The following is a 56,549-nucleotide window of genomic DNA, read 5'->3' as shown; positions in this document are numbered from 1 at the left end:
GGGCCCTCCGGCGTTCCCGGACGTCCCCGGTGCGGCACAGGGACGTCAGAGCCGCACAACGCCGCCGGGGCGGCCGGGAACCATACGGTTCCGGCCACCCCGGCGGCACGTTTCTGCTGGACCCGTCTGCCGGACCCGCGAGCGGTCAGGCCTCCTCGTGGGACGCCACCGCCCGGCGCGCGTCCGCGTCCAGGACACCCCAGCTGATCAGCTGCTCCGTCAGGACCGACGGAGACTGGTCGTAGATGACGGCGAGTGTGCGCAGGTCGTCCTGGCGGATCGACAGCACCTTGCCGTTGTAGTCACCGCGCTGCGACTGGATCGTGGCCGCGTAGCGCTGGAGGGGGCCCGCCTTCTCGGCCGGCACCGTGGCCAGCCGCTCCAGGTCCAGGACCAGCTTCGGCGGCGGCTCGGCGGCCCCGCCCGGGGTCGTGCCCGGAAGCAGTTCCTGCACCGGAACGCCGTAGAAATCCGCCAGCTCGGCAAGGCGCTGCACGGTCACGGCACGGTCGCCGCGCTCGTACGAACCGACCACGACCGCCTTCCAGCGTCCCTGGGACTTCTCCTCGACACCGTGGAGGGAAAGGCCCTGCTGGGTGCGGATCGCCCGGAGCTTGGCCCCGAGCTGTTTGGCGTATTCGCTGGACATATAGCTCCCCGGCACTGTGTCGACGCGTCTGGCGTGGGTGCCAGGCCGCGCGGCTGGTAACTCACTGTGAGGTTACGCAGCGTTACTCTGCCGCGTCAAGCCGAATGGTCCGCACCGACTCTTCCGTGGTAGTGGCCTCGCATTGGGCCGGATGGGTGATCCGAGGGGGCCGAACGGGCGATCACCGGGACCTGCTACCGTGTATGGCGCAATCTCGACGTCCTTTAAGGTCCGTCCCGTGAGGCGGAGAAGGAGGTCCGTTTCGTATGGACACGCACGACACGCGCGACGCACAGTCCGATGCCCGGCCCGTTCTCGAAGGGCCCGACATCGCGCGGGTGCTGACCCGCATCGCCCACGAGATCGTCGAACGCGCCAAGGGCGCCGACGACGTGGTGCTCCTCGGCATCCCGACCCGGGGCGTCTTCCTCGCCCGGCGCATCGCCGACAAGCTCGAGCAGATCACCGAGCGCAAGGTTCCGTGCGGCTCGCTCGACATCACCATGTACCGCGACGACCTGCGCATGCACCCGCCGCGTGCGCTGGCCCGCACCGAGATTCCCGGTGACGGCCTCGACGGCAAGCTCGTCGTCCTCGTCGACGACGTGCTCTTCTCCGGCCGCACCATCCGCGCCGCCCTCGACGCCCTGAACGACCTCGGACGTCCGCGCGCGGTGCAGCTCGCCGTCCTCGTCGACCGCGGTCACCGCGAACTGCCCATCCGCGCCGACTACGTCGGCAAGAACCTCCCCACGTCGTTGCGGGAGACGGTCAAGGTCCAGCTCGCCGAGGAGGACGGTCGCGACACCGTGCTGCTCGGTGCCAAGCCGACCCCTCAGTAGCGCTCCAGAGGCGTACGCCGCCGCCGTACGCCGGCTCAGTGCGCGCCCCGGCGCGCCCGTCTGCCCCGAATCTCCCGAATGAACTGCCTTACGGAGCCTGACAGATGCAGCGTCATCTCATCTCGGCCGCCGACCTCACCCGCGACGACGCCGTCCTGATCCTCGACACCGCCGAGGAGATGGCCCGGGTCGCCGACCGGCCGATCAAGAAGCTGCCGACCCTGCGCGGCCGCACGATCGTCAACCTCTTCTTCGAGGACTCCACCCGGACCCGGATCTCCTTCGAAGCCGCCGAAAAGCGGCTGTCCGCGGACGTCATCAACTTCTCCGCCAAGGGCTCCAGCATCTCCAAGGGAGAGTCCCTGAAGGACACCGCCCAGACCCTGGAGGCGATGGGCGTCGACGCCGTGGTCATCCGGCACGGCGCCTCCGGAGCCCCGTACCGCCTCGCCAACTCCGGCTGGATCGACGCCGTCGTGGTCAACGCCGGCGACGGCACCCACCAGCACCCCACCCAGGCCCTGCTGGACGCCTTCACCATGCGCCGCCGCCTGATCGGCCCGGACGCCGGACTCGGCCGTGACCTCGAGGGCAAGCGCATCACGCTCGTCGGCGACGTCCTGCACAGCAGGGTCGCCCGCTCCAACGTCGACCTGCTGCACACCCTCGGCGCCGAGGTCACCCTCGTCGCCCCGCCGACCCTGCTGCCGGTCGGCATCGAGACCTGGCCCTGCGAGGTCTCCTACGACCTCGACAGCACACTGCCCAAGTCCGACGCGGTGATGATGCTGCGCGTCCAGCGCGAGCGTATGAACGCCGCGTTCTTCCCGACCGAGCGCGAGTACTCCCGCCGCTACGGCCTCGACGGCGACCGCATGGCGCGGATGCCCGAGCACGCCATCGTGATGCACCCCGGCCCGATGGTCCGCGGCATGGAGATCACCGCCGAGGTCGCCGACTCCGACCGCTGCACCGTCGTCGAGCAGGTCGCAAACGGAGTGTCCATCCGGATGGCCGTCCTGTACCTGCTGCTCGGTGGGAACGAACCCGCCGTCACCCACCCCCGCACCGAGGAGAAGTAAGACAGATGAGCAAGATCCTGATCCGTGGTGCGAAGGTGCTCGGCGGCGAGCCCCAGGACGTGCTGATCGACGGCCAGACGATCGCTGAGGTCGGTGTGGTCCCGGAGGCCGAGGCCGATCAGGTCGTCGAGGCCGAGGGCAAGGTCCTGCTGCCGGGCCTGGTCGACCTGCACACCCATCTGCGCGAGCCCGGCCGCGAGGACTCCGAGACCGTTCTCACCGGCACGCGCGCCGCCGCCTCCGGCGGTTTCACCACCGTCTTCGCCATGGCCAACACCTTCCCGGTCGCCGACACCGCCGGTGTCGTCGAGCAGGTCTGGCGGCTCGGCAAGGAGCACGGTTACTGCGACGTCCAGCCCATCGGCGCCGTCACCGTCGGCCTGGAGGGCAGGAAGCTCGCCGAGCTGGGCGCCATGCACGAGTCCGCCGCCGGCGTCACCGTCTTCTCCGACGACGGCAAGTGCGTCCACGACGCCGTGATCATGCGCCGGGCCCTGGAGTACGTGAAGGCCTTCGGCGGTGTCGTCGCCCAGCACGCCCAGGAGCCGCGGCTGACCGAGGGCGCCGAGATGAACGAGGGCATCGTCTCCGCGGAGCTGGGGCTCGGGGGCTGGCCCGCGGTGGCCGAAGAATCGATCATCGCCCGGGATGTCCTGCTCGCCGATCACGTCGGCTCCCGCGTCCACATCTGCCATCTCTCGACCGCCGGTTCCGTGGAGATCGTCCGCTGGGCCAAGTCCCGCGGCATCCAGGTCACCGCCGAGGTCACCCCGCACCACCTCCTCCTCACGGATGAGCTGGTGCGCACCTACAACCCGGTCTACAAGGTCAACCCGCCGCTGCGCACCGAGCGCGACGTCATGGCCCTGCGCGAGGCGCTCGCCGACGGCACCATCGACATCGTCGCCACCGACCACGCCCCCCACCCGCACGAGGACAAGGACTGCGAGTGGGCCGCGGCCGCCATGGGCATGGTCGGCCTGGAGACCGCGCTGTCGGTGGTGCAGGAGACCATGGTCGACACGGGCCTGCTGGACTGGGCCGGCGTCGCGGACCGGATGTCCGTCAAGCCCGCGCGGATCGGACAGGCGACGGGCCACGGCCGTCCCGTCTCGGCAGGTGAGCCCGCCAACCTCACGTTGGTCGACACGGCATACCGTGGGCTGGTGGAACCCGCGGGCTTCGCCTCGCGCAGCCGCAACACCCCCTACGAGGGGCGTGAGCTGCCGGGCCGTGTGACGCACACGTGGCTGCGGGGCAAGGCCACGCTCGTCGACGGGAAGCTCACGTGACACCTGTACTCCTGCTGGCCGCCGAGAAGGAATCGGCGCAAGTGACCGACTGGGCCGCCCGCATCGGCTGGGTCGTCGGCCTCGCCCTGTTCGTCGCGCTCGTCTACTGGCTGATGCGCGAGGGCTGGAAGTGGCGCGGCACCCTCCAGGGCGACCTGCCCGAGCTGCCCGTCACACCGGCCGACCCGGGCCCCGCGAAGCTCACCCTGAGCGGCCGCTACCACGGCTCCACCACCGCCGGGCAGTGGCTCGACCGCATCGTCGCCCGGGGCCTGGGCACCCGCAGCCGGGTCGAGCTCACCCTCACGGACTCCGGCCTCGACGTCGTACGGCCCGGGGCGAACGACTTCTTCGTCCCGGCCGCACAGCTGCGCGAGGCCCGGCTCGACAAGGGCATCGCCGGCAAGGTCCTCACCGAGGGTGGCCTGCTGGTCGTCACCTGGGAGCACGGCGACCGGCTGATCGACTCCGGGTTCCGCTCCGACCACGCTGCCGAGCACAACGAGTGGGTCGAGACCCTCAACTCCATGATCGAAACGAACACCAGGGAAGGCGCCGAACGATGACCACCTCCACCAGGGGAGCCGCCAAAACTCCCGCCGTACTCGTCCTGGAGGACGGCCGGGTCTTCCGCGGCCGCGCCTACGGGGCCGTGGGGGAGACCTTCGGCGAAGCGGTGTTCTCCACCGGCATGACCGGCTACCAGGAGACCCTCACCGACCCCTCCTACCACCGCCAGGTGGTCGTGATGACCGCCCCGCACGTCGGCAACACCGGCGTCAACGACGAGGACATGGAGTCCCGGAAGATCTGGGTCTCCGGCTACGTCGTGCGCGACCCCGCGCGCGTGCCGTCCAACTGGCGCTCCCGGCGCACGCTGGACGAGGAGCTGGACGCCCAGGGCGTCGTCGGCATCAGCGGCATCGACACCCGCGCCCTCACCCGCCACCTGCGCGAGCGCGGCGCGATGCGCGTCGGCATCTTCAGCGGCGACGCCGTCCGGGACGACGCCGCGCTGCTGGCCCGCGTCCAGGAAGCCCCGCAGATGAAGGGTGCGAACCTCTCCGCCGAGGTCGCCACCACCGAGCCGTACGTCGTCCCGGCCATCGGCGAGAAGAAGTTCACCGTCGCCGCCGTCGACCTCGGCATCAAGGGCATGACCCCGCACCGCATGGCCGAGCGCGGCATCGAGGTGCACGTGCTCCCGGCGACCGCGACCGTCGAGGACGTCTACGCGGTGAACCCGGACGGCGTGTTCTTCTCCAACGGCCCGGGCGACCCGGCCACCGCCGACCACCCCGTCTCCGTGATGCAGGGCGTCCTCGAGCGCGGCACCCCGCTGTTCGGCATCTGCTTCGGCAACCAGATCCTGGGCCGCGCCCTCGGCTTCGGCACCTTCAAGCTGAAGTACGGCCACCGCGGCATCAACCAGCCGGTGCAGGACCGCACGACCGGCAAGGTCGAGGTCACCGCGCACAACCACGGCTTCGCCGTCGACGCCCCGCTCGACCAGGTCTCCGAGACCCCGTTCGGCCGCGCCGAGGTGTCCCACGTCTGTCTGAACGACAACGTGGTGGAGGGACTCCAGCTCCTCGACCGCCCCGCGTTCAGCGTCCAGTACCACCCCGAAGCGGCAGCCGGCCCGCACGACGCCGCCTACCTGTTCGACCGCTTCGTATCCCTGATGGAGGGCCAGCGTGCCTAAGCGCACCGATATCCAGTCCGTCCTGGTCATCGGCTCCGGCCCGATCGTCATCGGCCAGGCCGCCGAGTTCGACTACTCCGGCACCCAGGCGTGCCGCGTCCTCAAGTCCGAGGGCCTGCGGGTCGTCCTGGTGAACTCCAACCCGGCGACGATCATGACCGACCCGGAGATCGCCGACGCCACCTACGTCGAGCCGATCACCCCCGAGTTCGTCGAGAAGATCATCGCCAAGGAGCGCCCCGACGCGCTGCTGCCCACCCTGGGCGGCCAGACGGCCCTCAACACGGCCATCTCGCTGCACGAGGCGGGCACGCTCGACAAGTACGGCGTCGAACTGATCGGCGCCAACGTCGAGGCCATCAACAAGGGCGAGGACCGCGACCTCTTCAAGGAGGTCGTCGAGGCCGTGCGCCAGAAGATCGGGCACGGCGAGTCCGCCCGCTCGGTCATCTGCCACTCCATGGACGACGTGCTCCAGGGCGTCGAGACGCTCGGCGGCTACCCGGTCGTCGTCCGCCCCTCCTTCACCATGGGCGGCGCCGGCTCCGGCTTCGCCCACGACGAGGAGGAGCTGCGCCGCATCGCCGGCCAGGGCCTCACGCTCTCGCCGACCACCGAGGTGCTCCTGGAGGAGTCCATCCTCGGCTGGAAGGAGTACGAGCTGGAGCTGATGCGCGACAAGCACGACAACGTCGTGGTCGTCTGCTCCATCGAGAACTTCGACCCCATGGGCGTGCACACCGGCGACTCGATCACGGTCGCCCCGGCGATGACCCTCACCGACCGCGAGTACCAGACTCTGCGCGACATCGGCATCGCCGTCATCCGCGAGGTCGGCGTCGACACCGGCGGCTGCAACATCCAGTTCGCGGTGAACCCCGAGGACGGCCGGGTCATCGTCATCGAGATGAACCCGCGCGTCTCGCGCTCCTCGGCGCTCGCCTCCAAGGCGACCGGCTTCCCGATCGCCAAGATCGCCGCCAAGCTCGCCGTCGGCTACACCCTCGACGAGATCCCGAACGACATCACGCAGGAGACCCCGGCCTCCTTCGAGCCGACACTCGACTACGTGGTCGTCAAGGCCCCGCGCTTCGCCTTCGAGAAGTTCCCGAGCGCCGACAGCACGCTGACCACCACCATGAAGTCGGTCGGCGAGGCCATGGCCATCGGCCGCAACTTCACCGAGGCCTTCCAGAAGGCGCTGCGCTCGCTGGAGAAGAAGGGCAGCCAGTTCACCTTCGTCGGCGAGCCCGGCGACAAGATCCAGCTCCTGGAGCAGGCCGTCCGCCCCACCGACGGCCGCATCAACACCGTCATGCAGGCCATCCGCGCCGGCGCCACGCCCGAGGAGATCTTCGCGTACACGAAGATCGACCCCTGGTTCGTCGACCAGCTCTTCCTGATCAAGGAGATCGCCGACGAGCTGGCCGAGGCCCCCGAGCTGACCGCCGACCTGTTCGCCGAGGCCAAGCGGCACGGCTTCTCGGACACGCAGATCGGTGAGATCCGCGGCCTGCGCGAGGACGTCGTCCGCGAGGTCCGGCACGCGCTGGGCATCCGCCCCGTCTACAAGACGGTCGACACCTGCGCCGCCGAGTTCGCCGCGAAGACGCCGTACTTCTACTCCTCCTACGACGAGGAGAGCGAGGTCGCGCCCCGCGAGAAGCCGGCCGTCATCATCCTGGGCTCCGGCCCGAACCGCATCGGCCAGGGCATCGAGTTCGACTACTCCTGCGTCCACGCCTCCTTCGCCCTGAGCGACGCGGGCTACGAGACCGTGATGGTCAACTGCAACCCGGAGACCGTCTCCACGGACTACGACACCTCCGACCGCCTGTACTTCGAGCCGCTGACGCTCGAGGACGTGCTGGAGATCGTGCACGCCGAGCAGCAGGCCGGGCCCGTCGCGGGCGTCGTCGTGCAGCTCGGCGGCCAGACCCCGCTGGGCCTGTCGCAGGCGCTCAAGGACAACGGCGTGCCGATCGTCGGCACCTCCCCGGAGGCCATCCACGCCGCCGAGGACCGCGGCGCCTTCGGCCGGGTCCTCAAGGAGGCCGGCCTTCCCGCCCCCAAGCACGGCACGGCCACGACCTTCTCCGAGGCCAAGGCCATCGCCGACGAGATCGGCTACCCGGTCCTGGTCCGCCCCTCCTACGTCCTCGGCGGACGCGGCATGGAGATCGTCTACGACGAGACGCGCCTGGAGTCGTACATCGCCGAGTCGACCGAGATCAGCCCCTCCCGGCCGGTCCTCGTCGACCGGTTCCTCGACGACGCGATCGAGATCGACGTCGACGCCCTCTACGACGGTGAGGAGCTGTACCTCGGCGGCGTCATGGAGCACATCGAGGAGGCCGGCATCCACTCCGGCGACTCGGCGTGCGCCCTGCCCCCGATCACCCTCGGCGGCTTCGACATCAAGCGCCTGCGCGCCTCCACGGAGGGCATCGCCAAGGGCGTCGGCGTCCGCGGCCTGATCAACATCCAGTTCGCTCTCGCGGGCGACATCCTCTACGTCCTGGAGGCCAACCCGCGCGCGTCCCGGACCGTCCCCTTCACCTCGAAGGCGACGGCGGTGCCGCTGGCCAAGGCCGCCGCCCGGATCTCCCTGGGCGCCACCATCGCCGAGCTGCGCGCCGAGGGCCTCCTCCCGGTCACCGGCGACGGCGGTGAGCTGCCGTTCGACGCGCCGATCTCCGTCAAGGAGGCCGTCATGCCGTGGTCGCGCTTCCGCGACATCCACGGCCGCGGTGTCGACACCGTCCTCGGCCCGGAGATGCGCTCCACGGGCGAGGTCATGGGCATCGACTCCGTCTTCGGCACGGCATACGCCAAGTCGCAGGCCGGCGCCTACGGCCCGCTGCCCACCAAGGGACGTGCGTTCATCTCGGTCGCCAACCGCGACAAGCGCTCGATGATCTTCCCGGCCCGCGAGCTGGTCGCGCACGGCTTCGAACTGCTCGCCACCTCCGGCACGGCGGAGGTCCTCAAGCGCAACGGCATCAACGCCACCATCGTGCGCAAGCAGTCCGAGGGCACCGGCCCGAACGGCGAGAAGACCATCGTCCAGCTCATCCACGACGGCGAGGTCGACCTCATCGTCAACACCCCCTACGGCACGGGCGGCCGCCTCGACGGCTACGACATCCGTACGGCGGCCGTGGCACGCTCCGTGCCCTGCCTGACGACGGTCCAGGCCCTCGCGGCGGCGGTCCAGGGCATCGACGCCCTGGGGCGCGGTGACGTGAGCGTCCGGTCGCTCCAGGAACACGCGGAACACCTGACCGCGGCCCGCGACTAGCAGCCCCGAGGGGGACACCGGAAACGGTGTCCCCCTCTTCGTGAGGACACCACGTCCTCGTGAGGACACCATGTACAAAATCTTCTTCCGTCTCTTCTTCAAGGCGCTGGACCCGGAGCAGGCCCACCACATGGCCTTCCGCTGGATCCGCCTGGCCGCCCGCGTGCCCGTGCTGCGCACCTTCCTCGCGGCCGCCCTCGCGCCCCGCTACAAGGAACTGCGCACCGAGGCCCTCGGCCTGCGGATGCACGGCCCCTTCGGGCTCGCGGCCGGCTTCGACAAAAACGCCGTCGGCATCGACGGCATGGCGATGCTCGGCTTCGACCACGTCGAGATCGGCACGGTGACCGGCGAACCGCAGCCCGGCAACCCCAAGCAGCGGCTGTTCCGCCTGGTCGCTGACCGTGCGCTGATCAACCGCATGGGCTTCAACAACGACGGCTCGCTCCGCGTCGCCGCCCGCCTGGCCTCCCGGACGCCCGTCTTCAAGCCGGTCGTCGGCGTCAACATCGGCAAGACCAAGGTCGTGCCGGAGGAGGAGGCCGTCGCCGACTACGTGAAGTCCGCCGAGCGCCTCGCGCCCCACGCCGACTACCTGGTCGTCAACGTCTCCTCGCCGAACACGCCCGGCCTGCGCAACCTGCAGGCCACCGAGGCCCTGCGCCCCCTGCTGAGCGCCGTCCGCGAGGCCGCCGACCGCACGGTCTCCGCCCGTCGCGTGCCGCTCCTGGTCAAGATCGCACCCGATCTCGCCGACGAGGACGTCGACGCCGTCGCCGACCTGGCCGTGGAGCTCGGCCTGGACGGCATCATCGCCACGAACACCACGATCGCGCGCGAGGGTCTCGGCCTGAAGTCGGATGCCTCCCTGGTCAAGGAGACCGGCGGCCTGTCCGGAGCGCCCCTGAAGGAGCGCTCCCTGGAGGTCCTGCGCCGCCTCTACGCGCGCGTGGGCGACCGGATCACCCTGGTGGGCGTAGGCGGCATCGAGAACGCCGAGGACGCCTGGCAGCGCATCCTGGCCGGTGCCACGCTGGTCCAGGGCTACAGCGCGTTCATCTACGAGGGGCCCTTCTGGGGCCGTGCGATCCACAAGGGGCTCGCCGCACGCCTGGCCACCAGCCCCTACGCCACGCTCGCCGACGCGGTGGGCGCCGACGTGAGGAAGACGGCATGAGTGGTCCCGAGCCCTTCGGCGCACGCCTGCGCCGGGCCATGGACGAGCGCGGCCCGCTGTGCGTGGGCATCGACCCGCACGCCTCCCTGCTCGCTTCATGGGGCCTGAACGACGACGTGACGGGCCTGGAGCGGTTCAGCCGCACGGTCGTCGAGGCGGTGGCCGACCGGGTCGCCGTGCTCAAGCCGCAGAGCGCGTTCTTCGAGCGCTTCGGCTCCCGCGGCGTCGCCGTGCTGGAGAAGTCCGTGGCCGAGGCGCGGGCGGCGGGCGCGCTGGTCGTGATGGACGCCAAGCGCGGCGACATCGGCTCGACCATGGCCGCGTACGCCGAGTCCTTCCTGCACAAGGACGCGCCGCTGTTCTCCGACGCCCTGACCGTCTCGCCCTACCTCGGGTACGGCTCGCTCAGCCCGGCCGTCGCGCTGGCCCGCGAGAGCGGTGCCGGACTGTTCGTGCTGGCGCTGACCTCCAACCCGGAGGGCGGCGAGGTCCAGCACGCCGTGCGGTCCGACGGCCGGAACGTCGGAGCGACGATGCTGGCGCACCTGGCCGCCGAGAACGCGGGGGAGGAGCCCCTGGGGTCCTTCGGCGCGGTCGTCGGCGCCACCCTCGGCGATTTGTCCACCTACGACCTGGACATCAACGGCCCGCTCCTCGCACCCGGCATCGGTGCCCAGGGCGCCGAGCCGGCCGATCTTCCCGGGGTCTTCGGCGCGGCCGTGCGCAACGTCGTGCCGAACGTCAGCCGCGGAGTGCTACGCCACGGTCCCGACGCGGTCGCGCTGCGTGACGCCGCGGAGCGCTTCGCGGAGGAGATCCGTCAGGCAGTCACGTCCCGGTGAGCCGGTCCAGACCTTCGGTAGAGACCTCCGATGAGTCGTCCGGGGCGGCCTTGAGCCTGAATACATCCTCAAATCCGGGGCAGTATGTCCTAAATGTCCGTTCAGATGAAGGCTGACCAGGACTTTTCCGCTGTTCTCAATGACTCCGGCGGACTTGCCCGCTAGTCTCCGACGAGAGAACGGGCAAGCGTGTGTTGCTCGTGCCTCCCCTGGTGTGGGGCGACTAGGTTCCTCACCGGTCCGTATCCGACAGTTCGACATCCGAGGTGACGTAGGCGTGGCTCTTCCGCCCCTTACCCCTGAACAGCGCGCAGCCGCGCTCGAAAAGGCCGCCGCGGCTCGCCGGGAGCGGGCCGAGGTCAAGAATCGACTCAAGCACTCCGGCGCCTCTCTTCACGAGGTCATCAAGCAGGGCCAGGAGAACGACGTCATCGGCAAGATGAAGGTCTCCGCCCTCCTCGAGTCGCTGCCGGGCGTGGGCAAGGTCCGCGCCAAGCAGATCATGGAGCGACTCGGCATCTCCGAGAGCCGCCGCGTGCGTGGCCTCGGTTCCAACCAGATCGCCTCCCTGGAGCGCGAGTTCGGCAGCACCGGCTCCTGAAGCGGGCGGTCCGGGGAAGCGAGTCCCGGGCACTCCGCGATTGCTGGATAATCGCTGCATGGCTGCAACACCCCGGGGGACGTCCCCCGTACCCCCGGACGTACGTCCGCGGCTGACCGTGCTCTCCGGCCCCTCCGGGGTCGGCAAGAGCACGGTCGTCGCCCATATGCGCAAGGAACACCCCGAGGTCTGGCTCTCCGTGTCGGCCACGACCCGCAAGCCCCGCCCCGGCGAGCAGCACGGAGTCCACTACTTCTTCGTCTCCGACGACGAGATGGACAAGCTCATCGCCAACGGGGAACTGCTGGAGTGGGCCGAGTTCGCCGGCAACCGCTATGGCACGCCGCGTGCGGCCGTGCAGGAACGACTGGAGAACGGCGAGCCCGTCCTCCTGGAGATCGACCTGCAGGGCGCCCGGCTGGTCCGGGAGTCGATGCCCGAGGCCCAGCTGGTGTTCCTGGCTCCTCCCTCCTGGGAGGAGCTCGTGCGCAGACTCACCGGGCGGGGCACCGAACCGCCCGAGGTGATCGAGCGCCGGCTCGATGCGGCGAAGATCGAACTCGCGGCCGAGCCGGAGTTCGACACCACCCTGGTCAACACCTCCGTCGAGGACGTGGCCCGCGAGCTGCTAGCCTTGATGGACGTCGTGTGACCATCGCCGACCATTCCGGCCGGCCGATCACCCCGACAGAATCTTTCCCATCCATCGGAAGGTAGAGCGTGTCCTCTTCCATCTCCGCGCCCGAGGGCATCATCAACCCGCCGATCGACGAGCTCCTCGAGGCCACCGACTCGAAGTACAGCCTGGTGATCTACGCGGCCAAGCGTGCCCGCCAGATCAACGCGTACTACTCGCAGCTCGGCGAGGGTCTCCTCGAGTACGTCGGTCCTCTCGTCGACACCCACGTCCACGAGAAGCCGCTCTCGATCGCCCTCCGCGAGATCAACGCGGGGCTCCTGACGTCCGAGGCCGTCGAGGGCCCGGCGCAGTAATCGGATTTTCAGCTTGACGCTGACTTGTCCACAGGCCCGGCAGGCCTCCTGCCGGGCCTGTGGTGTGTCATGGAGTCGTACGGTGTGCCGGTAGCCGAGGTCCGGGGAGAGACGTGGACAAGCCGAAGGTCGTTCTGGGGGTCAGCGGGGGCATCGCCGCGTACAAGGCCTGTGAGCTGCTGCGGCGGCTGACGGAGTCGGGCCACGAGGTGCGGGTGGTGCCGACCGCCTCCGCGCTGCACTTCGTCGGCGCCGCCACCTGGTCCGCGCTCTCCGGCAACCCCGTCTCCACCGAGGTGTGGGACGACGTGCACGAGGTCCCGCACGTCCGCATCGGGCAGCACGCCGACCTGGTCGTCGTCGCCCCCGCCACCGCCGACATGCTCGCCAAGGCGGCCCACGGCCTCGCCGACGACCTCCTCACCAACACGCTGCTCACCGCCCGCTGCCCGGTGGTCTTCGCGCCCGCCATGCACACGGAGATGTGGGAGCACCCGGCCACCCAGGAGAACGTGGCGACGCTGCGCCGCCGCGGCGCCCTCGTCATCGAGCCGGCCGTCGGCCGCCTCACCGGCGTCGACACCGGCAAGGGCCGGCTGCCCGACCCGGGCGAGATCTTCGAGATCTGCCGCCGTGTGCTGGCCCGGGGGGTCACCGAGCCCGACCTCACCGGCCGGCATGTCGTCGTGAGCGCCGGCGGCACCCGCGAGCCCCTGGACCCCGTCCGCTTCCTGGGCAACCGTTCCTCCGGAAAGCAGGGCTACGCCCTCGCCCGCACCGCCGCCGCCCGCGGCGCCCGCGTCACGCTGATCGCGGCCAACAGCACCCTGACCGCCCCGGCGGGCGTCGACGTCGTGCCGGTCGGCACCGCCGTGGAGCTGCGCGAGGCCGTGCTGCGTGCCGCCCCCGACGCCGACGCCGTGGTGATGGCGGCCGCGGTGGCCGACTTCCGTCCGGCGGCGTACGCGGCGGGGAAGATCAAGAAGAAGGACGGCCAGGAGCCTGAGCCGATCACCCTGGTGCGGAATCCGGACATCCTCGCGGAGATCTCCGCCGACCGGACCCGCGCCGGACAGGTGATCGTCGGCTTCGCCGCGGAGACGGACGACGTCCTCGCCAACGGCCGCGCCAAGCTCAAGCGCAAGGGCTGCGACCTGCTGGTCGTGAACGAGGTGGGGGAGCGCAAGACCTTCGGCTCCGAGGAGAACGAGGCGGTCGTGCTCGGCGCCGACGGCAGCGAGACCGCCGTGGCGCACGGCCCCAAGGAAGCCCTGGCCGAAACGATCTGGGACCTGGTGGCCGAGCGCCTGCGCTGAGGCCCCGTCGCCGGGCACCCCGTGCTGCCCGACCGTCGTGCACCCGCTCGAAAACGGGTGGACCCGGGCGTGGCGCCTCTGGCCAACGTCGCTCGCCATTGGGCAGAATGCCCGTGCCGCAGGTCACAGCACTCCCGAGTGGCGAGACAGGGGGACCGTGGCCGAAGCGTGACCCGTAAACTGTTCCACGGACGGCGCCGGGTGCAGCCCCCGCCGTCCGCCAATGATCAGCCAGCAGCCGCTGCAACCCCAGGGAGCGTTGTGTCCCGTCGCTTGTTCACCTCGGAGTCCGTGACCGAGGGTCACCCCGACAAGATCGCTGACCAGATCAGCGACACCATTCTCGACGCGCTCCTGCGCGAGGACCCCTCCTCGCGCGTCGCCGTCGAGACCCTGATCACGACCGGCCTGGTGCACGTGGCCGGCGAGGTCACGACCAAGGCGTACGCGGACATCGCGACGCTGGTCCGCAACAAGGTCCTCGAGATCGGTTACGACTCCTCCAAGAAGGGCTTCGACGGCGCGTCCTGCGGCGTGTCGGTGTCCATCGGCGCACAGTCCCCGGACATCGCCCAGGGCGTGGACACGGCCTACGAGTCCCGGGTCGAGGGCGACGAGGACGAGCTCGACAAGCAGGGTGCCGGCGACCAGGGCCTGATGTTCGGCTACGCGACGGACGAGACGCCGACGCTGATGCCGCTGCCGATCTTCCTCGCCCACCGGCTGTCGAAGCGGCTGTCCGACGTGCGCAAGAACGGCACCATCCCCTACCTGCGCCCGGACGGCAAGACGCAGGTCACCATCGAGTACGACGGGGACAAGGCGGTCCGCCTGGACACCGTCGTCGTGTCCTCGCAGCACGCCTCGGACATCGACCTGGACTCGCTGCTGGCTCCGGACATCAAGGAGTTCGTCGTCGAGCCGGAGCTCAAGGCGCTGCTGGACGAGGGGATCAAGCTCGACACGGAGAACTACCGTCTCCTGGTCAACCCCACCGGCCGCTTCGAGATCGGCGGCCCGATGGGTGACGCCGGACTGACCGGCCGCAAGATCATCATCGACACCTACGGCGGCATGGCCCGTCACGGTGGTGGCGCGTTCTCCGGCAAGGACCCGTCCAAGGTCGACCGCTCCGCCGCGTACGCGATGCGCTGGGTCGCGAAGAACGTGGTCGCCGCCGGCCTCGCCACCCGGTGCGAGGTCCAGGTCGCGTACGCCATCGGCAAGGCCGAGCCGGTGGGTCTGTTCGTCGAGACCTTCGGCACCGCCAAGATCGACACGGAGAAGATCGAGAAGGCGATCGACGAGGTGTTCGACCTCCGCCCGGCCGCCATCATCCGCGACCTCGACCTGCTCCGCCCGATCTACTCGCAGACGGCGGCGTACGGTCACTTCGGCCGCGAGCTTCCCGACTTCACGTGGGAGCGCACGGACCGCGTGGACGCGCTGCGCAAGGCCGCGGGGCTTTAAGTCCCGGAGGTGCCGCGGGGCTGTAGGTCCCGGAGGCGCCGCGGGGCTGTAGGTCCCGGATGTGAGGCCCGGCCCCTCGGGGGCCGGGCCTCGCCGTGTCCCGGGGGGCCTCCCGGGAACCCCCGGTTGTCAGTGGGATTTGGTAAGAATGCAAGCGTGAGCAGCGAGAACGAACAGGCGGGCGGGGGCGCGGAGGGCGCGCCGCCCGAGCAGCTCGCGCTCATCCGGGACAGTGTGCGCAAGGCGAAGACACCCCGGGCCAAGCCGCGGACCTGGCGGGGGGCCGCGCTCGCCAAGGAGCTGCCCGTCGCGCGTGTCCTCGTCGACAAGGGCGTGCTCCATCTCGACCGGTACTTCGACTACGCCGTGCCCGAGGAGCTGGACGCGGACGCCCAGCCGGGCGTGCGCGTGCGGGTCCGGTTCGGGGCCGGGCGGCATCGCGTGCGCGAAGGGCGGCGCGAGGGTGGCGGACTGATCGACGGGTTCCTCGTCGAGCGGCTGGCCGAGTCCGACTACTCCGGGCCGCTGGCCGCCCTCGCCCAGGTCGTGTCGCCCGAGCGGGTGCTGAGCGAGGAGCTGCTGGGGCTGGCCCGGGCGGTCGCCGACCGGTACGCGGGCAGCCTCGCCGACGTCCTGCAGCTCGCCGTCCCGCCGCGCAACGCACGGGCCGAGCAGCGCCCCTCACCCGACCCGCTGCCCCCGCCCCCGGCGCCCGAAGCCGGAAGCTGGCAGCGGTACGAGCGCGGGGCCGCCTTCCTGGAGTCCCTGGTGTCCGGCGGCGCGCCCCGGGCCGTGTGGAACGCGCTGCCCGGGCCCCAGTGGAGCGAGGAGCTGGCCCGGGCCGTCGCCGCGACGCTGGCCTCCGGGCGCGGGGCGCTCGCCGTCCTGCCCGACGGACGGGCGGTCGCACGAGTCGACGCCGCCCTGACCTCCCTGCTGGGAAAGGGGCGGCACGCGGTGCTCACCGCCGACGCCGGCCCGGAGAAGCGGTACGCGCAATGGCTCGCGGTGCGGCGCGGTTCCGTACGGGCCGTGATCGGGACCCGGGCCGCCATGTTCGCGCCCGTCCAAGACCTGGGCCTGGTCGCGCTCTGGGACGACGGCGACGACAGCCACAGCGAGCAGCACGCCCCGCAGCCCCACGCCCGCGAGGTGCTTCTGCTGCGGGCCGCCCAGGACAAGTGCGGCTTCCTGCTGGGGAGCTGGGGCTGCACGGTGGAGGCCGCCCAGCTCGTCGAGAGCGGCTGGGCGCGGCCGCTCGTCGCAGGCCGGGACCAGGTGCGGGGGGCCGCCCCGCTCGTCCGGACCGTCGGGGACCAGGATCTCGCCCGCGACGAGGCCGCCCGGGCCGCCCGGTTGCCGACGCTGGCCTGGCAGGCCGTCAGGGACGGCCTCCAGCACGGCCCGGTGCTGGTGCAGGTGCCCCGCCGGGGGTACGTCCCGCGCATGGCGTGCGCCGACTGCCGGGCGCCCGCGCGCTGCCGGCACTGCTCGGGGCCGTTGGAGGCGCCGGACGGCGGTGCCCTGAACTGTGGGTGGTGCGGACGCCAGGAGAGCGGCTGGCACTGCCCCGACTGCGGTTCCTTCCGCCTGCGCGCCTCGGTCGTCGGGGCCCGTCGGACCGCCGAGGAGCTGGGCCGGGCCTTCCCCGCCGTCCCGGTACGCACCTCGGGGCGGGAGCACGTGCTCGACACGGTGCCGTCAGCGCCCGCGCTGGTCGTGAGCACGCCGGGGGCCGAGCCCGTCGCCGAGGGCGGGTACGCGGCGGCACTGCTGCTCGACGGGTGGGCCATGCTCGGGCGGCCCGATCTGCGGGCCGGGGAGGACGGGCTGCGGCGGTGGATGGCCGCCGCCTCCCTCGTCCGGCCGCAGTCGGCCGGGGGCACGGTGGTGGTCGTGGCCGAGCCCACGCTGCGGCCCGTGCAGGCGCTCGTCCGCTGGGACCCCGTCGGCCACGCGGTGCGGGAACTCGCCGAGCGTGCCGAGCTGGGGTTTCCGCCGGTGTCGCGGATGGCCGCGGTGTCGGGCCCGCCGGATGCGGTGGCAGGATTCCTCCGTGCGGCCGAACTGCCGCCCGAGGCAGAGGTGCTGGGGCCGGTGCCGTTGCCCGTCACCGCGCCCGGGCGACCTCGCCGGGCGGGGGCGCCGCCGCCCGGGGAGCAGTGGGAGCGGGCGCTGCTGCGGGTGCCACCGGGCAGGGGCGCCGCGCTGGCCGCCGCACTCAAGGCCGCGCAGGCCGCGCGGATGGCCCGGGGGAGCGGCGGCGGGGCGGGAACCGGCGCCGGCGTGTGGGTGCGGATCGATCCGGCCGACATCGGGTGAGCGTCGCCTCGGACGGGCACGAGAGGGGGCCTGTACGAGAGTGGGGCCGGCATGAGGATGCGGCCGGCACGAGGGGTTGCTGCGGGCGACGGAGCGGTCGGCGCCGCTGATGCAGGATCAGGCGCCGTGGGTGGCGGCGGCAGTCGTCCGGTGGGTCCGGCGCGATGCGCGGCCGCCCTCCCGGGAGCGGTCCGGGAGGGCGGGGCGAAGGGCGCGGGTGTCAGCCGTTGCGCGGGCCCGGGAAAACCGTCGGCCTGACCTCGTCGCGCAGAGCGGGGCTGCCGGCCGTGGGCTGCGTGGGCATGGAACGGGCCGCGGGAACCGTCGGAACCGAGGGCAGGCCGGTCGTCACATTGACCGAGCGGCCGACCGTCGGCTCCGGCGTGCGCTCGGGCTCGGGCGCGGCCGACTGGGTCGTGGCGCGGCGGGCGCCGTAACGGCGGTGGACCGCCTGCTTGGTGACTCCGAGCGCGGAGCCCACCGCGTCCCACGAGAAGCCGAGCGAGCGGTCGAAGTCCACGGCCGCGGTGACCAGGGTCTCGACACTGTCCCGCAGTTCCTGGGCGAGCCGTACCGTCGGGGCGGGAGCGCGTCCGTAGACGACGAAGCCCGTGGAGGGGCCGGAGCGGCGCGGGCGGTAGACATTGCCCAACTGGGCGGTGAGGGTGCGCAGTGCGTCCACCTGCCGGCGGACCCGCTCGATGTCCCGCACCAGCAAGTGCAGGCTGGCCCGAGCCTGGGCGTCGTGGGTTGCGTGGTCGGCCATGAACAAGCCTCTCGAACCGGCGTTGAAAGGAATTGGGCCGCGATCGCGGCCCGTTGTGGTCAACTCTGTCTTGACCAACGCGGATTCGCTCCGCGGGTCACGGTGTGGGGGCGTGGGATTCCATGTGTGCGCCTGTCTGCGCGGGGTGTGCGCCTCGGCCCTCGGCCGTTGGCTCGTGTCTCCCGCCCGCGCATCGCCCGTGACCGTCAGCCGACAGGCCCGGGTCTGTCGTGGGGGTTCAGCGCCGTCGGCGGCTTTCCGCTTCCGGCTCATAGACTTGGGCTTTGCCCGTTGTCGATCCCGCCCCCGAGAGGCCCCCACCACCCCATGAAGCTGGTCTTCGCCGGTACACCCGAGGTCGCCGTTCCCGCTCTGGACGCTCTGCTCGCCTCCGGGCGGCACGAGGTGGCCGCCGTCGTCACGCGGCCCGACGCGCCGGCCGGGCGCGGACGCAGGCTCGTCGCGTCGCCCGTCGCCGAGCGGGCGGAGGAGGCCGGGATCGAGGTGCTGAAGCCCGCGAAGCCGAAGGACCCCGAGTTCCTGGAGCGGCTGCGTCGGATCCGGCCGGACTGCTGCCCCGTCGTCGCCTACGGGGCGCTGCTGCCCCGGGTCGCGCTCGACATCCCCGCGCACGGCTGGGTCAATCTGCACTTCTCCCTGCTGCCGGCCTGGCGCGGTGCCGCGCCCGTGCAGCACGCCATCATGGCCGGCGACGAGATCACCGGGGCGTCCACCTTCCTGATCGAGGAGGGGCTCGACTCCGGCCCGGTGTACGGGACGGTGACGGAGGAGATCCGGGCCACCGACACCAGCGGGGACCTGCTGACGCGGCTCGCCTTCGCCGGTGCAGGGCTGCTGGCGGCGACCATGGACGGCATCGAGGACGGCACGCTGAAGGCCGTACCGCAGCCGGCCGACGGGATCAGCCTCGCTCCCAAGGTCAACGTCGAGGACGCGCACCTGGACTGGAGCGCGCCCGCGCTGCGGGTCGACCGGATGGTACGGGGGTGTACCCCGGCCCCCGGCGCCTGGACCACCTTCCGCGGTGAGCGGCTCAAGCTCATCCAGGTCGCTCCCGTGCCCGACCGGACGGACCTCGCCCCCGGGCAGATCGCCGCCGGGAAGAACAACGTGTACGTCGGCACCGGCTCGTACGGTGTCGAGCTGCTGTGGGTGCAGGCCCAGGGAAAGAAGCCGATGCGGGCGGCGGACTGGGCGCGCGGGGTGCGGATCGGCGAGGGCGAGCAGCTCGGCGGATGAGCCGGGGCGGGACCTCATGCAGCCGGCACCCCGCTGCCGGCTGCAGACCGTACCCGGCGGCGTAGGCTGGACGGCGCACTTCTTCTCACCACCGGAGCACCTTTTTCGTGAGCGAACAGCCCCGTCGAGCCCGCACGTCAGGCACGTCCTACCGCAGGCCCAAGAAGGACCCCGTCCGCATCCTCGCCTTCGAGGCGCTGAGGGCCGTGGACGAGCGGGACGCCTACGCCAACCTCGTCCTGCCCCCGCTGCTGCGCAAGGCGCGGGAGAACGACGACTTCGACGCCCGGGACGCCGCGCTCGCCACCGAGCTGGTGTACGGCACGCTGCGCCGGCAGGGGACCTACGACGCGGTCCTGGCGTCCTGCGTGGACCGGCCGCTCGGGGAGGTCGACCCGCCGGTGCTGGACGTGCTGAGCCTCGGCGCACACCAACTGCTCGGCACCCGTATCCCGACGCACGCGGCGGTGTCCGCCACCGTCGAGCTCGCGCGGGTCGTGCTCGGCGACGGGCGGGCCAAGTTCGTCAACGCCGTGCTGCGCAAGGTCGCGCAGGACGATCTGGACGGCTGGCTGGAGCGGGTCGCGCCCCCTTACGACGAGGACCCCGAAGACCATCTCTCCGTCGTCCACTCCCATCCGCGGTGGGTCGTGTCCGCGCTGTGGGACTCCCTCGGCGGCGGGCGCGACGGCATCGAGGAGCTGCTGCGCGCCGACAACGACCGGCCCGAGGTCACGCTCGTGGCCCGGCCCGGACGGGCCACCGCGGAGGAACTGCTCGACGAGGACGCCGCCGTGCCCGGCCGCTGGTCGCCCTATGCGGTGCGGCTGACCGAGGGCGGGGAGCCGGGTGCCATCGCGGCCGTGCGGGACGGGCGCGCGGGCGTGCAGGACGAGGGCAGCCAGCTCGTCGCGCTCGCCCTCGCGGGCGCCCCCCTGGACGGGCCCGACCGGCGCTGGCTGGACGGCTGCGCGGGGCCCGGCGGCAAGGCCGCGCTGCTCGGCGCGCTGGCCGCCGAACGGGGCGCCCTGCTCGTCGCCTCCGAGAAGCAGACCCACCGCGCCGGCCTCGTCGCGAAGGCGCTGGACGGCAATCCCGGGCCCTACCAGGTGATCGCCGCCGACGGGACGCGTCCGGCGTGGCGGCCCGGCAGCTTCGACCGGGTGCTGGTCGACGTGCCGTGCACGGGCCTCGGCGCCCTGCGCCGCCGCCCCGAGGCACGCTGGCGGCGCCGCCCCGAGGACCTGGAGGGCTTCGCGCCGCTGCAGCGCGGGCTGCTGCGCACCGCCCTCGAGTCGGTGCGGGTCGGCGGTGTGGTGGGCTACGCGACCTGCTCGCCGCACCTCGCCGAGACCCGGGCCGTCGTCGCCGACGTGCTCAAGCAGCACCCGGACACCGACCTCGTCGACGCCCGGCCGCTGCTGCCCGGCGTACCGGATCTGGGCGAGGGGCCCGACGTGCAGCTGTGGCCGCATCTGCACGGGACCGACGCGATGTATCTGGCGCTCATTCGCCGGACCGGCTGACCCCCGCGGCCACGGCCGCCCGGTCCGGTGTGCCGCCGTCGTGGCGCGCCAGCCGGTGCGGCCACCACACCTTCGGCCCGACGTCCAGGAACAGCGACGTCACCAGGACCGAGCGGACGATGAAGGTGTCGATGAGGACGCCGAGGGCCACCGTGAAGCCGATCTCGGCGAAGGCGACCATCGGCAGGGTGCCGAGGGCGGCGAAGGTACCGGCCAGGACCAGACCGGCGGAGGTGATGACCGCGCCGGTGGCGGCAAGGCCCGTGACCACTCCGGGTCTGGTGCCCTGGCGGGCCGCCTCCTCGCGGATGCGGGTGGTCAGGAAGATGTTGTAGTCGATGCCCAGGGCGACCAGGAACACGAACACGAACAGCGGGAAGTCGGTCGCCTCGCCCGCGTAGTCGAAGACGTACCGGAACGCGAGCGCGCTGATGCCGAGGGCCGCCGTGAAGGAAAGGATCACCGTGCCGATCAGCAGCAGCGGGGCGATCAGGGCACGCAGCAGGCCGCACAGGATCAGCAGGACGACCACCAGCACCAGCGGGATGATCAGCACGTTGTCGTGCGTGGTCGCCTCGTCCATGTCCAGCAGGGCCGCGGTACCGCCGCCCACCTGTGCGTCGGCGTCCGGCACCGCGTGCACGGCGTCCCGTACCCGCTCGACCGTCTGTTTGGCGGCCTCGCTGTCCGCCGGGGCGGTCATGGTGGCCTCGAAGAGGACCTTGCCCTCGAAGGCCGGTTTGGTGCCGGGTGGCAGACCCAGGGACTGGGGGACCACGCCCGGCGTCCCGGCGACCGCGCGGCCCACCTGCACGGCCTGCGCCTGGTCGCTGACGATGACCAGGGGATCGCCGCTGCCCGCCGGGAAGTAGCGCGCCGACACCTCCTGGCCGGTGATCGAGTCGGGTTTCCCGGTGAACGCGTCAGCGTTGCCGATGCCCTCCGCGCGCAGCTGGATCAACCCCAGTGAGCAGACCGCCAGCGCGAGCGCCGTCACGGCCCAGATCATCCGCGGGCGGCGGGCGATACGGCGTCCCGTGCGGGCCCAGACGCCGCGCTCGGTCGGGTCGGGCGTCCCGTAGCGCGGCACCACCGGCCAGAAGATCCAGCGGCCGAAGATCACCAGCAGGGCGGGGAACAGGCTCATCATCGCCACCAGTGCGACGGCGACACCGATCGCCGCCACCGGTCCCAGGCCGCTCGTGGAGTTCATCTCGGCGACCAGCAGCACCAGCATGCTGAGCACGACCGTCGCCCCGGAGGCGATCACGGCCGGGCCGGCGCGGTGCAGGGCCAGGGCCATCGCCTCGTGCCGGTCCTCGTGCCGGCGCAGTTCCTCCCGGTACCGGGCCACCAGCAGCAGGGCGTAGTCCGTTCCGGCTCCGAAGACCAGCACCGTGAGGATGCCGGCGCTCTGGCCGTTGACCGTCAGGCCGCCGTGCTCGGCCAGCAGGTAGATCAGCGCCTGCGCGGTGAACAGGGCGCAGACCACCGAGACCAGGGGGACGACCAGGAGCGTCAGGCTGCGATAGGTGATGAGCAGCATGACGATGACGACCGCCATCGCCGCGAACAGCAGGGTCGAGTCGATGCCCTCGAAGGCCTCGGCGAAGTCCGCCGACGTGCCGCCCGGGCCCGTGATGTGCACGGACAGCCCGTCGCCTCCCGAACCGACGTCGTCCCGTATGGAGTCCACGGCCGGTGAGATCCGCTCCCAGCCCTCCTCGTCCATCAGGATCGGCACGAACACCTGCGCCGCCCGCGGGTCGACCTGCCGGTCGAACACCGGCCCGCGCGTCTGCTCACCGATGATGCCGTGGTCGCCGAGCTGCTTCAGCTGCCGCACGTCCTCGGCGATCTCCGCACGGTCCTGCGGCGTCAGGCCGCTCTCGCGTGCGTAGATGACCACCGCCGGGATCTGCTCCGGCCGGAAGTCCTGGGAGATCTGCAGCACCTGCGTCGACTCCGCGGAGCCCGGCAGCCAGGACGACGCGTCGTTGTCCTGAGCGTCGGTGAGCTTCATGGCGAGCGGCGCGGCGACGACCAGCACGACCACCCAGAAGACCAGCACGAGCCACTTGGCCCGCCGCCCGCAGACGAGATGCGCGACGCCCTGTTTCATGACGTCCCCTTCCGCGAAGACGCCCCGCACGGGGTGCGGGGATTCGGGCGACGAGCCACCTGAGTCCCGCGCCCGGTGGACCACCGGGGTCCGATGCTCACAACCCCCACGGGGCATGGCAGTCTTAGGTCATGGCCGCGCAGATCAACCCCAGCATCCTGTCCGCAGACTTCGCCCGCCTCGCGGACGAGGCGAAGGCCGTGGAAGGAGCCGACTGGCTCCACGTCGACGTCATGGACAACCATTTCGTCCCGAACCTCACGCTCGGCGTGCCGGTCGTAGAGTCGCTGGCCCGTGCGACGGACACCCCGCTGGACTGCCATCTAATGATCGAGGCCCCCGATCGGTGGGCGCCCCAGTACGTGGAAGCGGGGGCCGGTTCGGTCACCTTCCACGTCGAGGCCGCCGCAGCGCCCGTCCGGCTCGCCCGGGAGATCCGTGCCAAGGGCGCCCGCGCCTCCATGGCGCTGAAGCCCGCGACCCCCATCGAGCCGTACGAGGACCTGCTCCCCGAGCTCGACATGCTGCTGATCATGACGGTCGAACCGGGCTTCGGGGGACAGGCCTTCCTCGACATCATGCTTCCGAAGATTCGCCGCACCCGCGAGTTGATCAGCAAGCACGGGCTGGAGCTCTGGCTCCAGGTCGACGGCGGAGTTTCGGCTTCCACCATCGAGCGGTGCGCCGACGCCGGAGCCGACGTCTTCGTGGCCGGATCGGCGGTCTACGGGGCAAACGACCCGGCAGAAGCGGTACGTGCACTACGCACCCAGGCCGACGCGGCGACGGCGAAGGCCTCCTGGGCCTGCAACCACTGAGCCACAGCAAAGTGAACGGCTCTCATCAGGGCTGATCGACCGCGCCACATCTGCAAGGATGAACGGCGAATCCAGAGTGTGAACAGCAGTGAGGAGAACGCCGTGTCGGGTATGTCGGCGGGCCGGTCAGCCATGCGGATGGGACCCGCTGAGCTGGTGCAGGCGGCGGCCATGGCCCGCCGCTTCTACCTCGAGGGCAAGTCCAAGATCCAGATCGCGGAGGAGTTCGGCGTCAGCCGCTTCAAGGTGGCCCGGGTCCTGGAGACCGCCCTCGAACGGGATCTCGTGCGCATCGAGATCCGTGTGCCGGCCGAACTGGACGCAGAGCGCTCGGACGCGCTCCGCGCCCGCTACGGCCTCAGGCACGCCGTCGTGGTCGAGTCCCCGGCCGAGGCCGAGGAGACGCCCGACCCCGAGAACCTGGGAGAAGTGGCCGCCGACCTGCTCGGCGAACTGGTCAGCGAGGGGGATGTGCTGGGCCTGGCCTGGGGCCGCTCCACCATCCACATGGCGGCGGCGCTCGACCGGCTGCCGCCCTGCACGGTGGTGCAGCTGACCGGTGTCTACGACGCCGGGACGGCCGAACGCGGCTCGGTCGAGGCCGTACGCCGCGCCGCCCAGGTGTCCGGCGGGGACGCCCACCCCATCTACGCCCCCATGCTGCTGCCCGACGCGGCCACGGCCACGGCACTGCGCAACCAGACGGGGATCGCCCGGGCCTTCGAGCACTTCGACAAGGTCACCGTCGCCTGTGTGTCCATCGGCTCGTGGGAGCCGGGTATCTCCACGGTGCACGACATGCTCAGCGACGAGGAGCGCGCGCACTACGCCTCCCTCGGTGTCGCCGCCGAGATGTCCGCGCACCTCTTCGACGCCGAGGGCCGCCGGGTCGGCCGCGACCTGGGCGAGCGGTGCATCACCGTGAAGGCGGACCAGCTCCGCCGGATCCCCGAGGTCGTCGCGATCGCGGGAGGGCAGCGCAAGGGGCCCGCGATCGACGCCGTGCTGCGGTCCGGGCTCGTCACCAGCCTGGTGACGGACACGTCGGCCGCCGACTACCTGATGACGGCCGGTCCGGCGCCGAAGTCGGCCCTCAACCGGTCCGACCCGGACGGGGTCTGACGGGTGGCCGGACAGGCGCACGGCGTGCACGACCCGGCGGGCCGGATCGTGCTGGTCCTGGATCTGGCCGGGGTCACGGACAAGGCGGCCCTCATGGACCGCTGCGCTCGTGACCTGGCCCTGCCCGACTGGTTCGGCCGCAACTGGGACGCCCTCGCCGACTGCCTGTCCGACCCCGCCCTCTGGCCCGAGGGGGCCGGGGAGCGGGGGCTCCTGGTCGTCGTGCAGGGCTGGCGGACGTACGCCGAGACGCGGCCCGAGGAGTGGCAGGTCGCCGAGGAGATCTTCGCCGAGGCGACCGACCGGGGCCCGGGGCTGTTCGTGACCCTCGGCCTTGGAGAATCCTCCGAGAGGCCCCCTGACCAGCCTGGATGATCCGCTGGGGGCTGATCGGGTGCCCGGCATGGGAGAATGAAGTACGTGCTCTTTCCCCCTGGCCGGCCGGTCCGGGGGTCACCTCTGATCGACTGGGATGTGCAGCACGTGCGTTTCCTCAATGACATCCAGCCCGGGTACGACCTGACGTACGACGACGTCTTCATGGTGCCGAGCCGCTCCTCGGTGGGCTCGCGGCAGGCCGTCGACCTCAGCTCCCCGGACGGCACGGGCACCACCATCCCGCTCGTCGTCGCCAACATGACCGCCATCGCCGGCCGCCGCATGGCCGAGACCGTGGCCCGCCGCGGCGGCCTGGTGGTGATACCCCAGGACATCCCGATCGACGTGGTCACCGACGTCGTCTCCTGGGTGAAGAGCCGGCACCTGGTGCTGGACACCCCGATCATCCTGTCGCCGCACCAGACGGTCGCCGACGCGCTGGCCCTGCTGCCCAAGCGCGCGCACAACGCCGGTGTCGTCGTCGACGGCGACCACAAGCCGGTCGGCGTGGTCACCGACGCCGACCTGTCCGGCGTGGACCGCTTCACACAGCTCGCCGAGGTCATGTCGCGGGACCTGCTGCTCATCGAGGCGGACATGGACCCGGGCGAGGCCTTCGGCACCCTCGACCATGCCAACCGCCGCTACGCCCCCGCGGTCAACCAGGACGGCACGCTCGCGGGCATCCTGACCCGCAAGGGCGCCCTGCGCGCCACCCTCTACACGCCGGCCACCGACGCCCGGGGGCGGCTGCGCATCGCCGCCGCCGTCGGCATCAACGGCGATGTCGCCGGCAAGGCCCAGCAACTGCTGGACGCGGGTGTCGACGCCCTCGTCATCGACACGGCGCACGGCCACCAGGAGTCGATGATCAGCGCCCTGAAGCTGGTGCGCGACCTCGACCCGCAGGTGCCGGTCGTCGCGGGCAACGTGGTCGCCGCCGCGGGTGTGCGCGACCTGATCGAGGCCGGCGCGGACATCGTCAAGGTCGGTGTCGGCCCCGGCGCGATGTGCACCACGCGCATGATGACCGGCGTGGGCCGGCCGCAGTTCTCCGCCGTCCTGGAGTGCGCCGCCGAGGCGAAGAAGTACGGCAAGCACGTGTGGGCCGACGGCGGTGTCCGCCACCCCCGTGACGTGGCCATGGCCCTCGCGGCCGGCGCCTCCAACGTGATGGTCGGCTCCTGGTTCGCCGGCACCTACGAGTCCCCGGGCGACCTCCAGCACGACGCCCAGGGCCGCGCCTACAAGGAGTCCTTCGGCATGGCGTCCGCCCGGGCCGTGCGCAACCGCACCTCCGAGGAGTCGGCGTACGACCGCGCCCGCAAGGCGCTGTTCGAGGAGGGCATCTCCACCTCCCGGATGTTCCTCGACCCGGGCCGCCCGGGCGTCGAGGACCTGATCGACTCGATCATCGCGGGTGTCCGTTCCTCCTGCACCTACGCAGGCGCCGGCTCCCTGGAGGAGTTCGCCGAGAAGGCCATCGTCGGCGTCCAGAGCGCCTCCGGGTACGCGGAGGGCAAGCCCCTTCACGCCAGCTGGAGCTGACGGCTCCACTACCGCGCGTGAGGCCCCCGGTGAAAAACCGGGGGCCTCACGCGCGCGCACGCCCTACCGTCGTACGTCATGGAGATCACCGTCTGCCGGGCCGCCGACGTGCCACTGCTCGACCGCTGCATCGGCTCCATGGGTGCCACGTCGTTCCACGCGCGCCGCTTCGACCGCCAGCAGCGGGGCATGAGCACGTATCTCCTCGCCTGGCTCGACGGACGGCCCGTGGGGCACGCGGAGCTGCGCTGGGACGGCTGCGACGACTCGGTCGTACGCGCGGCACGGCCCGGCTGCCCGGAGATCAACGCGCTGACCGTGTGGCCCGAGACGCTGCGCTCGCGCGGGATCGGCAGCGCGCTGGTGCGGGCCGCCGAGGAACTGGCCCGGCAGCAGGGCCGTACGGCCGTCGGTCTCGGGGTCGCCGACGACAATCCGCGCGCCGCCGCCCTCTACGCCCGGCTCGGTTATCTGCCGCTGGCGGCGTACGTCGGCCGCTGGTCGTACGAAGACCGCGACGGTCTCACGCACGAATGCGCCGAGGACCTCACATTCCTGGTGAAAGAGCTGGTCCGAGCAAGCCTCGTGCAACGGACGAAAGCCGCCGTGCAACGAACACCCGCTCCGCCCCGGGGAACGCAATGATCTTGCATGTACGCGCAAGGTTGCTGCATTTCACCAGCAACGCCGTTGCTCGTAGGCTGTCGCCTCGTACGTGGCGTGGCGGGGACTCCGCTCGGTGGGTCCCTGCTCAAGGGTGCCCGCGGTCCCCGCCGCCCTCACCGGCAGCGACAAGGAGCCAAGCGCGTGCTCGACCAAGGCGCACCCCCGCAGAACCCAGGCCCCACGGCGGCCTCCGCACCCCCCGGCCTCGGCGCCCGCCTCATGCGCCGCAAGCCGGTGGAACGCCTGGTCGCGGAGGGGGGCCAGGGTGAGGGTGGGTCACTGCGCCGCACTCTCGGCCTGTGGCAGCTGACCATGATCAGCATCGGCGCCACGCTCGGCACCGGCATCTTCGTCGTCCTCGGCGAGGCCGTCCCCAAGGCGGGTCCGGCCGTCACCCTCTCCTTCGTGATCGCCGGTCTCACCGCCCTGTTCTCGGCCCTGTCCTACGCCGAGCTGGCCGGCACCATCCCGGTCTCCGGATCCTCGTACTCGTATGCGTACGCAACGATGGGTGAGCTGATCGCCTGGATATGCGGCTGGTGTCTGGTCCTGGAGTACGGCGTGTCGGTGGCGGCCGTCGCCGTCGGCTGGGGCGAGTACCTCAACGAGCTGCTCGACGGCACCATCGGCGTCACCATCCCGGCCGCCCTGTCCGCCCCGCCCGGTGACGGCGGCGTGTTCAACCTGCCGGCGCTGATCGTCGTGCTGCTCGCGATGGCGTTCCTGCTGGGCGGCGCGCGCGAGTCCGCCCGCGCCAACACCGTCATGGTCGTCGTGAAGATCGCCGCGCTGGTGATGTTCTGTGCCATCGGCGTCCAGGGCTTCCGCTCCGGCAACTACGAGAACTTCATGCCGCTCGGCATGGCGGGCGTCAGCGCCGCCGGCGCCACGCTGTTCTTCTCCTACATCGGCTTCGACGCCGCCTCCACCGCCGGCGAGGAGGCCAAGAACGCCCAGCGCGACCTGCCCCGCGCGATCATGCTGTCGCTGGTCATCGTCACCGCGCTGTACGTCCTCGTCGCGGCCGTCGCGGTCGGTGCCAAGCCCTGGAAGAACTTCACCGACTCCGAGGCCGCCCTCGCCCAGATCATGCGCGAGGTCACCGGGCAGACCTTCTGGGGCACTCTGCTGGCCTTCTGCGCCGTCATCGCCATCGCGAGCGTGGTGCTGACCGTGCTGTACGGCCAGACCCGCATCCTGTTCGCCATGTCCCGCGACGGTCTGGTGCCGAAGGTGTTCGCCAGGGTCCACCCGAAGACCGGCGCCCCGCGCGCCAACACCCTGATCGTGTCGCTGTTCTGCGGTGTCCTGGCCGCCGCGATCCCGCTCGGACAGCTCGCCGACGCCACCAGCATCGGCACCCTGTTCGCCTTCGCGCTCGTCAACGTGGCCGTCGTCGTGCTGCGCCGGACCAAGCCGGACCTGCCCCGCACCTTCCGGGTGCCGCTCTCGCCGGTCCTGCCCGTGCTGGGCTTCGCCTTCTGCGTCTGGATGATGGGCAGCCTGCCGGCCATCACGTGGGTGGTCTTCGGTGTCTGGATGGTCGCCGGTCTCGTGTTCTACTTCGGGTACGGCTACCGCCGGTCCCGACTCGCGCCATCCGAAAAGTGAACGACCCACTGTGCTGAACGATCTCGACGAACGCATCGTGCACGCCCTCGCCGAGGACGCCCGCCGCTCCTACGCCGACATCGGCTCACTCGTCGGCCTGTCCGCGCCCGCCGTGAAGCGGCGCGTGGACCGGCTGCGGGCCACCGGAGCCATCACCGGCTTCACCGTGCGCGTCGACCCGGGCGCCCTCGGCTGGGAGACCGAGGGGTTCGTCGAGATCTACTGCCGCGGGAACACCTCCCCGGAGACCATCCAACGGGGCCTGGAGCGCTATCAGGAGGTCGTGGCCGCGTCCACCGTCACCGGGGACGCGGACGCGATCGCCCAGGTCTTCGCCTCCGACATGCGCCACTTCGAACGGGTCCTGGAACGGATCGCCGGTGAGCCGTTCGTCGAACGGACCAAGTCCGTGCTCGTGCTCTCGCCGCTGCTGCGGCGCTTCTCGTCCGGGTCGCCCACGTAACTCCGTGGCCCGTTCCACGAGACACCTCTAGCCTGGGTGTCATGACCCGGCGACATTGATCCACCAGCCGTGCCTCCCGAGGACCGCCTCGGACGCCGTACCTCCGGCGTCCGATCCGTCCTTCCGGGAAGGCCTCATGACACTCTCACCCGCGCGCGTGCCCGCCACCGGCGTCCGCCGTCTGACACGCACGCTGTACGGCTACGCGTTCCTCGACGACTTCGTCCTGCTCTACCCGGTGTACGCGCTGCTCTTCGCCGACACCGGCATGTCGCTCTGGCAGATCTCCTCCCTGTTCGCCCTGTGGTCGATCACCGCGATGGTGCTGGAAGTGCCCTCCGGCGCCTGGGCCGACGCCATGTCGCGACGGAGGCTGCTGTGGATCGGTCCCCTGCTCACCGCCGCCGGGTTCGCGCTGTGGGTGACCGTCCCGTCGTACGGGGCCTTCGCGGCCGGTTTCGTCCTGTGGGGCGCGGGTGGGGCGCTCGGCTCCGGCGCTCTGGAAGCGCTGGTCTACGAGGAGTTGGACCGGGTCGGTGCCGCCGGCCGCTACGGGCGAATCATGGGCCGGGCCCGGGCCGCGCGGCTGCTGGGCACGGTGGCATCCATCGGCCTGGCAGGGCCCGTTCTCGCCCGGGGCGGCTACCCGGCCGTCGGTGCCGCGAGTGTCCTGGCCTGTGTGCTGGCCGCCGTCACCGCGACCCGGTTCCCGGAGCACCGGGTGCGGCCGGAGAGCGCCGACGACAGCTGGGCGACGACCGTGCGGGCCGGGTTCGCCGACATCCGCGGGGACGGTGCGGTACGCGGCGCCGTGCTGCTGATCCCGGCCGTGGCCGCCGTGTGGGGCGCATTCGACGAGTACATCCCCCTGCTGATCCGGGAGATCGGCTTCGCCGAGGTGACGGTGCCCTACCTGGTCATGCTGATCTGGGCGGGCGTCACCGTCGGCAGCCTCCTCACCGGCCCGGCCGAGCGCCTCGGCCCGACCGGGCTCGCGGTGCTGCTCGCGGGCGCCGCCCTCGCCCTCGCGGTGGGAGCCCTGGCCCGGTCCCTGACCGGAGTCGTCCTCCTGAGCCTCGCCTTCGCCGGGTTCCAGCTGGCCGAGGTGCTCGCCGACGTCCGGCTCCAGCACCGCATCGACGACTCCCGCCGGGCCACGCTCACCTCCGTGGCGAGCCTGGGCACCGAGCTGGCCACGGTCGCCACGTTCGGCGTGTACGCGCTGCTCGGCACCGGCATGCCGCACAGCACCGTCTTCGCCGTGCTCGCGCTTCCCTACCTGGTGACCGCTCTGGCCCTGGCTAGAGCTCGGGCTGCCACGGCACGACCGTGAAGTCACCCGTCCCCTTCTTCACCTTCTCGAAGGGGGCGGAGGCCACGCACGGGGGCGGCTCGTTCCCCTCACCGGGGCGGCCCGACATCACCCAGCTGTAGCCCAGCCGGTCGTCGCGGCCGCGGTCGTGGACGGTGACGCCGACCCGCTTGCCCTCGGAGCCCGGGAGGTCGGACTCGGTGATGACGCCGGAGACGACGGCCACCGTGCCACCGGTCACCAGGCAGTCCACCTTCGCCTTCGCCCAGGCGCCCTTGCCGTGCAGATAGTGGCTGAACTCGAAGGTGCCCCCGGCCTGCGACGGGTCGGCGGTGTCCTTCGCCGCCAGATGCGCGTCGAACGAGAACGTGATGTCGTCCCCTTTGGACCGGTACAGCTTGGCGGTGCCGGTGAGGGATGCGGCCTCCCGCTGGTGAGGCGCGTCCGACGCGAGGGCCGCGGCCCCCCGCTGCAGGGGCACGTCCGACGCGGTCGCGACCGAGGCCACTCCGGCCGTGAGGAGCAGCGCGGAGCCGAGCACGACGATCTTCGTACGGCGCTTCATTGCGTTCCTTTCCGCAGGTCGAGTGGACAGCCCTTACTCTCCTGGCCCGGCGGGGGCAGGACATCGCGCTCGGGGCGGGACCCCGTCTCCGCCGTACGGCGGGGGAGACCGCGCACAGCTGCACTCCGAGGAGGAGCCCGGGGTCCGAACGAGGCGCGCAACGAATCGCCGCCGGCCCCACGACCCACGCAATGAACCGTTCACCGGCGCGCAACGGCTCCTGCTTGTCCGCCCTGGTCAGCCGCCCGTACCGTCTAGGTGGCCCCCAAAAGGCCCCCAACCACCCCTCCGCCCGGTGAGGATCACGCATGCGCACCGCCCTGCTCCAGAGCTCCGGCCGACCCGGCTCCACCGTCGAGAACCTCAAGGTCCTCGACGAGGCCGCGGGCCGGGCCGCCGCCGCGGGCGCCGGGCTGCTGGTCACCTCCGAGCTGTTCCTGACGGGCTACGCGATCGGCGACGACATCGGCCGGCTCGCCGAGCCCGCCGAAGGCGACTGCGCCGACACCGTCGCCGAGATCGCCACCAGCCACGGCCTGGCGATCGCCTACGGCTACCCCGAGCGGGACGGCGAGGCCGTGTTCAACTCCGTCCAGCTGATCTCCGCCGACGGCTCCCGTCTCGCCAACCACCGCAAGACGCACCTCTTCGGCTGCTTCGAGCGTGACCACTTCACCCCCGGGGACCTGCCGGTCGCCCAGGCCGAGCTCGACGGCCTCCGGGTCGGCCTCCTGATCTGCTACGACGTGGAGTTCCCGGAGAACGTCCGTGCCCACGCCCTGGCCGGCACGGACCTGCTCGTCGTCCCCACCGCGCAGATGCACCCGTTCCAGTTCGTCGCCGAGTCGATGATCCCGGTGCGCGCCTTCGAGAACCAGATGTACGTCGCGTACGTCAACCGGGTCGGCCGGGAGGGCGAGTTCGAGTTCGTGGGGCTGTCCACGCTCGCCGGGCCCGACGGGGTCGCCCGGACCCGGGCCGGACGCGGTGAGGAACTCGTGCTCGCCGACGTCGACCCGGCCTTCCTCGCCGCGTCGCGCGAGAACAACCCGTATCTGCGGGACCGGCGGCCCGGCCTGTACGGCTCGCTCGTCTGAAACCCCCTGAACCGCCCGTTCGTACCTGTGCAAGGAGTCCGCACCCCATGACGTCCACCGTGCCCAACGCCGTCGAGCACGCTGACGCGCAGCAGCCGCCGATCACCATGTTCGGCCCGGACTTTCCGTACGCCTACGACGACTTCCTCGCCCACCCGGCGGGCCTCGGGCAGATACCCGCGACCGAGCACGGCACGGAGGTCGCGGTCATCGGCGGCGGTCTGTCCGGCATCGTCGCCGCGTACGAGCTGATGAAGATGGGCCTCAAGCCGGTCGTGTACGAGGCCGACCAGATCGGCGGGCGGCTCCGCACGGTGGGCTTCGAGGGGTGCGACGAGTCCCTCAGCGCCGAGATGGGCGCGATGCGCTTCCCGCCGTCCTCCACGGCCCTGCAGCACTACATCGACCTCGTCGGCCTGCAGACCCGGCCGTTCCCCAACCCCCTCTCCGAGGCCACCCCGTCGACCGTCGTCGACCTCAAGGGCGAGTCCCACTACGCCGAGACGATCGAGGACCTGCCGCAGGTCTACCGGGACGTCGCCGAGGCATGGGGCCGGTGCCTGGAGGAGGGCGCCGACTTCTCCGACATGAACCGCGCCCTGCGCGAGCGGGACGTGCCGCGCATCCGCGAGATCTGGTCCCAGCTCGTGGAGAAGCTCGACAACCAGACCTTCTACGGCTTCCTCTGCGACTCCGAGGCGTTCAGGTCGTTCCGCCACCGCGAGATCTTCGGCCAGGTCGGCTTCGGCACGGGCGGCTGGGACACCGACTTCCCGAACTCCATCCTCGAGATCCTGCGCGTCGTCTACACCGAGGCCGACGACCACCACCGCGGCATCGTCGGCGGCTCCCAGCAGCTGCCGCTGCGTCTGTGGGAGCGCGAGCCGCAGAAGATCGTCCACTGGCCGCTCGGGACCTCGCTGGCGGGCCTGCACGAGGGCGGCGAGCCCCGCCCGGCGGTGACCCGGCTGCACCGCACCGCCGGCAACCGCATCACGGTGACCGACGCTCACGGCGACATCCGCACCTTCCAGGCGGCGGTCTTCACCGCCCAGTCCTGGATGCTGCTGTCGAAGATCGCCTGCGACGACTCGCTCTTCCCGATCGACCACTGGACGGCGATCGAGCGCACCCACTACATGGAGTCCTCGAAGCTCTTCGTGCCGGTCGACCGCCCGTTCTGGCTCGACAAGGACGAGGAGACGGGCCGGGACGTCATGTCGATGACGCTCACCGACCGTATGACGCGCGGCACTTACCTGCTCGACGACGGCCCGGACAAGCCCGCCGTCATCTGCCTGTCGTACACCTGGTGCGACGACAGCCTGAAGTGGCTGCCGCTGTCCGCGAACGAGCGGATGGAGGTCATGCTGAAGTCGCTCGGCGAGATCTATCCCAAGGTCGACATCCGCAAGCACATCATCGGCAACCCGGTGACGGTCTCCTGGGAGAACGAGCCCTACTTCATGGGCGCGTTCAAGGCCAACCTGCCCGGCCACTACCGCTACCAGCGGCGCTTGTTCACGCACTTCATGCAGGACCGGCTGCCCGAGGACAAGCGCGGCATCTTCCTCGCCGGCGACGACATCTCCTGGACGGCCGGCTGGGCCGAGGGCGCGATCCAGACCGCCCTCAACGCGGTCTGGGGCGTCATGCACCACCTGGGCGGCGCGACCGACCCCACCAACCCGGGCCCCGGCGACGTCTACGACGAGATCGCGCCGGTGGAACTGCCGGAGGACTAGCGGAAGCCGGGCTCGGTCAGGGGTGTGAGCAGCATGCGCCCCGCGAAGCCCACCGCCGTGTCCAGACGTTCCGTGAACTCGTCGGCCACATCGGGGAGTTCACGCAGGACCCACAAGGCCCGGGCCGCCGTCCACGCTGCGTCCCGGGCGCGCTCCAGGCTCCAGGAGCCGAGCAGGTGGGTCAGCGGGTCGGCGACCCGGAACAGGTCGGGTCCCGGCATCAGATCATCGCGGATGCGCTCCTCCAGCGAGACGAGGAGATCGCCCACCATGTCGAACTCGTCCTCCAGCTCGACGGGTGCGCAGCCGAGCGTACGGCAGGTGTCCACGACGGCCAGCGCGAGATCGTGCCCGATGTGGGCGTTGATGCCCGCCAGCGCGAACTGCAACGGCCGTACCCCGGGATGGCGGCGGAACTGGAACAGCGGCCGCCAGCAGGCGGGCGGGCGCCGCTCGTCCGCCGCCGACTCGACGGCCGCCAGGTACCGCTGCGCGAACCGTACGTCCAGCGTGATCGCGGCGTGGGCGTCCGTGAACCGGCCCGCGTCGACGTGCCGGTCCACCGCCTCCGTCACGGCGAGGTAGACGCGGTTGAAGACCGCCACCCCGTCCCGCGGGTGCAGGGCCGCGTCGAGGGCGCGCATGCGGGAGATCACGGCGTCGACCGGAGTGTCCAGGGCTGGGGGGAGTTGTTCGCATCGCGGCATGCGGGCAGAGTCGCAGCTCTAGGCTGGCGGGAGGACCGGCGGGCCCGGCGCTTCCCCGAAACGGGGGAACACCGCCCCGCCGCCGGAGGAGGAGGTGCAGCACCGTGACAGGCCCGCGTGCCCGCCGCCTGGCCGCCCGCAGGGCCGGGCGCAGCCGCGCCGCCCGGCGCGGCGCGATGGTCGTGGCGGCCTCCGTCGTAGCCGCGGCCGGCGCCCTCGCAGGCGTCTTCTCCGCGTCCGGCGACGGACGGGCCACGGACGAGGCCGCGCCCGCCCCGGTGTCGGCCTCACCCCGCCCGGTGCCCCTGCCGGCCGGGCCCTCGCCGTCCGCGCCGGCCACCACCGAAGCCACCTCCTCCTCGCCGTCGCCGTCCGCGCGCCCTTCACGGAGTCCCTCGCCACCGAGGACCGAGACGAAGCGGGAGCACACCGACACCGTGCCCGGACGGCTCTACCGCCACCCCGACTCCCAGGTGCTGGAGTGGAGCCGCTCCCACTCCGGCGATCCGCGGCATGCGGTCATCGCGTCCCGTATCGCGACACAGCCGGCGGCCGTCTGGTTCGCCGACTACTCCCCGCAGACCGTCACCGCCCGGGTCGCCGCGGTGACGTCGGGTGCTGCCGCACAGGGCCGGGTACCGGTCGTGGTGCCGTACGCGATCCCCGGTTGGGACTGCGGCGGCCACTCCCAGGGCGGGGCGCCCGGCCTGGACGCCTACGACGCCTGGATCGACCGGTTCGCGGCAGGGCTGGGCTCCGGCGAGGTCATCGTCGTGCTGGAGCCGGACTCGATCGCCCAGACCGGCTGCCTCTCCGCGGCGGAACGCGCCGACCGCTTCGCCTCACTGGCCCGGGCCGGCCGCGTGCTCAAGGCCGCCGGCCCCCGGGCCCGGGTGTACTACGACGCGGGGCACTCGGGCTGGAACGCCCCCGCCCGGCAGGCGGCCTGGCTGCGCCAGGCCGGTGCCGCCTCGCCCGAGTCGTCCGACGGCGTCTTCAGCAACGTCTCCAACTTCCACACCACCGCCGACGAGATCGCCTACGACCGGCGGGTCCTCGACGCGCTCGGCGGCCCGGCGAGCCTCGGCGCGGTCATCGACACCAGCCGCAACGGCAACGGCGCCCCTCCCGACGGCGAGTGGTGCGACCCGTCCGGTCGCACACTGGGCCGGGCCCCGACGCTCGACACCGGCGCATCGCGCATCGACGCCTACCTGTGGGTGAAGCTGCCGGGGGAGTCGGACGGCTGCAAGGGCAGGCCGGGGACGTTCACGGCCTCGTACGCCTACGACCTGGCGTCGTCCGACGCGGCGTCGTCGTAGGTGGAGGTGCCCTCGTCCAGCAGCGGCGCCTGCGTCTTCAGGTGGGCCGGGGCGAAGGCCCGCAGAGCGTGGTAGCCGGTGATGACGACCACCGTGCCGAGCGCGATGCCGCTCAGCGAGAACGTGTCCGAGAACTTCAGGGAGACGTTGCCCACGCCGATGATGATGCCCGCCGCAGCCGGGACCAGGTTCAGCGGATTGCGCAGATCCACCTTGGCGTTGATCCAGATCTGCGCGCCCAGCAGGCCGATCATGCCGTACAGGATGACGGTGATGCCGCCGAGCACCCCGCCCGGGATCGCCGCCACGACCGCGCCGAACTTCGGGCAGACGCCGAACAGCAGGGCGAAGCCGGCGGCGGCCCAGTACGCGGCCGTCGAGTAGACGCGGGTCGCGGCCATCACGCCGATGTTCTCGGAGTACGTGGTGTTGGGCGGGCCGCCGACCGCGGTGGACAGCATCGAACCGACGCCGTCGGCCGCGATCGCCGTGCCGAGCTTGTCGTCCAGCGAGTCACCGGTCATCTCGCCGACCGCCTTCACGTGCCCGGCGTTCTCCGCGACCAGCGCGATGACGACCGGCAGGGCGACCAGGATCGCCGACCACTCGAACGACGGGGCGTGCAGGGTGGGCAGTCCGATCCAGTCGGCCTTGTCCACGCCGGACAGGTCGAGCCGCCAGTGGTCGGTGACCTTGCCGCTCGCGTCCACCGAGTGGATCTTGCCGAAGACCAGGTCGGACACCCAGGAGATGCCGTATCCGAAGACCAGCCCGAGGAAGATCGCGATCCGGGACCAGAAACCCCGCAGACAGACCACCGCCAGGCCGGTGAACAACATCACCAGCAGCGCCGTCCACTGGTCCTGGGGCCAGTACGTCGAGGCCGTCACCGGCGCCAGGTTGAAGCCGATCAGCATCACCACCGCGCCGGTCACGATCGGCGGCATCGCCGCGTGGATGATCCGCGCCCCGAACCGCCGCACGGCGAGCCCCACCAGGAACAGCGCGCCCCCGACGACGAATACCGCTCCCGTGACGGTCGCGCTGCTGCCCCCCTGCGCCCGGATGACCGCCGCCACGCCGACGAAGGAGAGCGAGCAGCCCAGGTAGCTGGGCACGCTGCCGCGGGTGGCCAGCAGGAACACGACGGTCGCGACGCCCGACATCATGATCGCGAGGTTCGGGTCCAGGCCCATCAGGACCGGTGCCACGAAGGACGCACCGAACATCGCGACGACGTGCTGGGCGCCGAGTCCGGCCGTGCGGGGCCAGGAGAGCCGCTCGTCGGGGCGGACCACCGCGCCGGGCGCCGGGGTGCGTCCGTCGCCGTGCAGTTTCCAGCGGACGCCGAGATCCATGGTGCGGTTCGCTTTCGTCGTGCGTGCGAGTGTCCGGACCATTGTCGGGGTGCGCCGGAGAAGACCGTGACGGGGGCCGACCACGGACGGTCGTGGGTCCGCTCAGGGCCGGGGGCCCGGAACCACCGCGTCCGTCCGGCCGATCCTGGTCCGCTCGCCGGGCCGCAGCACCCCCGCGAACGCCACCAGGCCGCTGGACAGCGCCGTCACCAGGCAGAACGACACCATCAGGCTCGTCGCCTGCGCCAGCATCCCGATCGCGCTCGGCGCGATCAGCCCCGAGGTGTACGTGATGGTCGCGACGCCCGCGATGGCCAGGCTCGGGTTGGGACCGCTGCGGCCGGCGGCGGCGAAGCACAGCGGCACGACGACGGCGATGCCCAGTCCCATCAGCGCGAACCCGCTCATCGCCACCGCGGGATGGTCGGCGATCACGATCAGCAGTCCGCCCAGCACGGCGAACACCCCGCTCGCCCGCACCGTCCGCACGGCACCGAAGCGGTCCACGATCTTGTCACCGGCGAGCCGGGCGACGGCCATGGTCAGCGTGAAGCCCGTGGTGCACGCCGCCGCCAGACCGGCGGACGTCTCCAGTTGCTCCCGCAGATAGACGGCCGACCAGTCCAGGCTCGCTCCCTCGGCGAACACCGCGCAGAACCCGATCAAGCCGATGAGCAGCGCCGAGCGGGGCGGCAGCGCGAACCGCGGAGGCGGCTCCTCGTCCTCGGCGGGCTGCAGGTCGAGCACCCACCGGCAGGACAGCACACCGATGACGGTGAGGACCGCGGCGGCGAGGGCGTGGTGCAGCCGGGCATCGGAGCCGAGGTGCGCGGCGAGCGTGCCGGCCGCCGAGCCGATCAGGGCGCCCACGCTCCACATGCCGTGCAGTCCGGACATGATCGACCGCCCGAGGCGGTTCTCGACCTCGACCCCCAGCGCGTTCATCGCCACGTCCGTCATGCCGGCCGTCGCGCCGTACGTGAACAGGGCCAGACAGAGCGTCAGCAGGTTGGGCGCGAGGGACGGCAGGACCAGCGACAGCGTCCACAGGGCGACCAGTCCGCGCAGCGCGTTCCGGGCGCCGAAACGGTGCATGATGCCGCCGGCGAGCGGCATCGCCACGGACGCGCCGAGCGCGGGAAAGGCGAGCGCGATCCCCAACTGGCCCGCGCTCACCCCGGCGTGGTCCTGGATCCACGGCACGCGGGTCGCGAACGAGCCGGTCACGGCGCCGTGCACGGCGAAGACGGCGGCCACGGCGTACCGGGACCGCTTCACCTCGCGTTGTTCGTCGACCACGTTGCCCATTCTGCGGTCCCCCTCCGGGTCTGTGCCGTGTGCCGTGACCGGTGCGGGCGTAAACTATCAGGAACCCTGCCTGATAATAAGAGTGTTTTCCGCTGGCCATGGCCGACGGCCCCCGTCGATCTGGGAGGATCCGCGCATGCCCGCATCCCCGAGGACCGCCCGGGCCATCAACGACCGGCTCGCCCTGCGCCTGCTCCAGCAGGAAGGCCCCTTGACGGCAGGGCGGTTGAAGCAGCTGACCGGTCTGTCCCGGCCGACCGTCGCCGACCTCGTCGAGCGCCTCACCGCCGCCGGACTGATCGCGGTGGTCGGCGAGGCGGGGGAGCAACGGCGCGGCCCCAACGCGAAGGTCTACGGCATCGTCGCCGACCGGGCGCACCTGGCCGCCCTCGACGTCCGCACCGAGGGCGTCGCCGTGGCCGTCGCGGACCTGGTGGGGCGGGTGCTGGCCGAGGCGTCGGTGCCCATCGGGGACGACACGGGCACGGGCCCCGCCGTGGAGCAGGCGGTCACACTGGTCGAGCGCGTGGCGAAGGAGGCCGGTGCCGACCGATTGCACACCGTGGGGATCGGCGCGCCCGGCCTGATCGACCCCTCCAGTGGTGAACTCCGCAACTCCACCGGGCTGCCGGAGTGGCACCGCCGGCTCGTCGCCACCCTCCAGGAGCGGCTGCCCGAGGCCCGCGTCAGCGTCGAGAACGAGACCAACCTCGCGGCGCTGGCCGAGCAGCGCGACGGGGTGGCCCGGGACCGGGACACCTTCGTCCTGCTGTGGCTCGGCCACGCCCCCGGAGCGGCCGTGGTCCTCGACGGCGCCCTCCGTCGCGGCGCGTCCGGCGGCACCGGCGAGATCGGCTTTCTCCCGGTCCCGGGCACGGCCGCGCGGCCGACGTCGACCGACTGCGAGGGCGGCTTCCACTCGCTGGCCTCCTCGGCGGCGGTCGTGTCCCTGGCGGCCGCGTGCGGAATGCCCGCGGCGCCGGGGGAGCCGATGTCCGCGGTGGGGGCGGTACGGGTGGCCGTCGAAGCGGTGCGGGCGAGCCGAACCGGGAGTTCCAGGCTGACGCCGGAAGGGGGAGCGCCCACTTCCAGGAGTTCTGCGCCGCTGCTGCCGGGAGGGGGCGCGCCCCTGCCGGGGGCCGCGTCTCGCACTCCCGGAGCCGGGGCGTCACCTCCCGCGGCCCCTGCCGCCGCCGCCCGCTTTCTCGACGCCCTCGCCGATCGTCTCGCCGTCGGGGTCGCCTCCGTCGTGGCGATCCTGGACCCCGGGTGCGTGGTGCTCGGCGGCGAGGTCGGTCAGGCCGGTGGCGAGGAGCTCGCCTCACGGGTCCGTGACCGCATCGCCCGGATGACGCCACTGCCCACAGAGGTACGGGCGACCACCCTGGGCGGCGGCGCGGTCCTGCGCGGCGCACTGCTGACGGCCCGGGACCGCGCCCAGGAACAACTGTTCACACCCGGAGAGCCCCGGCGCCGGCCCGCTCCGGGCTGGTAGACCGTCAGGCCCGGGGCCACCCCCTCCGGCCCCCTCTCTCTCAGACCTGACCGCTCAGACTCCGGACCGCCCCCTCCCCGCCCGGACCCGGCGGCGGCCCTCGAACCGCCTCTCCAGGTGCTCCTCGAACGACCCCTTGCCCACCGCCCGTCGCGGCGCCAGATGGCCCCCGCTCCGGAAGCCCCGGTACGCCGCTCCCCACAGCGGCACGTTCACCACCGCTCGCCGGCGGCCCGACGCCTTCAGATACGCACGGGCGAAGGACTCCAGCGGCTGTGCCTCCGGCCCGCCCAGGTCCTCGACCCGCCCCGCCGGTGAGGCCGTCGCCAGCTCGACCAGCCGGTCCGCCACCTCGGCCACCTCCACCGGCTGGTCCCGCACGCCCGCCGGGAGGAACATCACCGGCAGCTTCGACAGCCCCTGGAACATCATGATCAGCAGATCGTGGAACTGCGTCGCCCGCAGTACGGTCCAGCCGATCCCCGACTTCTCGACCAGCCTCTCCACCGCGAGCTTGCTCCGGTAGTACGGGAACGGCACCTCGTCGACACCCACGATCGACACGTAGACGAGATGACGCACGCCCGCACCGCGCGCCGCCCTGATCAGGTTCTGAGCCGCCTGCTCGTCCCCCTTCTGTGCCGACGCGCAGTGGACGATCGTGTCCACACCGGCGACGGCCGCGTCCAGCGCGGCTCCGCCCGCCCGCAGATCCACCGCGTACGGCTCGCTGTGCCGGCTGAGCACCCGCACCTCGTGCCCGCCCGCGCGCAACCGCTCGGCGACGAGCCGCCCCAGCGTTCCGGTGCCACCGGTCACCAGGATCGTGGTCATGTTGTTCAGCCCCTTCGGACGCCGGGCGCTCCCTGGTGGAACGCCCCTGCCGAATGAGACCGAACAGCCCCCGCCGAATGTGACAGGCGCGCCCGCGGTCCTACGGCCGGGTGAGCTGACGCCGTGCGAACGTCAGCTTCTCCGGGTTGACCACGGCCCGCACCCCCGTGACCAGCCCGTCGCGCACCTCGACCACCGACAGTCCGACGAGCGTGTCGCCCGCCCAGCTCGCCAGCCCCAGCGCCCCGTTGACCTCGGTCGGCACGAAGTCCAGGCCCCGCGCGAACTTCGGCCCGCCGCCCGCAAGGAAGCGAGCGATGTCGGGTCCGCCCTCGATGGGCCACCGCGCCGCGGTGACCTTGCCGCCACCGTCGCTCCACCAGGTCGCGTCGGCCGCGAGCAGCTTCTCCAGCCCGGCCAGGTCCCCGTCACGGGCCGCCGTGATGAACGACTTCACCAGCTCCTCCTGCCGTTCGGAGGCGGGCTCGAACCGGGCCTGCGGTTCGCCCACCCGCCGCACGGCACGCCGGTACAGCTGGCGGCAGTTGGTCTCGCTCAGGTCCAGCACCCCGGCGATCTCCCGGTGGCCGTAGCCGAACGCCTCCCGCAGCACGTACACGGCCCGCTCGGTCGGCGTCAGCCGCTCCAGCAGTACCAGCATCGCCATCGACACGGCCTCCCGCTGCTCCGCGGACTCCAGCGGGCCGAGCGTGCCGTCCGAGGTGACCACGGGCTCGGGCAGCCAGGTCCCGACGTACCGCTCGCGCCGGGCCCGCGCGGAGGTGAGCCGGTTCAGGCAGAGGTTGGTGACGACCTTGGCCAGCCAGGCCGCCTGGTACTCGATCCCCGCCCGGTCGGCGCCGCTGTAGCGCAGGTAGGCGTCCTGGACCGCGTCCTCGGCTTCCTCGGCGGAGCCCAGCAGCCGGTAGGCGAGCGAGAACAGCCTGGGCCGGTGGACTTCGAACTCCTCGCCTGTGGTGGTCATACGACTCACCCTGCCAGAGGGCGGCCCGTCCGGCGTGGGGAGGCCCGACGGCGGGCAAGGGCCGTCGTCACCGCCGCCGGGCCGGTCAGCGGGGGGTGAGCCGACCCTGGCGATGACCCTAGAAAGGACTAGACCACATCGTCAATAGGTGTGGACCCATGCCGCGCCACAAGCGGTCGCGGACACAAGGAAGTTGAGGTGCCGGTCGCGCTCGGGAAGGGGTGCGGCACGTTCTGTGAGGCAGCCCACACACTCCGCCCCTATGCATGTCGATCAGGCGTGGCACACTGGCCGTGTACCAATAGCAGCGCACTCCGGGGTCGGTGAAAGTCCGAACCGGCGGTTACAGTCCGCGACCCGGTCGCCTCCAGCGACCGGTTGACCAGGTGAAATTCCTGGACCGACGGTTAAAGTCCGGATGGGAGGCAGTGCGCGGCGAGCGGGCATTCGTGCGCGCCGCCGAGAAGTCCGTCCTCGTGCGGACTCCGTCCGGCGTCGCCCCCGGTGTTCCTGCTCGTATCCTCTGTCGTCATCGACAGCCCCGGAGTCCGTGCCCGAAGAGGCAGGAGGACCCGGGAAGTGTTCACCGGAATCGTCGAAGAGCTGGGCGAGGTCACCGCCGTCGAGACCCTCGACGACGCCTGCCGCTTCCGCCTGCGTGGACCGGTCGTCACCCAAGGCGCCCAGCACGGCGACTCGATCGCCGTGAACGGGGTGTGCCTCACGGTCGTCGACCACGAGGGCGACGAGTTCACGGCCGACGTCATGGCCGAAACCCTGAACCGCTCCAGCCTCGGTGCCCTGCGGGCCGGATCCCGTGTCAACCTCGAACGCCCCATGGCCGTCGGCGAACGCCTCGGCGGGCACATCGTGCAGGGCCATGTCGACGGCACCGGCGAGATCCTGGAGCGCAAGCCCTCCGAGCACTGGGAGCTCGTGAAGATCTCCCTCCCCGCGGATCTCACCCGCTACGTGGTCGAGAAGGGCTCCATCACGGTCGACGGCATCAGCCTGACCGTCGTCGACGCCGGGCCCGACTACTTCACGGTCAGCCTCATCCCCACCACCCTCGACCTGACCACGCTCGGCCACAAGCAGCCCGGCGACCCGGTGAACCTCGAGGTGGACGTCATCGCCAAGTACGTCGAGCGGATGCTGGGCGACCGTGCGCAGGGGGCCGGCCGGTGAACACGCTGAACTCCGAGGCGTTCGTCCTCTTCGGCCAGCACATCCTCTGGTCCGACATGGTCGGCAACCTCTTCGGCCTGGCCGCCCTGGCCCTCGGCTGGCGCCGCTCCATCTGGACCTGGCCCGTGCAGTTCCTCGCCGGCCTCATCCTCTTCGGCGCCTTCTACGGCCACCTCACCGGCAGCGCGGGCAAGCAGGCGGTCGTCATGGCCGTCGCCCTGTACGGCTGGTGGCAGTGGCAGCGCGGCAAGGGCCAGGGAGGCGACGGCCACATCGCCGTACGGTTCGCCACCTGGGGCGAGCGCGTCGCGATGGCCGCCGCGGCCGTCGCCGGCACGGTCGCGGTGGCGCTGCTGTTCACCGCGTACCCGACCCTGTCCTGGGACCCCTGGCCCGACGCCTACATCTTCGTCGGCACCGTCGTCGCGATGTACGCCCAGGCCCGCGGCATGGTCGAGTTCTGGTTCGCCTGGCTCCTCGTCGACCTCGTCGGCGTCCCCCTGAACTTCGCCAACGGCTACGCCTTCTCCGGCTTCGTCTACGTCATCTACGGCGCGCTCGTCCTGTGGGGCCTGCGCGACTGGTGGCTGCGTTCGCGTCAGGCCGCGCGGCCCACCCTGGAAGGAGCGCCGGCATGAGCGCCACGACCACCCTCTACAGCACCGACGACGTCGAGCACTTCGCGCTCGACCCCGTGGAACAGGCCATCGCCGACATCGCGGCCGGCCGCCCGGTCGTGGTCGTCGACGACGAGGACCGGGAGAACGAGGGCGACCTCGTCATCGCCGCCGAGAAGGCCACCCCGGAGATCGTCGCCTTCATGATGAGCGAGTGCCGCGGCCTGATCTGCGCCCCGATGGAGGGCGACGAACTGGACCGGCTGAACCTCCCGCAGATGGTCGAGGACAACACCGAGTCGATGAAGACCGCGTTCACGGTCTCCGTCGACGCCTCCGCCGCGCACGGCGTGAGCACCGGCATCTCCGCCTCCGACCGCGCCACCACCCTCCGGCTGCTCGCCGACGGCGTCTCGGGGCCCGGCGACTTCGTCCGCCCCGGCCACATCTTCCCGCTGCGCGCCCGGCCCGGCGGCGTCCTCACCCGCAACGGCCACACCGAGGCCGCCGTCGACCTCGCCCGCCTGGCGGGCCTGCGCCCGGCCGGCGCCATCGTCGAGATCGCCGGTGAGGACGGCACCATGCTGCGCCTGCCCGAGCTGATCCCCTTCGCCCGCAAGCACGGCCTGACGATCATCTCCATCGAGGACCTGATCGCCTACCGCCGCAGCAGCGAGCCCACCGTCCGCCGCGAGGCCACCACCCGGCTGCCCACCGCCCACGGCACCTTCACGGCCCACGGCTACCGCTCCATCGTCGACGGCGTCGAGCACGTCGCCCTGGTGCACGGCGAGATCGGCGACGGCCAGGACGTCCTCGTGCGCGTCCACTCCGAATGCCTCACCGGCGACGTCTTCGGCTCGGCCCGTTGCGACTGCGGCCCCCAGCTCGACGCCTCCCTGGCCCGCATCCAGGAGGAGGGCCGGGGCGTCGTGGTCTACCTGCGCGGACACGAGGGCCGCGGCATCGGCCTGATGTCCAAGCTGCGCGCCTACGAACTCCAGGAGCGCGGCCGCGACACCCTCGACGCCAACCTCGAACTCGGCCTGCCCGCCGACGCCCGCGACTACGCCGCCGGCGCGCAGATCCTCGCCGACCTCGGCGTGCGCGGCGTCCGCCTGCTGACCAACAACCCCGACAAGTCCGACGCGCTCGTCCGCCACGGCATCGCAGTCAGGGCCCGTGTGCCCATGCCCGTGAACGCCGGCGAGCACAACCTCCGCTACCTGCGCACCAAGCGGGACCGGATGGGCCACGACCTGCCCTGGCTGGACACGACCACCGTGCCGGCCTGCGGCAACCAGTAACAAAGCACGAAGGAGAGACGTGAGCGGCAAGGGTGCACCGGAACTGTCCGTACGCAATGTGGGTGACCTGCGGGTCGCCGTCATCGCGGCACAGTGGCACGAGAAGGTGATGAACGGCCTGGTCGACGGCGCCCTGCGCGCCCTGCACGACCTGGGCATCGACGAGCCGACCCTGCTCAGGGTCCCCGGCAGCTGGGAGCTCCCGGTCGTCGCCAAGGTCCTCGCCGGCCGCGGCTACGACGCGATCGTCGCCCTCGGCGTCGTCATCCGCGGCGGAACCCCCCACTTCGAGTACGTGTGCCAGGGCGTGACCCAGGGCCTCACCCAGGTCTCCGTCGACACCGGCGTCCCCGTCGGCTTCGGCCTGCTGACCTGCGACACCGAGGAACAGGCCCTGGACCGCGCCGGGATCGAGGGGTCCAACGAGGACAAGGGGCACGAGGCGGTGACGGCTGCGGTGGCGACCGCGGCCACCCTCCGCTCAGTATCCGAACCCTGGCACTGACGAACGGCACACGTGGCATAGGCTGAGCGTCACCATGTCCAAGAAGACGTTCGAGGAGCTCTTCACCGAGCTCCAGCACAAGGCCGCCCAGGGCGACCCCGCCACTTCCCGCACCGCAGAGCTGGTCGGCAAGGGCGTCCACGCCATCGGCAAGAAGGTCGTCGAGGAGGCCGCCGAGGTGTGGATGGCCGCCGAGTACGAGGGCAAGGAAGCCGCCGCCGAGGAGATCTCTCAGCTGCTGTACCACGTCCAGGTGATGATGGTCGCCCGCGGCATCTCCCTCGACGACGTCTACGCCCACCTCTGAGCCGCATCCCCGTCCCCGCAAGACACCACACAAAGGAAGCCGACCTCATGCTGCGCATCGCCGTCCCCAACAAGGGTTCCCTGTCCGGCCCTGCGGCGGAGATGCTGCATGAGGCCGGCTACCAGCAGCGCCGCGAGTCCAAGGAACTGCGGATCGTCGACCCGGTGAACGAGGTCGAGTTCTTCTACCTGCGCCCGCGCGACATCGCGATCTACGTCGCCTCCGGGCAGCTGGACATCGGCCTCACCGGCCGCGACCTGCTCATCGACTCCGGCGCCGAAGCCGAGGAGATCCTCGCCCTCGGCTTCGCCCGCTCCACCTTCCACTACGCCGCCAAGCCCGGCACGATCGGCGGCCTGGCCGACCTGTCCGGCAAGACCGTCGCCACCTCCTACGAGGGCATCGTCGCGGCGCACCTCGCCGAGCACGGCATCGACGCCTCCGTCGTCCACCTCGACGGTGCCGTCGAGACGGCCATCCAGCTCGGCGTCGCCCAGGTCATCGCCGACGTCGTCGAGACCGGCACCTCGCTGCGCAACGCCGGCCTGGAGGTCGCCGGTGACCCGATCATGCAGTCCGAGGCCGTGGTGATCCGCCGCACCGGCGCGGACGCCGACGACCTCAAGGTGCAGCAGTTCCTGCGCCGCCTCCAGGGCGTCCTGGTCGCCCGGACGTACGTGATGATGGACTACGACTGCCGCGTCGAGCAGCTGGAGAAGGCCGTAGCCCTCACGCCCGGCCTGGAGTCCCCGACCGTCTCGCCGCTGCACAACGAGGGCTGGGTCGCCGTCCGCGCCATGGTCCCGGCCAAGGAAGCCCAGCGGATCATGGACGACCTCTACGACATCGGCGCCCGGGCCATCCTGACCACGGCCATCCACGCCTGCCGTCTCTGAGGGGCGTACGCGCGATGTCCGATCTGCCCACCCTGCCCGTCACGTTCCGGCCGGGCAGCACCCGCGTGGTGCTGCTCACCGCAGCCGTCGCCATTTTCGTGGTGATCACGGCGGTCGCCATGCTGCTGCAGCAGCTCAGCCCCGCCGAACGCGTGAGCTTCGTCTTCACGGCGCTCCTGCTGGACGGCGTGCTGCTGCTCCTGGCGCGTCCCAAGGTCGTCGCCGACGAGGACGGCGTCACTGTCGTCAATCTCACGAACAAGCGCCGTCTGGAGTGGGCGGAGATCCTCCAGGTGACCCTCCGGCCCGGCGACCCCTGGGTGTTCCTCAACCTCAGCGACGGCACCAGCATGCCTGCTCTGGGCATCCAGCCGGGCCTCGCCAAGCAGCGCGCGATCGCCGACGCCCGCGCCCTGCGGGCGCTCGTCGAAGCCCGTTCGATGACGGACCCCGAGCGGGGTCAGGACTGACTCGGGGAGATCCTCAGAGCGGTCACCCTGCCGCATCGGGCCATGTCTTGATTAATCTGTTTCCGGAGGCGCGAACGGACGCGCCTCCGCCCCTGCTGCCCCGCCCGGTGCGCCAGGGGCTCCTGCTAACCGAGGAGTGACCCCCTCCGGCGATGGACGGATCGTCCTGCAGTACCTGCGCCGCCCCCTGCCGACATAGCGCGTGCCTCGCATCCGAGGCGCGCGACCATGTGGAGGCGGCGGCATCATGACCACCCCCCTGCTGCTCCTGGCAGCCGCGTTCCTGCTGATTCTCGCCAACGGATTCTTCGTGGCGGCCGAATTCGGACTCGTGACGGTCGAGCGGCCCGAGGCCGAGAAGGCCGCCGCCGAGGGCGACCGGCGCGCCCACCGTGTCGTCGAATCGCTCAAGGAACTGTCCTTTCAGCTCTCCGGCACCCAGCTCGGCATCACCATCACCTCGCTCGTCGTCGGCATGCTCGCCGAACCGGCGCTCGCCGAGCTGCTGCACGGTCCGTTCATTTCGATCGGCATCCCCGAGGCAGCCGTCTCCGGTGTCACGGTCGTGGTCGGCATGCTGCTGGCCTCCGCCGTGCAGATGGTGATCGGCGAGCTGCTGCCGAAGAACTGGGCGGTGTCCCGGCCGCTGCAGGTCGCCCGCTTCGTCGCGGGCCCGCAGCACGTCTTCGCCCGGCTGTTCCGCCCGGTCATCGCCGGCCTCAACGCCGTCGCGAACCGGCTCGTGCGCGCCCTGGGCATCGAGCCCGCCGAGGAGCTGGCCTCCGCCCGCACCCCCGGCGAACTCGTCTCCCTGGCCCGCCACTCGGCCCTGGCCGGCGCCCTGGAGCAGGACACGGCCGACCTGTTCGTCCGCACCCTGTCGCTGGGCGAGCTCACCGCGCAGCACGTGATGACGCCGCGTGTGAAGGTCAGCGCCCTGCAGTCCTCCGCCACCGCCGAGGACGTCGTCAACCTGACCCGCGCCACCGGCCTGTCCCGCTTCCCGGTCTACCGGGAGAAGATCGACGAGGTCGTCGGCATGGCCCACCTCAAGGACGCCCTGGCCGTGCCCGTCGGGGACCGGCTGCGCACCCCCGTCGGGCACATCGCCCGCCCGGCGCTGCTCGTCCCCGAGACGCTGCCCGTACGGCCGCTCCTCGTCCGCCTGCGCAGCGAGCAGCCCATCGCGGTCGTCGTCGACGAGTACGGCGGCACCGCCGGGGTCGTCACCCTGGAGGACATCGTCGAGGAGATCGTCGGCGAGGTCCGCGACGAGCACGACGGCCACGACCTGCCCGAGCTGGCCGCCGCACCCCCCGAGGACGGCAGGCCCGCCTGGGACGTCGACGGCAGCTGCCGGGTCGACATCCTGCAGCGCATAGGCCTCGACGTGCCCGAGGGCCCCTACGAGACCGTCGCGGGCCTGATCGCCGACCTGCTGGGCCGTATCCCGGCCGTCGGCGACAGGGCGGAGCTGCCCGGCTGGCGCCTGTCCGTGCGCCAGGTCGGCCACTACCGCGCGGAGCGGGTCCGGCTCGTGCGGACCGCCCCGGTGGTCTCCATGGCGGAGGCCGTCCGATGAGCGTGCTCCAGCTTCTCTTCGCCGCGCTGCTCGTGCTCGCCAACGGTTTCTTCGTCGGCGCCGAGTTCGCGCTGGTCTCCGTACGCCGCAGCCAGATCGAACCGCTCGGCACCGCCCGCTCCCGGCAGGTCCTCCACGGTCTTGAGCGACTGCCGCAGATGATGGCGGCGGCCCAGTTCGGCATCACCATCTGCTCGCTGACCCTGGGCGCGGTCGCCGAACCGACGGTCGCGCATCTGCTGGAGCCGGTCTTCGAGTGGATCCACCTGCCGCACGGCATGATCCATCCGCTGACCTACGTCATCGCCCTGGCCGCCGTGGTCTTCTTCCACCTCGTCATCGGCGAGATGGTCCCGAAGAACCTGGCGATGGCCGCCCCCGAGAAGGTCGCGCTGTGGCTCAGCCCCGGCCTGGTCTGGTTCGCGCGCTTCTGCAAGCCCATCACCGCCGCCCTCGGCGCGGTCTCGCAGGGCATCCTGCGGCTCTTCCATGTCGAGCCCAAGGACGAGGTGGAGGCCGTCTTCACCAGTGAGCAGCTCAACCGGCTGGTGGAGGACGCCGGCCAGGCGGGCCTGCTCGACCCCGAGGAGGCCGAGAGCCTGGAGGACGCCCTGGAGCTGGGCTCCCGCCCGGTGACGGACGTCCTGCTCAAGCGGGAGTCGCTGGTGACGGTCAGCCCGTCGGTCACGCCCGGGCGGATCGTCGCGCTCACCGCCCGCACCGGCTACTCCCGGTTCCCGGTCACCGCGGACAACGGCGCGTTCATGGGGTACCTGCACGTCAAGGACGTCCTCGACCTGGAGGACTCCGACCGGGCCGTGCCGCAGCACCTGTGGCGCCCCATGACGACCCTGCGGCCCGAGCTGCCGCTGGACGACGCGCTGACGGTGATGCGGCGCGCGGCGACCCACCTGGCCCAGGTGGCCGACGCGTCCGGGAAGGTGCTGGGCCTCGTCGCCCTGGAGGACGTGCTGGAGCTGCTGGTGGGTGAGGTGCGGGATCCGGCGCACCGGCAGGTGCGCGAGGTGAAGCTGACCGAGCCGAGGTCGGGTGAAGAGGTGCTGGCGACCTAGCACCGTGGCTGCGACCGGCCCCCACCGGCCCGCGGATGGTGAACTCACATGGCCGACGGGTCCTGCGGCCCCCGCCCCGACAAGACCTCCCCGTACGCCTGCATCAGGTCCGGCAGCCGCAGCGTCGCCAGGTCGTCGCGCCCCAGCACCCCGGGATACACCGACAGCCGCAGATCCCGGTACGCACAGCTCTTCTCGTACAGCGTCCGCAGGAACCGCCCGTTGCCCAGCTCGTCGATCCATCCCTGGTCCACCACGTGCCCGGCGATGGACCGCAGCTCGTCCAGGGCCTCCTCGTCCCACAGGTCGCCGTTCTCGGCCGCGAGCACCCTGCCGATCTCGGTGAGTTCGAGCGGCCGGTACGAGGGGAAGTCGACGCGGGTGGTGAAACGGGACGACAGCCCGGGGTTCGCGGTGAGCAGGCGGTCCATGCCCTCCGGGTAGCCGGCCAGGATCACCACGAGGTGGTCCCGGTTGTCCTCCGCACGCTTCAGCAGCACCTGCAGTGCCTCGTCGCCGTACGCGTCCCCCTTGCCGTAGCCCGAGTTGGACAGTGCGTGGGCCTCGTCGACGAAGAGGACGCCCCCGAGGGCCGAGTCGATCAGTTCGTTCGCCTTCACGGCCGTCTGCCCGAGGTACTCGCCGACCAGATCGGCCCGCTGCGCCTCGACGAGATGGTCGCCGCCGAGCAGCCCGAGGGCGTAGAAGACGCGGCCGAGGATGCGGGCGACGGTGGTCTTGCCGGTGCCGGAGGGGCCGGAGAAGACGAAGTGGCGTTTCGGCGGCTGGACCGGCAGGCCCTGCCCGGCTCGCAGCCGGGCCATGTTCAACTGCGCCGACAGCGCCTTGACCTGGCGCTTCACCGGCTCCAGGCCCACCATGCGCTCCAGCTCGCTGAGCGCCTCCTCCAGTAACGCCGGGTCGGTGGGCCCGGCGGGCAGGGAGGGGGCGGGGCCCGTCCGACGGCGGACCGGCGGGCCGGTCACCGGAGGCAGGGGGGCGAGCGGCGGCTCGGGGTCGGGCAGTCGCAGATCGCGTCCTTCGAGACCGAAGAGCGAGTCGAAGCCGTCCGTACCGTCCACGGCGTCCTGGCCCGCCCCGGTGAGCGTGATCGCCGCGAGGTCCGTGGCCTCGTCGTAGCCGTCGCCCTCGGCTATGGCGGCGAGCCGGGCGGAGGTGTCCATGAAGGCCGGGTCGACGCGGTGCACGGCGCGGTACAGGGGAAGCGCGGCGGCGCTGCGGCCGGTGCCCTCGTGGGCCCGGGCCAGCCAGTAGCGCAGTTCCTTGCGCTGGGGCTGCTCGCTGCGGCAGCGCATCAGCGCGGCGGACAGCAGGGGTTCGGCCTGGCCGTACATCTCCAGGCGCACCCTCGCCATACCGCCGAACAGGCCCGCCTCGATGCCGAGCACCGCATCGTCGAGCAGGGGGTCGGTGTGGCGGACCAGCTGCTCCCAGTCCTTGACCAGATAGGCGCGGCAGGAGTGCAGGAAGCGGACCTGGGGGTCGGTGTCCACGGGAGGCAGCCCGGCGAGGGCCCGGTCCAGCTCGGGGACGTGACGGCCGTCCAGCCAGTGGGAGGCGTGTGCGAGCAGCAGGTCGCGGGGGCTCTCCAGTACGGGCTGCACCCACCAGCCGAGCCAGTACCAGGAGTTGAGCGTGCGGCGGTAGCGGGAGCGCTGCTCGCCGAAGCGGTCCCGGTGCCGGAACATCCGCAGCAGCGCGGTCGTCGTGTCGACGCGCAGCGCGTGCAGCCCCAGCCAGGCGTCGGCCATCCCGGAGTCCATCCGCACGGCGTCCCGGAACTCCTCCTCCGCCTGCGGATACGCGCCCATGGTGTAGGCGTCCACACCTCGCAGCCAGGCGAGGTCGGCCGGGGCCTGTGGGCCCTGCGTGCCGAAGTCCATCACGTCCCCCACGAACCGTGCCCCCGTCGGTATGCCAACGAGCCGTCCCCCGGCCGGCTGCCCTGCTCTCGAACCGCTGTGCCACGGACCGGAGTTGCACCGAACGCGAAGCAACCGTCCGCAGGTCGCGACGAGGGCATCGTACCCGCGGGGGCGGCGCCCCCGTAGGGTGCCGCACGGGCCGTTCGGCGAGGTGGGAGCGGATGCGGCGGACGCCTGCGCGGTGACCCAGGGTGAGCGCTCGGCCTCACGCGGCGGGCGGAAATCCGGAAGAAGACAGAACGAAGCCCCCGATCACGGGGGAACAACCGGGGGCTTCGCGTCTGTGGGCGGCTCCGATGCCGCACATTGAGAACGTAAGACCTGTACGGCCCAGCGGTCAAGCCGAGTTGGAGCACTCCGGCGAGTTGCTCCGCAAGGCCTTTCACAAGTTCAGCACACCGCGGGCGGCTCGTCACCGTGCGTGACGGACCGGTCCGGTCCAAGGGGCCGGGCAGGTCCCGCGAGCACCTCGTATCCCTCCGGCCGCTGCCGTACCAGAAGGTCGGCGAACGGCCGCGAGGGGTCTTCGGCGAAATGCCGGCGTTCCGCTGGGACCCATCCGTCCCAGAACTCCCGCTGCTCCTCCCCGTCCCGGGACCGGCCCCGCGCCCATGCCTCTTCGCGCGGCAGCTCCATCCACAGCAGCAGGGCCAGGTGCGGGCGCAGCGCACGGCGCCCCGCCCCGACGCCCTCGACGAGGATCACGGGCGCGGGCGGGAGCGAGCGCGGGGAGCCGAAGCGGCGGGCTGTCCAGTCGTAGGGGGCGTAGTGCGCGGTCCTGCCGCGGGTGAGCGGTGCGATCACCTGGTCCAGCAGGCGGCCGGTCCAGCCGAAGAGCGCGTCGTGGCTGGCGACGTCGTCGAGGCGCAGCACCGGCGCACCGTCCAGAGCCGCGGCCAACTCTGTGGCGAACGTGCTCTTTCCGGACCCGGCGTACCCGTCGATTCCCACGAGCCGGACCGGGCCGCAGGCGGGGGAGAGGCTGCGGATCCGGACGGCCAGATCACGGACGGCGGAGCCCGGTGCGGGGCGGAAGGATGGATTCATCTCGCTCAGCACTCTAACGACGGGGTCGGCCGGGGACGCCACTGGCGACGGTTCGGCTGTGGGCCCAGCTCCTCGAACGGTGTCCCCCGCGCATGTCACCGGCCGAACAATGTCCGGCGCGAGCGCGACTGCCGACGAGGGCCGGCGCGGACCACGTCCGACGGGGCCTGGCATGGTCGCCACCGACGAACGGTGTCCGGCGCGGGCGTCACGGCCGACGGGGGCCGGCGGCGCCACTGGTCGACGCCAATATTGGTGGGCGCGGCGCGCGTCGAAGTGCTGGCAGGACATGGCCGCCTGTGCTCATATGTGGCGCACGCACGGATACGACCAGCCGTGCACGGACCTGCTCGCACCTGTCCGACTCCGACATCCGGGGGCACCGCCATGCGCAGAGCCGAACAGCCGTCCCGCCGAACCGTCCTGGCCGCCGCGGTCGCCGCCGCCGTCACCGCGAGCGCGGGCCCGGCGGCCGCCGACCCCGAGGCTCTCATGACGACCGACACCGCAGACCCCGCCCGGGCGGTCCCGGCCCGTACCGTCGACAACAGGTTCTGGGTCTCGTACGGCGACTGGTCCGGCGGCACGGCGAAAGGCACCAGGGCCGTCGCCGGCGCCCGTCCGGGCGTGGCCATCGCGAAGCCCGCCGGGACGGTCGACTACAAGGACCCGCACACCGGCACCAGCGCCGCCTGGGAGTACGCCACCTGGACGTCCCCCGTCCACCGGCTCGCCGTACCCGCGACCGAGGCGATCGTCTCCTGGAACGCGCACACCCCGGCCGGCACCTGGCTCCAGGCCGAGATGAAGGCCACCTACACCGACGGCTCCAGCACTCCCTGGTACGTGATGGGCCGCTGGGCCGCCGGCGACCGGGACATCCGCCGCACCTCGGTCGACGGCCAGAGCGACACCAAGAGCACGGTCTGGACCGACACGCTGGCGATCGACGACCCGTCGACGGGCCTGCGCCTGGCCTCCTACCGGCTGCGCCTGACCCTCCACCGCAAGCCCGGCACCAAGGCCACGCCCACCGTGTGGCGGCTCGGCGCCATGGGCTCGGACGTGCCCGACCGGTTCACCGTCCCGGCGTCCGCACCCGGACTCGCGAAGGAACTGTCCGTCCCGCGCTACTCCCAGGAGATCCACAAGGGCCGGTACCCCGAGTACGACAACGGTGGCGAGGCCTGGTGCAGCCCGACCTCCTCCCAGATGGTCATCGAGTACTGGGGCGGCCGGCTCACCGCCGGGCAGCTGGCCTGGGTCGATCCCGCGTACGACGACCCGCAGGTGTGCCACGCGGCCCGCTTCACCTACGACTACCAGTACGCGGGCTGCGGCAACTGGCCCTTCAACGCCGCGTACGCGGCCACGTTCAAGGACCTCCAGGGCGTGGTCACCCGGCTCGGCTCGCTCACCGAACTGGAGACACTGATCGCCGCGGGCATCCCCGCCATAACGTCCCAGTCGTTCCTGAAGGAGGAGCTGACCGGCGCCGGGTACGGCACCGCGGGCCACCTGATGACCGTCGTCGGCTTCACCGCCGACGGTGACGTGATCGCCAACGATCCCTTCTCGGCGACCAACGAGGCCGTGCGCCGCGTCTACAAGCGGCGCGAGTGGGAGAACATCTGGCTCCGCACCAAGCGGTACAACGCCTCGGGCAAGGTCGTCTCGGGCACCGGTGGCGTCTGCTACCTGTACTTCCCGGCCCGTCCGAACGCGGCCCAGCGCACGGCACTGACGGCTGTGGGCGTACGCGTGTGACCGACCTTACGGCCGCAAAAGCCGCTTCAGGTGGCAAGGTGGACGGAACTTCGGGGGGAGTCCGTCCGCACCACCGAGCCAGAGAGAAACCATGACCGCTCAGTCAGCCACCGCCCACCACGTCCGCACCGGCGGCCCCCGGGACGACGGCCCGAAGATCGTCGAGCACCTCATGGGCTGGGCACTGGTCGTGGTCGTCGCGATGCTCGTGACCCGGCTCGGGCTGCTGTGACCTGACCCACGACCCGAGGGTGAGGCCTGCCATACTGCGGAGGTCCCACCCCGCCCGTTGAGACCAGGGTCGAAATTGAATATCAGCCCCCAGCCTGCCGCGCGCCCCCGGGCCCGCGGCACCGAGCGCTCGATGGCGCGCCGTGCCGAACTCATCGCCATCGGACGGAGGTTGTTCGCCGACACGTCGTACGACGCCCTGTCGATGGACGACATCGCCCGGCAGGCGCACGTCGCCAAGGGGCTGATCTACTACTACTTCCAGTCCAAGCGCGGCTACTACCTGGCCATCGTCCAGGACTCGGTCACCGAACTGCTCACTCTCGCGGCGAGCGGTCCGCAACTGCCCCCGGTCGACCGGGTCCAGCGCACCATCGACAGCTACCTGCGCTATGCCGAGCACAACCAGGCCGCGTACCGCACGATCGTGAGCGGCGGCGTCGGCTTCGACACCGAGGTGCACGCCATCCGTGACGGAGTGCGCGAGGCCGTCGTGGCCACCATCGCCGAGGGTGCGTACGGTCGCGCCGACGTCACCCCGCTGGCGCGGATGGGCCTGCTGTCCTGGGTGTGCAGCGTCGAGGGCGCCACGCTCGAATGGATCGACCGTCCCGAGCTGCCCCGGGACACCATGTGCGAGCTGCTGGTGAAGACCCTCGGTGGCGCCCTGCGCGCGGTCGAGGAGCTCGACCCCGCCCACCCGGCCCCGCAGCCCGCGCACCGGGGCTTGTGACCGGGGGCGGAGGGCCGCAGCCGGCCCTCCGCCCCGATGCCCGTACCCGTTTCCTACCTGATCGCCTTGATCAGCTCGCCGTTCGCCGTGTCGCCGCTCAGCTCCCAGAAGAACGTGCCGCCCAGGCCCTGCCGGTTCTTGTAGTCCATCTTGGTGCCGATGGTCGCCGGGGTGTCGTAACTCCACCAGTTCGTGCCGCACTTGGCGTACGCCGTGCCGGCCACGGTCCCGGTCGCCGGGCACGTGGCCTTGAGCACCTTGTAGTCCTCGATGCCCTGCT

General features: G+C 71.7%; 52 protein-coding genes and 1 riboswitch (1 of these 53 only partly in view). Of the genes, 40 read left to right on the top strand and 12 right to left on the bottom strand.

The genetic code is table 11. From position 1 onward, the window contains the following. Positions 1-145 precede the first annotated feature (145 nt). Positions 146-649, bottom strand: coding sequence for a transcriptional regulator BldD (gene bldD, locus AB0F04_RS35055; protein ID WP_018570201.1), 504 nt, complete (start codon positions 647-649; stop codon positions 146-148). Between the two features lie 266 nt (positions 650-915). On the opposite strand from bldD, the gene pyrR reads away from it, so the two are divergent. The 14 genes from pyrR to AB0F04_RS34985 all read left to right on the top strand — a co-directional run bounded on the left by pyrR (position 916) and on the right by AB0F04_RS34985 (position 17,592). Further along, the gene (gene pyrR / locus AB0F04_RS35050; protein WP_362049558.1) at positions 916-1,491 is read left to right on the top strand and encodes a bifunctional pyr operon transcriptional regulator/uracil phosphoribosyltransferase PyrR; all 576 of its coding nucleotides are present in this window, start codon (positions 916-918) and stop codon (positions 1,489-1,491) included. A gap of 104 nt (positions 1,492-1,595) precedes the next feature. Beyond that, on the top strand, positions 1,596-2,573 hold the full coding sequence (locus AB0F04_RS35045) for an aspartate carbamoyltransferase catalytic subunit (RefSeq protein WP_362049555.1): 978 nt from the start codon (positions 1,596-1,598) through the stop codon (positions 2,571-2,573). Positions 2,574-2,578: 5 nt separating this feature from the next. Next, positions 2,579-3,865, top strand: a complete 1,287-nt coding sequence (locus AB0F04_RS35040) for a dihydroorotase (protein ID WP_362049552.1) — start codon at positions 2,579-2,581, stop codon at positions 3,863-3,865. Then, a complete protein-coding gene (locus AB0F04_RS35035) occupies positions 3,862-4,431 on the top strand; it encodes a hypothetical protein (RefSeq protein WP_362049549.1) in 570 nt (189 codons plus the stop codon). The genes AB0F04_RS35040 and AB0F04_RS35035 overlap by 4 nt, the downstream gene beginning before the upstream one ends. Beyond that, on the top strand, positions 4,428-5,570 hold the full coding sequence (gene carA / locus AB0F04_RS35030) for a glutamine-hydrolyzing carbamoyl-phosphate synthase small subunit (protein ID WP_362049546.1): 1,143 nt from the start codon (positions 4,428-4,430) through the stop codon (positions 5,568-5,570). The genes AB0F04_RS35035 and carA overlap by 4 nt, the downstream gene beginning before the upstream one ends. Further along, positions 5,563-8,871, top strand: a complete 3,309-nt coding sequence (carB, locus tag AB0F04_RS35025; protein ID WP_362049543.1) for a carbamoyl-phosphate synthase large subunit — start codon at positions 5,563-5,565, stop codon at positions 8,869-8,871. The genes carA and carB overlap by 8 nt, the downstream gene beginning before the upstream one ends. A gap of 70 nt (positions 8,872-8,941) precedes the next feature. After that, positions 8,942-10,048, top strand: coding sequence for a quinone-dependent dihydroorotate dehydrogenase (locus AB0F04_RS35020; protein ID WP_362049540.1), 1,107 nt, complete (start codon positions 8,942-8,944; stop codon positions 10,046-10,048). Further along, a complete protein-coding gene (pyrF, locus tag AB0F04_RS35015; protein WP_362049537.1) occupies positions 10,045-10,890 on the top strand; it encodes an orotidine-5'-phosphate decarboxylase in 846 nt (281 codons plus the stop codon). The genes AB0F04_RS35020 and pyrF overlap by 4 nt, the downstream gene beginning before the upstream one ends. A 277-nt stretch (positions 10,891-11,167) precedes the next feature. Continuing rightward, entirely contained in the window at positions 11,168-11,491 is a 324-nt protein-coding gene (locus tag AB0F04_RS35010) for an integration host factor (RefSeq protein ID WP_003977346.1), read from the top strand. Between the two features lie 58 nt (positions 11,492-11,549). After that, positions 11,550-12,143, top strand: a complete 594-nt coding sequence (gene gmk / locus AB0F04_RS35005; RefSeq protein WP_051814725.1) for a guanylate kinase — start codon at positions 11,550-11,552, stop codon at positions 12,141-12,143. 68 nt (positions 12,144-12,211) lie between these two features. Next, the gene (gene rpoZ, locus AB0F04_RS35000) at positions 12,212-12,484 is read left to right on the top strand and encodes a DNA-directed RNA polymerase subunit omega (RefSeq protein ID WP_003988945.1); all 273 of its coding nucleotides are present in this window, start codon (positions 12,212-12,214) and stop codon (positions 12,482-12,484) included. 113 nt (positions 12,485-12,597) lie between these two features. Continuing rightward, positions 12,598-13,800 (top strand): bifunctional phosphopantothenoylcysteine decarboxylase/phosphopantothenate--cysteine ligase CoaBC, encoded by a 1,203-nt coding sequence (coaBC, locus tag AB0F04_RS34995; RefSeq protein WP_362049534.1) that lies wholly within the window; start codon positions 12,598-12,600, stop codon positions 13,798-13,800. A gap of 261 nt (positions 13,801-14,061) precedes the next feature. After that, complete coding sequence (metK, locus tag AB0F04_RS34990; protein WP_362049531.1) at positions 14,062-15,270, top strand: methionine adenosyltransferase; 1,209 nt, start codon at positions 14,062-14,064, stop codon at positions 15,268-15,270. Positions 15,271-15,426: 156 nt separating this feature from the next. Next, positions 15,427-17,592: a primosomal protein N' gene (locus AB0F04_RS34985; protein WP_362049529.1), complete on the top strand. Its 2,166-nt coding sequence runs from the start codon at positions 15,427-15,429 to the stop codon at positions 17,590-17,592. Positions 17,593-17,812: 220 nt separating this feature from the next. Here the strand turns inward: AB0F04_RS34985 and AB0F04_RS34980 are convergent, their stop codons facing one another. Continuing rightward, complete coding sequence (locus AB0F04_RS34980) at positions 17,813-18,358, bottom strand: hypothetical protein (protein WP_362049528.1); 546 nt, start codon at positions 18,356-18,358, stop codon at positions 17,813-17,815. Between the two features lie 327 nt (positions 18,359-18,685). Here AB0F04_RS34980 and fmt point away from each other — a divergent pair, with 327 nt between their 5' ends. Both fmt and AB0F04_RS34970 read left to right on the top strand, forming a co-directional pair. Continuing rightward, complete coding sequence (gene fmt / locus AB0F04_RS34975) at positions 18,686-19,618, top strand: methionyl-tRNA formyltransferase (protein ID WP_362049527.1); 933 nt, start codon at positions 18,686-18,688, stop codon at positions 19,616-19,618. Between the two features lie 107 nt (positions 19,619-19,725). Beyond that, the gene (locus tag AB0F04_RS34970; RefSeq protein ID WP_362049524.1) at positions 19,726-21,144 is read left to right on the top strand and encodes a transcription antitermination factor NusB; all 1,419 of its coding nucleotides are present in this window, start codon (positions 19,726-19,728) and stop codon (positions 21,142-21,144) included. Here the strand turns inward: AB0F04_RS34970 and AB0F04_RS34965 are convergent. Then, a complete protein-coding gene (locus AB0F04_RS34965) occupies positions 21,125-23,266 on the bottom strand; it encodes an MMPL family transporter (protein ID WP_362049521.1) in 2,142 nt (713 codons plus the stop codon). The genes AB0F04_RS34970 and AB0F04_RS34965 overlap by 20 nt on opposite strands. 131 nt (positions 23,267-23,397) lie before the next feature. On the opposite strand from AB0F04_RS34965, the gene rpe reads away from it, so the two are divergent. The 8 genes from rpe (at position 23,398) to AB0F04_RS34925 (ending at position 31,205) form a co-directional block, all read left to right on the top strand. After that, complete coding sequence (gene rpe, locus AB0F04_RS34960) at positions 23,398-24,084, top strand: ribulose-phosphate 3-epimerase (RefSeq protein WP_053668333.1); 687 nt, start codon at positions 23,398-23,400, stop codon at positions 24,082-24,084. Between the two features lie 78 nt (positions 24,085-24,162). Beyond that, entirely contained in the window at positions 24,163-25,206 is a 1,044-nt protein-coding gene (locus AB0F04_RS34955) for a sugar-binding domain-containing protein (RefSeq protein ID WP_362049518.1), read from the top strand. 3 nt (positions 25,207-25,209) lie between these two features. Beyond that, positions 25,210-25,581, top strand: coding sequence for a barstar family protein (locus AB0F04_RS34950; RefSeq protein WP_362049515.1), 372 nt, complete (start codon positions 25,210-25,212; stop codon positions 25,579-25,581). Positions 25,582-25,689: 108 nt separating this feature from the next. Continuing rightward, on the top strand, positions 25,690-27,132 hold the full coding sequence (locus AB0F04_RS34945) for a GuaB1 family IMP dehydrogenase-related protein (protein ID WP_362049512.1): 1,443 nt from the start codon (positions 25,690-25,692) through the stop codon (positions 27,130-27,132). A 78-nt stretch (positions 27,133-27,210) separates the two neighbouring features. After that, positions 27,211-27,777: a GNAT family N-acetyltransferase gene (locus tag AB0F04_RS34940; protein ID WP_362049509.1), complete on the top strand. Its 567-nt coding sequence runs from the start codon at positions 27,211-27,213 to the stop codon at positions 27,775-27,777. Between the two features lie 162 nt (positions 27,778-27,939). Then, a complete protein-coding gene (locus AB0F04_RS34935) occupies positions 27,940-29,409 on the top strand; it encodes an amino acid permease (RefSeq protein WP_362049506.1) in 1,470 nt (489 codons plus the stop codon). 10 nt (positions 29,410-29,419) lie between these two features. Beyond that, positions 29,420-29,872 (top strand): Lrp/AsnC family transcriptional regulator, encoded by a 453-nt coding sequence (locus tag AB0F04_RS34930; protein WP_104778814.1) that lies wholly within the window; start codon positions 29,420-29,422, stop codon positions 29,870-29,872. Positions 29,873-30,008: 136 nt separating this feature from the next. Then, positions 30,009-31,205 carry an MFS transporter gene (locus tag AB0F04_RS34925; protein ID WP_362049503.1) on the top strand — a complete coding sequence of 399 codons (1,197 nt, stop codon included), beginning with the start codon at positions 30,009-30,011 and terminating at the stop codon, positions 31,203-31,205. Here AB0F04_RS34925 and AB0F04_RS34920 read toward each other — a convergent pair. Next, positions 31,174-31,749 (bottom strand): Repetin, encoded by a 576-nt coding sequence (locus AB0F04_RS34920; RefSeq protein ID WP_362049500.1) that lies wholly within the window; start codon positions 31,747-31,749, stop codon positions 31,174-31,176. The two genes, AB0F04_RS34925 and AB0F04_RS34920, sit on opposite strands and share 32 nt — an antisense overlap. A 308-nt stretch (positions 31,750-32,057) precedes the next feature. Here AB0F04_RS34920 and AB0F04_RS34915 point away from each other — a divergent pair, with 308 nt between their 5' ends. Continuing rightward, a complete protein-coding gene (locus tag AB0F04_RS34915; protein WP_362049497.1) occupies positions 32,058-32,846 on the top strand; it encodes a carbon-nitrogen hydrolase family protein in 789 nt (262 codons plus the stop codon). Positions 32,847-32,893: 47 nt separating this feature from the next. Further along, positions 32,894-34,591, top strand: a complete 1,698-nt coding sequence (locus tag AB0F04_RS34910; RefSeq protein WP_362049494.1) for an NAD(P)/FAD-dependent oxidoreductase — start codon at positions 32,894-32,896, stop codon at positions 34,589-34,591. Here AB0F04_RS34910 and AB0F04_RS34905 read toward each other — a convergent pair. Continuing rightward, a complete protein-coding gene (locus AB0F04_RS34905) occupies positions 34,588-35,298 on the bottom strand; it encodes a DUF5995 family protein (protein ID WP_362049491.1) in 711 nt (236 codons plus the stop codon). The two genes, AB0F04_RS34910 and AB0F04_RS34905, sit on opposite strands and share 4 nt — an antisense overlap. A gap of 176 nt (positions 35,299-35,474) precedes the next feature. Here AB0F04_RS34905 and AB0F04_RS34900 point away from each other — a divergent pair, with 176 nt between their 5' ends. Then, a complete protein-coding gene (locus AB0F04_RS34900) occupies positions 35,475-36,620 on the top strand; it encodes a glycoside hydrolase family 6 protein (RefSeq protein WP_362049567.1) in 1,146 nt (381 codons plus the stop codon). Here AB0F04_RS34900 and AB0F04_RS34895 read toward each other — a convergent pair. Then, positions 36,584-37,978 carry a solute carrier family 23 protein gene (locus AB0F04_RS34895; RefSeq protein WP_362049488.1) on the bottom strand — a complete coding sequence of 465 codons (1,395 nt, stop codon included), beginning with the start codon at positions 37,976-37,978 and terminating at the stop codon, positions 36,584-36,586. The genes AB0F04_RS34900 and AB0F04_RS34895 overlap by 37 nt on opposite strands. Positions 37,979-38,080: 102 nt before the next feature. Beyond that, positions 38,081-39,286, bottom strand: coding sequence for an MFS transporter (locus tag AB0F04_RS34890; RefSeq protein WP_362049485.1), 1,206 nt, complete (start codon positions 39,284-39,286; stop codon positions 38,081-38,083). A gap of 136 nt (positions 39,287-39,422) precedes the next feature. On the opposite strand from AB0F04_RS34890, the gene AB0F04_RS34885 reads away from it, so the two are divergent. Next, complete coding sequence (locus AB0F04_RS34885) at positions 39,423-40,781, top strand: ROK family transcriptional regulator (RefSeq protein WP_362049482.1); 1,359 nt, start codon at positions 39,423-39,425, stop codon at positions 40,779-40,781. A gap of 54 nt (positions 40,782-40,835) precedes the next feature. Here AB0F04_RS34885 and AB0F04_RS34880 read toward each other — a convergent pair whose 3' ends face one another. Further along, positions 40,836-41,615 carry an NAD(P)H-binding protein gene (locus AB0F04_RS34880; RefSeq protein WP_362049479.1) on the bottom strand — a complete coding sequence of 260 codons (780 nt, stop codon included), beginning with the start codon at positions 41,613-41,615 and terminating at the stop codon, positions 40,836-40,838. Positions 41,616-41,715: 100 nt separating this feature from the next. Further along, on the bottom strand, positions 41,716-42,600 hold the full coding sequence (locus AB0F04_RS34875; protein ID WP_362049476.1) for an RNA polymerase sigma-70 factor: 885 nt from the start codon (positions 42,598-42,600) through the stop codon (positions 41,716-41,718). Positions 42,601-42,905: 305 nt separating this feature from the next. Next, positions 42,906-43,036: riboswitch (FMN riboswitch) on the top strand. Between the two features lie 143 nt (positions 43,037-43,179). Between AB0F04_RS34875 and AB0F04_RS34870 the strand changes: the two genes are divergently transcribed. The 9 genes from AB0F04_RS34870 (at position 43,180) to AB0F04_RS34830 (ending at position 50,545) form a co-directional block, all read left to right on the top strand. Further along, on the top strand, positions 43,180-43,788 hold the full coding sequence (locus AB0F04_RS34870; RefSeq protein WP_362049473.1) for a riboflavin synthase: 609 nt from the start codon (positions 43,180-43,182) through the stop codon (positions 43,786-43,788). Next, the gene (locus tag AB0F04_RS34865; protein ID WP_362049470.1) at positions 43,785-44,426 is read left to right on the top strand and encodes a nicotinamide mononucleotide transporter family protein; all 642 of its coding nucleotides are present in this window, start codon (positions 43,785-43,787) and stop codon (positions 44,424-44,426) included. Before AB0F04_RS34870 ends, AB0F04_RS34865 begins: the two co-directional genes overlap by 4 nt. Continuing rightward, the gene (locus AB0F04_RS34860) at positions 44,423-45,712 is read left to right on the top strand and encodes a bifunctional 3,4-dihydroxy-2-butanone-4-phosphate synthase/GTP cyclohydrolase II (protein ID WP_362049467.1); all 1,290 of its coding nucleotides are present in this window, start codon (positions 44,423-44,425) and stop codon (positions 45,710-45,712) included. The genes AB0F04_RS34865 and AB0F04_RS34860 overlap by 4 nt, the downstream gene beginning before the upstream one ends. Positions 45,713-45,731: 19 nt before the next feature. Next, positions 45,732-46,217 (top strand): 6,7-dimethyl-8-ribityllumazine synthase, encoded by a 486-nt coding sequence (gene ribH / locus AB0F04_RS34855; protein ID WP_053668350.1) that lies wholly within the window; start codon positions 45,732-45,734, stop codon positions 46,215-46,217. Between the two features lie 34 nt (positions 46,218-46,251). After that, a complete protein-coding gene (locus AB0F04_RS34850; protein ID WP_019983911.1) occupies positions 46,252-46,524 on the top strand; it encodes a phosphoribosyl-ATP diphosphatase in 273 nt (90 codons plus the stop codon). Between the two features lie 47 nt (positions 46,525-46,571). Then, on the top strand, positions 46,572-47,420 hold the full coding sequence (gene hisG / locus AB0F04_RS34845) for an ATP phosphoribosyltransferase (protein ID WP_362049463.1): 849 nt from the start codon (positions 46,572-46,574) through the stop codon (positions 47,418-47,420). Positions 47,421-47,434: 14 nt separating this feature from the next. Continuing rightward, positions 47,435-47,890 carry a PH domain-containing protein gene (locus AB0F04_RS34840; protein ID WP_362049460.1) on the top strand — a complete coding sequence of 152 codons (456 nt, stop codon included), beginning with the start codon at positions 47,435-47,437 and terminating at the stop codon, positions 47,888-47,890. A gap of 247 nt (positions 47,891-48,137) precedes the next feature. Then, entirely contained in the window at positions 48,138-49,472 is a 1,335-nt protein-coding gene (locus AB0F04_RS34835) for a hemolysin family protein (protein ID WP_362049457.1), read from the top strand. After that, complete coding sequence (locus AB0F04_RS34830; RefSeq protein WP_362049454.1) at positions 49,469-50,545, top strand: hemolysin family protein; 1,077 nt, start codon at positions 49,469-49,471, stop codon at positions 50,543-50,545. The genes AB0F04_RS34835 and AB0F04_RS34830 overlap by 4 nt, the downstream gene beginning before the upstream one ends. 44 nt (positions 50,546-50,589) lie before the next feature. Here AB0F04_RS34830 and AB0F04_RS34825 read toward each other — a convergent pair whose 3' ends face one another. Together AB0F04_RS34825 and AB0F04_RS34820 are read right to left on the bottom strand one after the other, a co-directional pair. Beyond that, entirely contained in the window at positions 50,590-52,449 is a 1,860-nt protein-coding gene (locus tag AB0F04_RS34825; protein ID WP_362049564.1) for an AAA family ATPase, read from the bottom strand. Positions 52,450-52,881: 432 nt separating this feature from the next. Beyond that, the gene (locus AB0F04_RS34820; RefSeq protein ID WP_362049451.1) at positions 52,882-53,538 is read right to left on the bottom strand and encodes a hypothetical protein; all 657 of its coding nucleotides are present in this window, start codon (positions 53,536-53,538) and stop codon (positions 52,882-52,884) included. Between the two features lie 387 nt (positions 53,539-53,925). On the opposite strand from AB0F04_RS34820, the gene AB0F04_RS34815 reads away from it, so the two are divergent. The 3 genes from AB0F04_RS34815 to AB0F04_RS34805 all read left to right on the top strand — a co-directional run bounded on the left by AB0F04_RS34815 (position 53,926) and on the right by AB0F04_RS34805 (position 56,269). Continuing rightward, positions 53,926-55,305: a peptidase C39 family protein gene (locus AB0F04_RS34815; protein WP_362049448.1), complete on the top strand. Its 1,380-nt coding sequence runs from the start codon at positions 53,926-53,928 to the stop codon at positions 55,303-55,305. A 91-nt stretch (positions 55,306-55,396) separates the two neighbouring features. Next, complete coding sequence (locus AB0F04_RS34810; RefSeq protein ID WP_362049445.1) at positions 55,397-55,537, top strand: SCO1431 family membrane protein; 141 nt, start codon at positions 55,397-55,399, stop codon at positions 55,535-55,537. A gap of 75 nt (positions 55,538-55,612) precedes the next feature. After that, a complete protein-coding gene (locus tag AB0F04_RS34805) occupies positions 55,613-56,269 on the top strand; it encodes a TetR/AcrR family transcriptional regulator (RefSeq protein ID WP_362049442.1) in 657 nt (218 codons plus the stop codon). Positions 56,270-56,322: 53 nt separating this feature from the next. On the opposite strand, the gene AB0F04_RS34800 is transcribed toward AB0F04_RS34805, so the two are convergent. Further along, positions 56,323-56,549, bottom strand: the end of a protein-coding gene (locus AB0F04_RS34800; protein ID WP_362049439.1) for a glycoside hydrolase family 18 protein. 1,033 nt of this gene lie beyond the right edge of the window; the window shows 227 of its 1,260 coding nt (coding positions 1,034-1,260); its start codon lies off the right edge, out of view; its stop codon occupies positions 56,323-56,325.

This window comes from Streptomyces sp. NPDC029041 (assembly GCF_040637515.1).
Taxonomy (GTDB): Bacteria; Actinomycetota; Actinomycetes; order Streptomycetales; family Streptomycetaceae; genus Streptomyces.
This window is presented reverse-complemented; position numbering and strand designations above follow the sequence as displayed.

Bases quoted from the DNA above. Each gene is read 5' to 3' on its own strand.
- AB0F04_RS34810 (WP_362049445.1), top strand. From the start codon at position 55,397: ATGACCGCTCAGTCAGCCACCGCCCACCACGTCCGCACCGGCGGCCCC.
- AB0F04_RS34915 (WP_362049497.1), top strand. From the start codon at position 32,058: ATGCGCACCGCCCTGCTCCAGAGCTCCGGCCGACCCGGCTCCACCGTC.
- AB0F04_RS34830 (WP_362049454.1), top strand. From the start codon at position 49,469: ATGAGCGTGCTCCAGCTTCTCTTCGCCGCGCTGCTCGTGCTCGCCAAC.
- AB0F04_RS34875 (WP_362049476.1), bottom strand. From the start codon at position 42,600: ATGACCACCACAGGCGAGGAGTTCGAAGTCCACCGGCCCAGGCTGTTC.
- AB0F04_RS34890 (WP_362049485.1), bottom strand. From the start codon at position 39,286: ATGGGCAACGTGGTCGACGAACAACGCGAGGTGAAGCGGTCCCGGTAC.
- AB0F04_RS34920 (WP_362049500.1), bottom strand. From the start codon at position 31,749: ATGAAGCGCCGTACGAAGATCGTCGTGCTCGGCTCCGCGCTGCTCCTC.
- pyrF (WP_362049537.1), top strand. From the start codon at position 10,045: ATGAGTGGTCCCGAGCCCTTCGGCGCACGCCTGCGCCGGGCCATGGAC.
- AB0F04_RS34900 (WP_362049567.1), top strand. From the start codon at position 35,475: ATGGTCGTGGCGGCCTCCGTCGTAGCCGCGGCCGGCGCCCTCGCAGGC.
- AB0F04_RS34965 (WP_362049521.1), bottom strand. From the start codon at position 23,266: ATGAAACAGGGCGTCGCGCATCTCGTCTGCGGGCGGCGGGCCAAGTGG.
- hisG (WP_362049463.1), top strand. From the start codon at position 46,572: ATGCTGCGCATCGCCGTCCCCAACAAGGGTTCCCTGTCCGGCCCTGCG.
- AB0F04_RS34820 (WP_362049451.1), bottom strand. From the start codon at position 53,538: ATGAATCCATCCTTCCGCCCCGCACCGGGCTCCGCCGTCCGTGATCTG.
- AB0F04_RS34835 (WP_362049457.1), top strand. From the start codon at position 48,138: ATGACCACCCCCCTGCTGCTCCTGGCAGCCGCGTTCCTGCTGATTCTC.
- fmt (WP_362049527.1), top strand. From the start codon at position 18,686: ATGAAGCTGGTCTTCGCCGGTACACCCGAGGTCGCCGTTCCCGCTCTG.
- AB0F04_RS34850 (WP_019983911.1), top strand. From the start codon at position 46,252: ATGTCCAAGAAGACGTTCGAGGAGCTCTTCACCGAGCTCCAGCACAAG.
- AB0F04_RS34860 (WP_362049467.1), top strand. From the start codon at position 44,423: ATGAGCGCCACGACCACCCTCTACAGCACCGACGACGTCGAGCACTTC.
- AB0F04_RS34910 (WP_362049494.1), top strand. From the start codon at position 32,894: ATGACGTCCACCGTGCCCAACGCCGTCGAGCACGCTGACGCGCAGCAG.
- AB0F04_RS34905 (WP_362049491.1), bottom strand. From the start codon at position 35,298: ATGCCGCGATGCGAACAACTCCCCCCAGCCCTGGACACTCCGGTCGAC.
- carA (WP_362049546.1), top strand. From the start codon at position 4,428: ATGACCACCTCCACCAGGGGAGCCGCCAAAACTCCCGCCGTACTCGTC.
- AB0F04_RS34815 (WP_362049448.1), top strand. From the start codon at position 53,926: ATGCGCAGAGCCGAACAGCCGTCCCGCCGAACCGTCCTGGCCGCCGCG.
- AB0F04_RS34885 (WP_362049482.1), top strand. From the start codon at position 39,423: ATGCCCGCATCCCCGAGGACCGCCCGGGCCATCAACGACCGGCTCGCC.
- AB0F04_RS34925 (WP_362049503.1), top strand. From the start codon at position 30,009: ATGACACTCTCACCCGCGCGCGTGCCCGCCACCGGCGTCCGCCGTCTG.
- AB0F04_RS35040 (WP_362049552.1), top strand. From the start codon at position 2,579: ATGAGCAAGATCCTGATCCGTGGTGCGAAGGTGCTCGGCGGCGAGCCC.
- gmk (WP_051814725.1), top strand. From the start codon at position 11,550: ATGGCTGCAACACCCCGGGGGACGTCCCCCGTACCCCCGGACGTACGT.
- pyrR (WP_362049558.1), top strand. From the start codon at position 916: ATGGACACGCACGACACGCGCGACGCACAGTCCGATGCCCGGCCCGTT.
- AB0F04_RS34880 (WP_362049479.1), bottom strand. From the start codon at position 41,615: ATGACCACGATCCTGGTGACCGGTGGCACCGGAACGCTGGGGCGGCTC.
- rpe (WP_053668333.1), top strand. From the start codon at position 23,398: ATGGCCGCGCAGATCAACCCCAGCATCCTGTCCGCAGACTTCGCCCGC.
- AB0F04_RS34980 (WP_362049528.1), bottom strand. From the start codon at position 18,358: ATGGCCGACCACGCAACCCACGACGCCCAGGCTCGGGCCAGCCTGCAC.
- bldD (WP_018570201.1), bottom strand. From the start codon at position 649: ATGTCCAGCGAATACGCCAAACAGCTCGGGGCCAAGCTCCGGGCGATC.
- AB0F04_RS34940 (WP_362049509.1), top strand. From the start codon at position 27,211: ATGGAGATCACCGTCTGCCGGGCCGCCGACGTGCCACTGCTCGACCGC.
- AB0F04_RS35020 (WP_362049540.1), top strand. From the start codon at position 8,942: ATGTACAAAATCTTCTTCCGTCTCTTCTTCAAGGCGCTGGACCCGGAG.
- AB0F04_RS34825 (WP_362049564.1), bottom strand. From the start codon at position 52,449: ATGGACTTCGGCACGCAGGGCCCACAGGCCCCGGCCGACCTCGCCTGG.
- AB0F04_RS34895 (WP_362049488.1), bottom strand. From the start codon at position 37,978: ATGGATCTCGGCGTCCGCTGGAAACTGCACGGCGACGGACGCACCCCG.
- AB0F04_RS34840 (WP_362049460.1), top strand. From the start codon at position 47,435: ATGTCCGATCTGCCCACCCTGCCCGTCACGTTCCGGCCGGGCAGCACC.
- AB0F04_RS35045 (WP_362049555.1), top strand. From the start codon at position 1,596: ATGCAGCGTCATCTCATCTCGGCCGCCGACCTCACCCGCGACGACGCC.